The organism is Lysinibacillus sp. FSL R5-0849, assembly GCF_038595075.1.
In the GTDB taxonomy this organism is placed as follows: Bacteria; Bacillota; Bacilli; order Bacillales_A; family Planococcaceae; genus Lysinibacillus; species Lysinibacillus fusiformis.
In genome coordinates this window covers 1-57,671 of sequence record NZ_CP152004.1, presented here as the reverse complement: position 1 = coordinate 57,671, position 57,671 = coordinate 1, and the positions used below count along the sequence as shown (strand labels likewise).

General features: G+C 40.9%; 39 protein-coding genes, 3 tRNA genes, 9 rRNA genes, 1 other RNA gene and 1 other annotated feature (1 of these 53 running past the window's edge). Of the genes, 8 read left to right on the top strand and 44 right to left on the bottom strand.

Annotation, left to right across the window (positions count from 1 at the left end; translation table 11 throughout):
• From MKY80_RS00260 to ffs, 11 genes are all read right to left on the bottom strand, one after another.
• On the bottom strand, positions 1-538 hold the beginning of the coding sequence (locus MKY80_RS00260) for an aminotransferase class I/II-fold pyridoxal phosphate-dependent enzyme (protein WP_008179703.1). 896 nt of this gene lie to the left of the window's left edge; only the first 538 of its 1,434 coding nucleotides appear in the window; the start codon lies at positions 536-538; its stop codon lies beyond the left edge, outside the window.
• Between the two features lie 186 nt (positions 539-724).
• The gene (locus MKY80_RS00255) at positions 725-1,162 is read right to left on the bottom strand and encodes an SRPBCC family protein (protein ID WP_008179701.1); all 438 of its coding nucleotides are present in this window, start codon (positions 1,160-1,162) and stop codon (positions 725-727) included.
• 110 nt (positions 1,163-1,272) lie between these two features.
• Positions 1,273-1,388, bottom strand: a 5S ribosomal RNA gene (gene rrf, locus MKY80_RS00250).
• A 187-nt stretch (positions 1,389-1,575) separates the two neighbouring features.
• Positions 1,576-4,503, bottom strand: a 23S ribosomal RNA gene (locus tag MKY80_RS00245).
• Positions 4,504-4,737: 234 nt separating this feature from the next.
• A 16S ribosomal RNA gene (locus tag MKY80_RS00240) occupies positions 4,738-6,289 on the bottom strand.
• Together the 16S, 23S and 5S rRNA genes form the textbook arrangement of a ribosomal RNA operon.
• A 283-nt stretch (positions 6,290-6,572) precedes the next feature.
• The gene (locus MKY80_RS00235; protein ID WP_008179699.1) at positions 6,573-6,845 is read right to left on the bottom strand and encodes a pro-sigmaK processing inhibitor BofA family protein; all 273 of its coding nucleotides are present in this window, start codon (positions 6,843-6,845) and stop codon (positions 6,573-6,575) included.
• Between the two features lie 73 nt (positions 6,846-6,918).
• The gene (locus tag MKY80_RS00230) at positions 6,919-7,134 is read right to left on the bottom strand and encodes a YaaL family protein (protein ID WP_008179697.1); all 216 of its coding nucleotides are present in this window, start codon (positions 7,132-7,134) and stop codon (positions 6,919-6,921) included.
• A 13-nt stretch (positions 7,135-7,147) separates the two neighbouring features.
• Positions 7,148-7,744, bottom strand: a complete 597-nt coding sequence (gene recR, locus MKY80_RS00225; protein WP_008179695.1) for a recombination mediator RecR — start codon at positions 7,742-7,744, stop codon at positions 7,148-7,150.
• Between the two features lie 11 nt (positions 7,745-7,755).
• Positions 7,756-8,070 (bottom strand): YbaB/EbfC family nucleoid-associated protein, encoded by a 315-nt coding sequence (locus MKY80_RS00220; protein WP_004233957.1) that lies wholly within the window; start codon positions 8,068-8,070, stop codon positions 7,756-7,758.
• A gap of 20 nt (positions 8,071-8,090) precedes the next feature.
• On the bottom strand, positions 8,091-9,878 hold the full coding sequence (gene dnaX / locus MKY80_RS00215) for a DNA polymerase III subunit gamma/tau (RefSeq protein ID WP_089987393.1): 1,788 nt from the start codon (positions 9,876-9,878) through the stop codon (positions 8,091-8,093).
• 141 nt (positions 9,879-10,019) lie between these two features.
• Positions 10,020-10,287, bottom strand: an RNA gene (ffs, locus tag MKY80_RS00210) — signal recognition particle sRNA large type.
• A gap of 166 nt (positions 10,288-10,453) precedes the next feature.
• On the opposite strand from ffs, the gene MKY80_RS00205 reads away from it, so the two are divergent.
• From MKY80_RS00205 to MKY80_RS00190, 4 genes are all read left to right on the top strand, one after another.
• A tRNA-Ser gene (locus MKY80_RS00205) sits at positions 10,454-10,546 on the top strand.
• Positions 10,547-10,673: 127 nt separating this feature from the next.
• Entirely contained in the window at positions 10,674-11,933 is a 1,260-nt protein-coding gene (locus MKY80_RS00200) for an ATP-binding protein (protein ID WP_089987394.1), read from the top strand.
• Complete coding sequence (locus MKY80_RS00195; RefSeq protein ID WP_008179686.1) at positions 11,934-12,812, top strand: response regulator; 879 nt, start codon at positions 11,934-11,936, stop codon at positions 12,810-12,812.
• Positions 12,813-12,902: 90 nt separating this feature from the next.
• On the top strand, positions 12,903-14,177 hold the full coding sequence (locus tag MKY80_RS00190) for a cation:dicarboxylase symporter family transporter (protein WP_008179685.1): 1,275 nt from the start codon (positions 12,903-12,905) through the stop codon (positions 14,175-14,177).
• A 44-nt stretch (positions 14,178-14,221) separates the two neighbouring features.
• On the opposite strand, the gene MKY80_RS00185 is transcribed toward MKY80_RS00190, so the two are convergent.
• The 10 genes from MKY80_RS00185 to MKY80_RS00140 all read right to left on the bottom strand — a co-directional run bounded on the left by MKY80_RS00185 (position 14,222) and on the right by MKY80_RS00140 (position 22,497).
• The gene (locus MKY80_RS00185; protein WP_342531421.1) at positions 14,222-14,842 is read right to left on the bottom strand and encodes an RraA family protein; all 621 of its coding nucleotides are present in this window, start codon (positions 14,840-14,842) and stop codon (positions 14,222-14,224) included.
• A 136-nt stretch (positions 14,843-14,978) separates the two neighbouring features.
• The gene (locus MKY80_RS00180; protein ID WP_008179679.1) at positions 14,979-15,887 is read right to left on the bottom strand and encodes a methyl-accepting chemotaxis protein; all 909 of its coding nucleotides are present in this window, start codon (positions 15,885-15,887) and stop codon (positions 14,979-14,981) included.
• Between the two features lie 64 nt (positions 15,888-15,951).
• The gene (locus MKY80_RS00175) at positions 15,952-16,479 is read right to left on the bottom strand and encodes a TIGR00730 family Rossman fold protein (protein WP_043990637.1); all 528 of its coding nucleotides are present in this window, start codon (positions 16,477-16,479) and stop codon (positions 15,952-15,954) included.
• Positions 16,480-16,568: 89 nt separating this feature from the next.
• Entirely contained in the window at positions 16,569-17,237 is a 669-nt protein-coding gene (locus MKY80_RS00170) for a deoxynucleoside kinase (RefSeq protein ID WP_008179676.1), read from the bottom strand.
• A complete protein-coding gene (locus tag MKY80_RS00165) occupies positions 17,237-17,872 on the bottom strand; it encodes a deoxynucleoside kinase (RefSeq protein WP_036121980.1) in 636 nt (211 codons plus the stop codon). The genes MKY80_RS00170 and MKY80_RS00165 overlap by 1 nt, the downstream gene beginning before the upstream one ends.
• Positions 17,873-18,065: 193 nt before the next feature.
• Positions 18,066-20,477 (bottom strand): heavy metal translocating P-type ATPase, encoded by a 2,412-nt coding sequence (locus MKY80_RS00160; protein WP_008179672.1) that lies wholly within the window; start codon positions 20,475-20,477, stop codon positions 18,066-18,068.
• A gap of 81 nt (positions 20,478-20,558) precedes the next feature.
• Positions 20,559-20,765: a copper chaperone CopZ gene (gene copZ, locus MKY80_RS00155; RefSeq protein ID WP_008179670.1), complete on the bottom strand. Its 207-nt coding sequence runs from the start codon at positions 20,763-20,765 to the stop codon at positions 20,559-20,561.
• Positions 20,766-20,798: 33 nt separating this feature from the next.
• Positions 20,799-21,131, bottom strand: coding sequence for a metal-sensitive transcriptional regulator (locus MKY80_RS00150; RefSeq protein WP_008179668.1), 333 nt, complete (start codon positions 21,129-21,131; stop codon positions 20,799-20,801).
• Between the two features lie 70 nt (positions 21,132-21,201).
• Entirely contained in the window at positions 21,202-22,149 is a 948-nt protein-coding gene (locus MKY80_RS00145) for a cation diffusion facilitator family transporter (RefSeq protein WP_171366142.1), read from the bottom strand.
• Between the two features lie 18 nt (positions 22,150-22,167).
• Positions 22,168-22,497: a metalloregulator ArsR/SmtB family transcription factor gene (locus MKY80_RS00140; RefSeq protein ID WP_008179665.1), complete on the bottom strand. Its 330-nt coding sequence runs from the start codon at positions 22,495-22,497 to the stop codon at positions 22,168-22,170.
• Between the two features lie 168 nt (positions 22,498-22,665).
• Here MKY80_RS00140 and tadA point away from each other — a divergent pair, with 168 nt between their 5' ends.
• The 3 genes from tadA to MKY80_RS00125 all read left to right on the top strand — a co-directional run bounded on the left by tadA (position 22,666) and on the right by MKY80_RS00125 (position 24,992).
• The gene (gene tadA / locus MKY80_RS00135; RefSeq protein WP_342531413.1) at positions 22,666-23,178 is read left to right on the top strand and encodes a tRNA adenosine(34) deaminase TadA; all 513 of its coding nucleotides are present in this window, start codon (positions 22,666-22,668) and stop codon (positions 23,176-23,178) included.
• A gap of 180 nt (positions 23,179-23,358) precedes the next feature.
• Positions 23,359-24,495: an SPFH domain-containing protein gene (locus MKY80_RS00130; protein WP_089987422.1), complete on the top strand. Its 1,137-nt coding sequence runs from the start codon at positions 23,359-23,361 to the stop codon at positions 24,493-24,495.
• 254 nt (positions 24,496-24,749) lie between these two features.
• On the top strand, positions 24,750-24,992 hold the full coding sequence (locus MKY80_RS00125) for a TM2 domain-containing protein (protein WP_201798435.1): 243 nt from the start codon (positions 24,750-24,752) through the stop codon (positions 24,990-24,992).
• 201 nt (positions 24,993-25,193) lie between these two features.
• On the opposite strand, the gene MKY80_RS00120 is transcribed toward MKY80_RS00125, so the two are convergent.
• The 4 genes from MKY80_RS00120 to pdxS form a co-directional block, all read right to left on the bottom strand.
• Entirely contained in the window at positions 25,194-25,682 is a 489-nt protein-coding gene (locus MKY80_RS00120) for a hypothetical protein (protein WP_342531410.1), read from the bottom strand.
• Positions 25,683-25,824: 142 nt separating this feature from the next.
• On the bottom strand, positions 25,825-27,105 hold the full coding sequence (serS, locus tag MKY80_RS00115) for a serine--tRNA ligase (RefSeq protein WP_089987420.1): 1,281 nt from the start codon (positions 27,103-27,105) through the stop codon (positions 25,825-25,827).
• A 154-nt stretch (positions 27,106-27,259) separates the two neighbouring features.
• Positions 27,260-27,476, bottom strand: a binding site (T-box leader).
• A gap of 49 nt (positions 27,477-27,525) precedes the next feature.
• Positions 27,526-28,089, bottom strand: coding sequence for a pyridoxal 5'-phosphate synthase glutaminase subunit PdxT (gene pdxT / locus MKY80_RS00110; protein ID WP_090003334.1), 564 nt, complete (start codon positions 28,087-28,089; stop codon positions 27,526-27,528).
• Position 28,090: 1 nt separating this feature from the next.
• On the bottom strand, positions 28,091-28,975 hold the full coding sequence (gene pdxS / locus MKY80_RS00105) for a pyridoxal 5'-phosphate synthase lyase subunit PdxS (protein WP_089987418.1): 885 nt from the start codon (positions 28,973-28,975) through the stop codon (positions 28,091-28,093).
• Between the two features lie 103 nt (positions 28,976-29,078).
• Between pdxS and MKY80_RS00100 the strand changes: the two genes are divergently transcribed.
• Positions 29,079-30,506: a PLP-dependent aminotransferase family protein gene (locus MKY80_RS00100; protein ID WP_107922878.1), complete on the top strand. Its 1,428-nt coding sequence runs from the start codon at positions 29,079-29,081 to the stop codon at positions 30,504-30,506.
• Positions 30,507-30,522: 16 nt separating this feature from the next.
• On the opposite strand, the gene asnB is transcribed toward MKY80_RS00100, so the two are convergent.
• From asnB to dnaA, 19 genes are all read right to left on the bottom strand, one after another.
• A complete protein-coding gene (gene asnB, locus MKY80_RS00095; RefSeq protein WP_008179653.1) occupies positions 30,523-32,358 on the bottom strand; it encodes an asparagine synthase (glutamine-hydrolyzing) in 1,836 nt (611 codons plus the stop codon).
• Positions 32,359-32,458: 100 nt separating this feature from the next.
• Positions 32,459-33,790 carry a D-alanyl-D-alanine carboxypeptidase family protein gene (locus tag MKY80_RS00090; protein WP_083244759.1) on the bottom strand — a complete coding sequence of 444 codons (1,332 nt, stop codon included), beginning with the start codon at positions 33,788-33,790 and terminating at the stop codon, positions 32,459-32,461.
• A 141-nt stretch (positions 33,791-33,931) separates the two neighbouring features.
• Positions 33,932-35,395 carry an IMP dehydrogenase gene (gene guaB / locus MKY80_RS00085; RefSeq protein ID WP_008179648.1) on the bottom strand — a complete coding sequence of 488 codons (1,464 nt, stop codon included), beginning with the start codon at positions 35,393-35,395 and terminating at the stop codon, positions 33,932-33,934.
• A 304-nt stretch (positions 35,396-35,699) separates the two neighbouring features.
• A 5S ribosomal RNA gene (gene rrf, locus MKY80_RS00080) occupies positions 35,700-35,815 on the bottom strand.
• Positions 35,816-36,001: 186 nt separating this feature from the next.
• Positions 36,002-38,929 (bottom strand): 23S ribosomal RNA (locus MKY80_RS00075).
• 234 nt (positions 38,930-39,163) lie between these two features.
• Positions 39,164-40,715 (bottom strand): 16S ribosomal RNA (locus MKY80_RS00070).
• A 302-nt stretch (positions 40,716-41,017) separates the two neighbouring features.
• Positions 41,018-41,911 (bottom strand): patatin-like phospholipase family protein, encoded by an 894-nt coding sequence (locus MKY80_RS00065; protein WP_342531403.1) that lies wholly within the window; start codon positions 41,909-41,911, stop codon positions 41,018-41,020.
• 386 nt (positions 41,912-42,297) lie between these two features.
• Positions 42,298-42,413 (bottom strand): 5S ribosomal RNA (rrf, locus tag MKY80_RS00060).
• Between the two features lie 186 nt (positions 42,414-42,599).
• Positions 42,600-45,527, bottom strand: a 23S ribosomal RNA gene (locus MKY80_RS00055).
• A gap of 88 nt (positions 45,528-45,615) precedes the next feature.
• A tRNA-Ala gene (locus tag MKY80_RS00050) sits at positions 45,616-45,691 on the bottom strand.
• Positions 45,692-45,703: 12 nt separating this feature from the next.
• Positions 45,704-45,780: transfer RNA gene (locus MKY80_RS00045), tRNA-Ile, on the bottom strand.
• Between the two features lie 93 nt (positions 45,781-45,873).
• Positions 45,874-47,425: ribosomal RNA gene (locus MKY80_RS00040) — 16S ribosomal RNA — on the bottom strand.
• Positions 47,426-47,817: 392 nt separating this feature from the next.
• Positions 47,818-48,900, bottom strand: coding sequence for an HD-GYP domain-containing protein (locus MKY80_RS00035; protein ID WP_008177998.1), 1,083 nt, complete (start codon positions 48,898-48,900; stop codon positions 47,818-47,820).
• 141 nt (positions 48,901-49,041) lie between these two features.
• Positions 49,042-51,507 carry a DNA gyrase subunit A gene (gene gyrA / locus MKY80_RS00030; protein WP_008177996.1) on the bottom strand — a complete coding sequence of 822 codons (2,466 nt, stop codon included), beginning with the start codon at positions 51,505-51,507 and terminating at the stop codon, positions 49,042-49,044.
• Between the two features lie 25 nt (positions 51,508-51,532).
• Positions 51,533-53,467: a DNA topoisomerase (ATP-hydrolyzing) subunit B gene (gene gyrB, locus MKY80_RS00025; RefSeq protein WP_089986465.1), complete on the bottom strand. Its 1,935-nt coding sequence runs from the start codon at positions 53,465-53,467 to the stop codon at positions 51,533-51,535.
• Between the two features lie 92 nt (positions 53,468-53,559).
• Entirely contained in the window at positions 53,560-54,675 is a 1,116-nt protein-coding gene (gene recF, locus MKY80_RS00020) for a DNA replication/repair protein RecF (RefSeq protein ID WP_008177992.1), read from the bottom strand.
• A gap of 3 nt (positions 54,676-54,678) precedes the next feature.
• Entirely contained in the window at positions 54,679-54,903 is a 225-nt protein-coding gene (gene yaaA / locus MKY80_RS00015; RefSeq protein WP_008177990.1) for a S4 domain-containing protein YaaA, read from the bottom strand.
• Positions 54,904-55,014: 111 nt separating this feature from the next.
• Positions 55,015-56,151, bottom strand: coding sequence for a DNA polymerase III subunit beta (gene dnaN / locus MKY80_RS00010; protein ID WP_342531400.1), 1,137 nt, complete (start codon positions 56,149-56,151; stop codon positions 55,015-55,017).
• Between the two features lie 170 nt (positions 56,152-56,321).
• On the bottom strand, positions 56,322-57,671 hold the full coding sequence (dnaA, locus tag MKY80_RS00005) for a chromosomal replication initiator protein DnaA (protein WP_008177987.1): 1,350 nt from the start codon (positions 57,669-57,671) through the stop codon (positions 56,322-56,324).

Below are 57,671 nucleotides of genomic sequence, written 5' to 3'. Positions count from 1 at the left end.
GCTGTATTTCACTAGAGGTTACCCCATAATAAGTAGGATATGTTAAAACAACCGCTTTCGCCTCTGAATAATTTTCTACAGCTTCCTTTAAATCCTGAAACGTAACATGTGTTGCCGTTAATGTTCGTTCATCCCATATCGGTGACACGAAAATAGGCTTGGCTCCAACAAGTTCAATGGCATGAAATATAGACTTATGCGCATTCCTTTGAACAATAATGGTATCGCCTTTTTGACAAGTAGCGTAAATCATTGCTAAATTTCCAACGGTAGAGCCACCTACCAAAAAGAAACTTTTCATCGCTCCATATGTATCCGCTAATAAATGTTCTGCTTCTAAGATCATTTCCTCAGGATAATGCAAATCATCCAGTCCTGATAATTCAGTTACATCATAACGCATAACATCCTTAAATGCTTGCGGAAGGTGAGACAGTTCGCCATGCTTATGGCCAGGGACATGAAAAGAAATATTTTGTTGTTGTCGAAAACGTTCTAATCCCTCGATAATGGGCTTTTTCTTTTGCAAAACAAACACCTATTTTCGTTATATTCTCACCTAATTATACGAGATTATAACGCGATAAAAAAGTCATCCCTCAGTAAGCTGCTCTATATTTATAGGAAAAGTTATAATTTTTCAATAAAATGCCTTACTATTATAAAAACCGACCATTGCCTCCTTCTGCAATAGTCGGTTCTCCACCCTTTATAAATGAAACTATTAATCTTTTGCTACCGTCAAAGCCATTTGACTAACAAGTTGCTCCACCAATTGTGGAACAAACTTTTCTAATACGGGATTCATCATTCCTGCTAAAAAGCCACTAGCCTTCATAGTTAAGCTACCAGTAAGTAGGAGTGATTCATCTTGATGCTTAATTTCAAATGACCCATCACCATTTATCGGATCCGATAGGCCAACTAAATCAAATAAGACTTGATGTGGTTCTGAAGATTTCAATTGAAGCTCCACCTTCACAGCCTTTTGAATGATGCCGAAGTCACCTTGAAAAACCCAAATCATATTATTTGCATTTAGCAACTCATGATGCAAATAACCTGGTATTAAAACAGCCCACTTTTCTCTATTTTGAATAAAGCTCTCTACCTTTTCTCTCTGTATATAAATTGCGTCACTCGTATATAGTCCTGTAGCCACTGTATTTCATCCCATTTGTCCAATCTTTACCATTATATTTTACCATTTTTGATGCTTACAAAGACAGACAAAAATAAAAACCGCCGAGATATATCTCAGCGGTTTCAATTGCCTAGCGACGTCCTACTCTCACAGGGGGAAGCCCCCAACTACCATCGGCGCTAAAGAGCTTAACTTCCGTGTTCGGTATGGGAACGGGTGTGACCTCTTTGCCATCATCACTAGACTATTTTCGGCTTTCAATATACATAGCATTTCTTCGTCAGCTTCTGTCGTTCAGTCAGTCACGTACTTGAGTACGCTCCTTCCCTCTCTCTATTGCTTCCTCGAACTACTCGTATCTTGAAACCCTTCATAAAAGAAATTATTCTTTCAAAACTGGATAAACGGTTCATTGAAGGTTTCAAACTTTTTTGGTTAAGTCCTCGATCGATTAGTATTCGTCAGCTCCATGTGTCACCACACTTCCACCTCGAACCTATCTACCTCATCGTCTTTGAGGGATCTTACTTACTTGCGTAATGGGAAATCTCATCTTGAGGGGGGCTTCATGCTTAGATGCTTTCAGCACTTATCCCGTCCACACATAGCTACCCAGCGATGCCTTTGGCAAGACAACTGGTACACCAGCGGTGTGTCCATCCCGGTCCTCTCGTACTAAGGACAGCTCCTCTCAAATTTCCTACGCCCACGACGGATAGGGACCGAACTGTCTCACGACGTTCTGAACCCAGCTCGCGTACCGCTTTAATGGGCGAACAGCCCAACCCTTGGGACCGACTACAGCCCCAGGATGCGATGAGCCGACATCGAGGTGCCAAACCTCCCCGTCGATGTGGACTCTTGGGGGAGATAAGCCTGTTATCCCCGGGGTAGCTTTTATCCGTTGAGCGATGGCCCTTCCATGCGGAACCACCGGATCACTAAGCCCGTCTTTCGACCCTGCTCGACTTGTAGGTCTCGCAGTCAAGCTCCCTTGTGCCTTTACACTCTACGAATGATTTCCAACCATTCTGAGGGAACCTTTGGGCGCCTCCGTTACCTTTTAGGAGGCGACCGCCCCAGTCAAACTGTCCGCCTGACACTGTCTCCTGCCCCGCTAAGGGGCATGGGTTAGAATTTCAATACAACCAGGGTAGTATCCCACCGACGCCTCCTTCGAAGCTGGCGCTCCGAGATCTCTGGCTCCTACCTATCCTGTACAAGTTGTACCAAAATTCAATATCAGGCTACAGTAAAGCTCCACGGGGTCTTTCCGTCCTGTCGCGGGTAACCTGCATCTTCACAGGTACTATAATTTCACCGAGTCTCTCGTTGAGACAGTGCCCAGATCGTTACGCCTTTCGTGCGGGTCGGAACTTACCCGACAAGGAATTTCGCTACCTTAGGACCGTTATAGTTACGGCCGCCGTTTACTGGGGCTTCAATTCGCAGCTTCGCTTGCGCTAACCACTCCTCTTAACCTTCCAGCACCGGGCAGGCGTCAGCCCCTATACGTCACCTTACGGTTTTGCAGAGACCTGTGTTTTTGCTAAACAGTCGCCTGGGCCTATTCACTGCGGCTCTCATGCGCTTGCACGCTCAAGAGCACCCCTTCTCCCGAAGTTACGGGGTCATTTTGCCGAGTTCCTTAACGAGAGTTCTCTCGCACACCTTAGGATTCTCTCCTCGACTACCTGTGTCGGTTTGCGGTACGGGCACCTCTCACCTCGATAGAGGCTTTTCTTGGCAGTGTGAAATCAGGAACTTCGTCCATACGGACTCGCCATCACAGCTCAACGTTACAGTGTGCGGATTTGCCTACACACACGCCTTACTGCTTGGACGCGCATAACCAACAGCGCGCTTGCCCTATCCTACTGCGTCCCCCCATTTCTCAAACGGTGAGGAGGTGGTACAGGAATATCAACCTGTTGTCCATCGCCTACGCCTATCGGCCTCGGCTTAGGTCCCGACTAACCCTGAGCGGACGAGCCTTCCTCAGGAAACCTTAGTCATACGGTGGACGGGATTCTCACCCGTCTTTCGCTACTCATACCGGCATTCTCACTTCTAAGCGCTCCACCAGTCCTTCCGGTCTGACTTCAACGCACTTAGAACGCTCTCCTACCACTGACATCGTAGATGTCAATCCACAGCTTCGGTGAATCGTTTAGCCCCGATACATTTTCGGCGCAGCGTCACTCGACCAGTGAGCTATTACGCACTCTTTAAATGATGGCTGCTTCTAAGCCAACATCCTGGTTGTCTGTGCAACGCCACATCCTTTTCCACTTAACGATTACTTTGGGACCTTAGCTGGTGGTCTGGGCTGTTTCCCTTTTGACTACGGATCTTATCACTCGCAGTCTGACTCCCGTGTATAAATATCTGGCATTCGGAGTTTGTCTGAATTCGGTAAACCGGGATGGCCCCCTAGTCCAAACAGTGCTCTACCTCCAGTATTCTCATCACGAGGCTAGCCCTAAAGCTATTTCGGAGAGAACCAGCTATCTCCAAGTTCGATTGGAATTTCTCCGCTACCCACACCTCATCCCCGCACTTTTCAACGTGCGTGGGTTCGGGCCTCCAGTAAGTGTTACCTTACCTTCACCCTGGACATGGGTAGATCACCTGGTTTCGGGTCTACGACCACGTACTATTTCGCCCTATTCAGACTCGCTTTCGCTGCGGCTCCGCCTTCTAAAGCTTAACCTCGCACGTAATCGTAACTCGCCGGTTCATTCTACAAAAGGCACGCTATCACCCATTAACGGGCTCTAACTACTTGTAGGCACACGGTTTCAGGATCTCTTTCACTCCCCTTCCGGGGTGCTTTTCACCTTTCCCTCACGGTACTGGTTCACTATCGGTCACTAGGTAGTATTTAGCCTTGGGAGATGGTCCTCCCGGATTCCGACGGAATTTCACGTGTTCCGCCGTACTCAGGATCCACTCAGGAGGGAACGAACTTTCGACTACAGGGCTTTTACCTGCTCTGGCGGACCTTTCCAAGTCGCTTCATCTAACTCGCTCTTTTGTAACTCCGTATTGAGTGTCCTACAACCCCAAGAGGCAAGCCTCTTGGTTTGGGCTCTTCCCGTTTCGCTCGCCGCTACTCAGGGAATCGATTTTTCTTTCTCTTCCTCCAGGTACTTAGATGTTTCAGTTCCCTGGGTCTGCCTTCAAGACGCTATGTATTCACGTCAAGATACTACGCGATTAAACGTAGTGGGTTCCCCCATTCGGAAATCTCCGGATCAAAGCTCACTTACAGCTCCCCGAAGCATATCGGTGTTAGTGCCGTCCTTCTTCGGCTCCTAGTGCCAAGGCATTCGCCGTGCGCCCTTAATAACTTAACCTATCAGCTTCCAATACACATCGCATTTAACTGCTCGTGTCTTGAAACCTTTTAATGTTATTAAGCCTATAAAAAACTTAAAAAAATAAATGTGTTTGTTACTATTTCAATGTCGTTTTATCCAGTTTTCAAAGAACAAGTTTTGAAGTATTTCATTCAGAAGAATGAACCTTCAAAACTGAACGCAAAACGTAATCTTACAAACCCAAGGTTTGTATTCCGAAAATATCCTTAGAAAGGAGGTGATCCAGCCGCACCTTCCGATACGGCTACCTTGTTACGACTTCACCCCAATCATCTATCCCACCTTCGGCGGCTGGCTCCAAAAGGTTACCTCACCGACTTCGGGTGTTACAAACTCTCGTGGTGTGACGGGCGGTGTGTACAAGGCCCGGGAACGTATTCACCGCGGCATGCTGATCCGCGATTACTAGCGATTCCGGCTTCATGTAGGCGAGTTGCAGCCTACAATCCGAACTGAGAACGACTTTATCGGATTAGCTCCCTCTCGCGAGTTGGCAACCGTTTGTATCGTCCATTGTAGCACGTGTGTAGCCCAGGTCATAAGGGGCATGATGATTTGACGTCATCCCCACCTTCCTCCGGTTTGTCACCGGCAGTCACCTTAGAGTGCCCAACTAAATGATGGCAACTAAGATCAAGGGTTGCGCTCGTTGCGGGACTTAACCCAACATCTCACGACACGAGCTGACGACAACCATGCACCACCTGTCACCGTTGCCCCCGAAGGGGAAACTATATCTCTACAGTGGTCAACGGGATGTCAAGACCTGGTAAGGTTCTTCGCGTTGCTTCGAATTAAACCACATGCTCCACCGCTTGTGCGGGCCCCCGTCAATTCCTTTGAGTTTCAGTCTTGCGACCGTACTCCCCAGGCGGAGTGCTTAATGCGTTAGCTGCAGCACTAAGGGGCGGAAACCCCCTAACACTTAGCACTCATCGTTTACGGCGTGGACTACCAGGGTATCTAATCCTGTTTGCTCCCCACGCTTTCGCGCCTCAGTGTCAGTTACAGACCAGATAGTCGCCTTCGCCACTGGTGTTCCTCCAAATCTCTACGCATTTCACCGCTACACTTGGAATTCCACTATCCTCTTCTGCACTCAAGTCTCCCAGTTTCCAATGACCCTCCACGGTTGAGCCGTGGGCTTTCACATCAGACTTAAGAAACCACCTGCGCGCGCTTTACGCCCAATAATTCCGGACAACGCTTGCCACCTACGTATTACCGCGGCTGCTGGCACGTAGTTAGCCGTGGCTTTCTAATAAGGTACCGTCAAGGTACAGCCAGTTACTACTGTACTTGTTCTTCCCTTACAACAGAGTTTTACGAACCGAAATCCTTCTTCACTCACGCGGCGTTGCTCCATCAGGCTTTCGCCCATTGTGGAAGATTCCCTACTGCTGCCTCCCGTAGGAGTCTGGGCCGTGTCTCAGTCCCAGTGTGGCCGATCACCCTCTCAGGTCGGCTACGCATCGTCGCCTTGGTGAGCCGTTACCTCACCAACTAGCTAATGCGCCGCGGGCCCATCCTATAGCGACAGCCGAAACCGTCTTTCAGTGTTTCACCATGAGGTGAAACAGATTATTCGGTATTAGCCCCGGTTTCCCGGAGTTATCCCAAACTATAAGGTAGGTTGCCCACGTGTTACTCACCCGTCCGCCGCTAACGTCGAAGGAGCAAGCTCCTTCTCTGTTCGCTCGACTTGCATGTATTAGGCACGCCGCCAGCGTTCGTCCTGAGCCAGGATCAAACTCTCCATAAAAGAAATTTGATTAGCTCAAATTGTTTTGCTGGCATCAATTTTGATGTCCAAAATTTTGTTTCGTTCACTAGCTAGGCTAGTTACTTAAAACTTTATTGATTACGTTTTGCTTGTTCAGTTTTCAAGGTTCATGTTGTTTGTTGTTGTTTTTCAACAGCAACTCTTATATAATATCATGTCTCATACACTGTGTCAACATAAATTTTTTAATTTATTTTCGTTTCAACCAGTTGTATTGGCGACTTCTATAACTATACCATAATATTATTATATTGCAAGCATTTTATAAAATAAATATTAAAGCTGTTATTCCTAGAACCCCTGGAATACCTAAAACGGCAATTGTTAAGACAGAGAAAAGATTAATCGGCACATTATATCCTATATAACCGATACCTAAATGAATCATAAATAATAATAGGAAGGCAAATGCAAATCGAAACCAAAAAACAGATAATCCTTCTAAGATTTTGCCAAGCTTAGCATGTCTTATTATGACATAAAGAAAAAGAAGCCCTACAGGAACACAAATACTCATAATTACTAACCAAGACATATGGTTACCCCCTCAAAAAAATAATTATGAAAGTTTATGTTTCCTGTATTGCTTCTATGAATGGCCAATAGAACTATTTAATTAACACTCTGCGAATTCTAGCTTCTTTAAATAAATAAAAATGAATGCTTTCTGCCGCTTTTCGTTGAGCGATCGCCCCTAGATCATAGTCGTCCATTAATTCTTCTATTATCTTAGCCTGTTGTAAATCCTCTTTTGTTTCTTTTATAAGATTTACAAGCCTATCATCGAACTCTTTTTTTAGCTTTCCTTTACTACGGAAGAACATATTAATCCCTCACTCACAGCTCACGTCGACCTTCCATCGCCTTAGATAACGTTACCTCATCAGCATATTCTAAATCCCCACCTACTGGTAATCCGTGCGCAATGCGGGTCGCACGAATACCTGATGGTTTGACAAGGCGAGATATATACATAGCTGTTGCCTCGCCTTCAATAGTTGAATTCGTAGCTAGAATAAGCTCTTGGACACTTTCATCGTGCAACCGGACCAACAAGGAAGCGACATTAATATCCTCTGGACCAATACCATCCATCGGTGATATCGCACCTTGTAGCACATGGTACATGCCATTATAGTCACGCATTTTTTCCATCGCAATCACATCTTTTGTATCTTGAACAACACAAATAATCGAATGATCTCGTTGTTTGTCTGTACATATGTGACATGGGTCTACATCCGTAATATTGCCACAAACGGAACAGTAGCTTAAATTTCGTTTAGCATCAACTAATGCTTTAGAAAAAGATAAGACATCTTCTTCCTTCATTGATAACACAAAAAACGCCAGACGAGCCGCAGTTTTTGGCCCGATACCTGGCAATTTCATAAAACTATCGATCAATTTTGATATTGGTTCTGGGTAGTACATATGAATACCTCCTAGAATGGAAGGTTTAAGCCTTGAGTAAATTTACCCATCGTTGAGTTCGTTTTTTCTTCTACCTTTTTTAATGCCTCATTAGTAGCAATAACGATTAAGTCTTGTAGCATTTCAATATCCTCTGGATCTACTACAGATTCATCAAGATTTACTGACACAACTTCACGTTGACCAGACACAGTTACTTTTACCATGCCGCCACCTGCAACACCTTCAAATTGCTCTGCATTTAGAGCCTCTTGAGCCTCCATCATTTCCTTTTGCATTTTTTGCATTTTTTTCATCATACCTTGCATATTTCCCATTCCGCGCATACATGTTTTCCTCCTAAAATTTAATCTTCCATAATTTCAACAAAATCTTTACCAAAGAGATTTTCAGCCTCTGTCACAAGTGGGTCCTGTGAAGCAAGTGGCTGAGCATCATCGATAAATGGCTCATCCGACATTTCTGCCGGTGGTGGTTCTAATAATTCCTCACCATTCTCTGATGCAGCTGAAGTTTTTTTGTGCTGCATACTATGATCACGGATAAACTCTTCACGCATTTTTAACCAAGATTCCTCTGGTATACAAAGCATTTCGTACATTGTACCAGTTTGTCCGGCAATTAACTGTGTAAAGTGGCCCTTTAAAGACTGATTATCTGCAACCATCTGACAATGAATATCATACTTGAATTTTAACACAAAAGCACTTGAAGATGCCGCAACTGGTTCAGCTTCAGCTAAAAGCGCAGATTGAGATTTTTGCAATTGATTTAGTGCTTGTGCCCAAACCGATTTTATACGTTGAACATCTTGCTTTGTAGCGTCTTTTAGTACCTCTTGGATACGACCGGTCGGAGCCTTATAGCCGTTTGGATTTTTAGCACGTGGTCTTTGCTCTTTTGGTGTTTGCGATGCTTGCACAGAAGCCCCTGATTGTAATTGTACAGATAATTGTTGAACCATCTGTTCAAGCGCTACAATTTTTTGAGCGAGTTCAGGGTTAATAGCCGTATCGCTCGTTGTAGTTACCGCTTGATTAGTGCTCCCTCCCGAAAACTGTACCATTTTAAGTAATGCCGTTTCTAAATAGATTTTCGTATGGTGGGAAAAGCGCATTTCTTGCTGAGTTTTCGCAAGTATATCGATATAGCCATAAAGCATATTCGGTGCAAATTCATGCGCCAAGGATAATACACGTTCTTCAGGAGACACGAGCTCTAATAATTCAGCTAAATCATCACTTGTTTGAAGTAATAATAAATCACGGAAAAATGTAATTAAATCTTCTGAAAGACGCAGTGGATCTTTACCATCAACAATTAGTTGTTCTAATAGCGCAAGCATTTGTGCAACATCTTTCGCTTTGAGTGCCTCGGCTAAATCATAAAAAACATCCTGACTTATTGAACCTGTAACTAGTAATGTATCCTCAAGCTTTAGCTTCTCTCCGCTGAAAGATACTACTTGGTCCAATAAACTTAAAGCATCACGCATTCCCCCAGCAGCAGATTGCGCTATTACCTTTAAGCCTTGCTCCTCATACGGCAGCTCAATATCTTCTAAGACAACTTTCATACGTTCAATAATATCATTGGTAGAAAGTCGTTTGAAATCAAAGCGCTGACAACGAGAAATAATTGTTGCAGGCAATTTATGAGGCTCTGTTGTTGCTAAAATAAATACTGCATGAGGAGGCGGCTCTTCTAAAGTTTTCAAAAGAGCGTTAAAAGCACTTGTAGAGAGCATATGCACTTCATCAATAATGTACACCTTGTATCTGCTGCTTGCAGGAGCAAAACGAACTTTTTCTATAATATCTCTAATCTCTTCAACACGTGAATTTGAAGCTGCGTCAAATTCAATGACATCAGGATGCGAACCGTCCGTAATACTTATACATGTAGCACATTCGTTACAAGGCTCTTTTGCAGGCGCATGTTCACAATTTAAAGCTTTTGCAAAAATTTTAGCTGTACTTGTCTTCCCTGTACCACGTGGCCCAGAAAAAAGGTAAGCATGCGTCGTTTTATTCGCTAGGAGAGCATTTTGTAGCGTTCTTTTGACATGCGCTTGACCGGACATCTCTCGAAAAGATTGCGGACGATACACACGGTAAAATGCTTGATACGTCACTATTTTTCTCTCTCCTTCTCCATTAAATAGAATAGTCTTATTATAGCATTTGCTGCCTTATATATAAAATGAAGTAACTAATTAAAATAAAAAAAGCATCCGCCTTATAGTAGGCGGATGCTTTGAGTTGGCAATTTAATGCCGTGCACCTTTCCTTGACAGCCGCACATAAGCGTTACTCCTGTCGTTAGCTCAGATTAGGCAACCCCGCGGCACATGGATATGACCACTTAATGCTGCTTCCTTCCGGACCTGACATGGTTCATGGGTATCCATTGCGCAAGACCCAATCGTCAACACTACGTGCAGAAGGCAGACCAAACAATACGGACAGCCTCGAAAAAGGAATTCAGTCTCGCTAGAGCGGATTGCGAGTTACAGGACACCGCTACCTTCCCACCTAGCACGGCAATAACTAGTATACTGATTGTTTGTATAAATTGCAACTTAATGCACAAATTATTTATTACCCATGTATTTTTCCCATCATGATATTTTTTCGAAAAAAATATTGACTTGAGTTTTAAGTTATGATAAATTTATTTTTGTCGAAAGACAGCAAAGTAATATAACATGGAGGTATACCCAAGTCTGGCTGAAGGGATCGGTCTTGAAAACCGACAGGCGGGTAACACCGCGCGGGGGTTCGAATCCCTCTACCTCCTCCAGTTTTTAATTTCCGACTACGAATGTAGCCGTTTTTTTTTGCCAAAATTGTATGTATGACTTGTTAAATACCACTTCCGTCTCGGTTGTGGTATTTTTTTATTATATCGCTTATGGGAGGTTGTCATATTGCCATCGAAAAGAAATATAGCTCGCACTTCCCTCACTTGGGTTATTTTGATTGCTGTTTTGACCGCAATTGGTAGTGAAATTAAAATTATGCCGTTTGCCAATACGACATTTCGCTTTGGTTTAGGCACCATTATCTTTTTCTTATGCACATTAATTAAACCCACTCCCATTATTTTAGCTGGGTTTGCTACAAGTATAGTGACAATCATTTTTCGTGTTTTTAATTCCTATTTACACGATATATCCGTATTAGAGAGCATATTTAACCATTTACCAGCAGGTCTATTTTATGTATTGTTTGCTATATGCCTACAAATTTTAGATGTTCAAACATATAGAGAAAAACCACTAAAGCTTGGTTTACTCGTCGCTTTTAGTGAGGTCATTAGTAACTTAGCCGAACAGATTTTCCGATTTTTTGTACAAACTTATACATTTTTATTTCTTCACGACCTTTTGATCCTATTAGCAGTGGCCTTATTACGAAGCTTTTTTGTAGTTGGTATTTATAGCTCTATATTGATCGCCGAACAAAAAAAACGTGTACAAGAGATGCTGAATATTGGATCTGACCTCTATGTTGAGACTCTGTATTTAAAAAAATCCATGAACCATATTGAAACCATAACAGCTAGCGGTTTTGAATTATATCGGCAATTAAAAGCTCAAGGATATCGAGCGGAAAGCTTGCAAGCTCTTCATATTGCCCAGGAAATTCATGAAGTGAAAAAGGATTCACAACGCATCTATGCGGGCATTTCAAAGATTGTTGGTGAGAGAAGCTTCGGGCCTTTTATATTATCAGAATTATTACATTATATCGAAGACGGCAATAGTAAGTACGCTGAATTACTTGGGAAGAATATACAGTTTGAAACAAGTATAGACTTCGATTTTCAAACAAAGGAACATATTGCACTGCTTGCGCTTTTAAATAATTTAACTGCCAATGCAGTGGAGGCTATCGAAGAACAAGGTATCATTTCTATTGCTATTCAACGACAAGAGGATAATACTGTAGTAACAATATGTGATAATGGAAAGGGAATTTCACAGAATGATTTTTCTATTATTTTTGAACCTGGATTTACCACAAAATATAATGTAGAAGGTGTCGCAGCTACTGGCATTGGCCTTTCACATGTTGCTGAACTAATAGAAAAATTAAAAGGCTCCATAACCGTTGAATCAAACAATCAATACACAACGTTTAAAATCATAATTCCTACGCAAACTATTCAAACGGGAGAGACTTAAATGAGGTATTTTATTGTAGACGACGATCGCGCAAGTCGTGTCATGTTAAAACAAATTATTGAAGATAGTGGCTTAGGTACAGTGATTGGCGAAGCTCGTAATGGAGAGGATGCCATACCACAAATTTTAATGACCCAGCCAGAGATTGTACTAATCGATTTACTGATGCCAAAGCTTGATGGTATAGCCACAGTCGAACATCTTATTCAAAATCGCTTTGAGGGTCAATTTATAATGATTTCTCAGGTTGTGAATAAAGAAATGGTTGGTGAGGCTTATGAGCAAGGAATAGATTTCTTCATTCATAAACCGATTAACCGCATTGAGGTTGAAAATGTTTTGAAAAAAACTACAGAACAATTTCGGCTAAAAAATTCACTGTTAGTTATTCGTCAATCACTTACAAATATTGAATTAAGTGAGCAAAAGGCAAATAAAGCAACTTCACGAGACCATATTCAGTCTATATTAAATGATATGGGTATTGTCGGTGAGATTGGAAGCGAGGATATTATAGCTATTATCGAAACTTTACTTGCTCATCAGCATAAGATTGCCCCCCTCCCTCCATTAAAGGAGCTTTATGAAGAAATCGCTGCTGTAACAAAGGCTACACCTGATGACATTTTAAAGGAAAGTAAAGCCATAGAACAGCGTGTGCGCAGAACGATATTAGCTGCCATGATTAATCTCGCAAACTTAGGTGTTGTCGATTACACCAACTCTGAGTTTGAATACTATGCCCCTCGCTACTTCGATTTTAAAGAAATTCGTCAACTCATGACTCAGATTGAAGATCATGACAATCGTAAAGCAAAGGTAAATATTAAGAAATTTATACAAGTGCTATATTCAGACATTTTAACAAAATTAAATTAATTTTCTCGGATTTTGTCGGATTCCATAAGTCCTCCGTATTATTAAAGTAAGGCGTGTCCTAAAAATTTAATATCAGGGGGTACAAAGGGTTTGAAGAAGAAATTTAAAATCAGTCTAGCCGCTCAAATTTTAATCGGCTTGATTTTAGGGATCATTGTTGGTGGAATTTTTTATGGAAACCCCAAGATTGAGACATATTTACAACCATTAGGGGATATCTTTTTACATCTTATTAAGATGATTGTTGTACCGATTATTATTTCTACATTAATCGTAGGTGTTGCTGGTACTGGAGACATGAAGCAGCTTGGGCGATTAGGCGGGAAATCTATTATTTACTTTGAAATTATTACGACTGTAGCTATTTTAGTCGGATTACTTTCCGCTAACATTTTCCAACCAGGTGCAGGCATAAACATGAACGAATTATCTCAAGGGGATATTTCGAAGTATGTTACAACGACTGAGGAAGTACAGCATGAGGGGCCCTTCGATATAATTGTAGGTATTGTCCCAACAAATATTATTCAGTCTATGGCTGAGGGTAATATGCTTGCGATTATTTTCTTCTCAGTTATTTTTGGTTTAGGAGTTGCAGCAGTTGGCGATCGAGGAAAGCCAGTCTTAGACTTCTTCCAAGGGGTAGCAGATGCGATGTTCTGGGTAACTAATCTCGTAATGAAGTTTGCTCCAATCGGGGTATTTGGTTTAATTGGTGTAACCGTTTCCAAATATGGGTTTGCTTCACTGGTACCACTTGCCAAATTAGCCATTCTTGTTTATGCAACTATGTTATTCTTTATCTTTGTTGTTCTTGGCCTTGTGGCAAAATTCGCAGGAATCAGCATCTTCTATTTAATTAAAGTGTTGAAAGATGAGCTAATCTTAGCATTCTCAACAGCAAGTTCTGAAGCTGTATTACCACGTATTATGTTAAAAATGGAGAAATTAGGGGCTCCGAAGGATATTGTATCCTTTGTTATCCCAACCGGTTACTCCTTTAACTTAGACGGATCAACGCTATACCAAGCGATTGCAGCATTATTTATTGCGCAAATGTACGGTATTCACCTAAGCATTGGTGAACAAATTACGTTAATGCTTGTATTGATGGTTACATCGAAAGGGATTGCAGGGGTTCCAGGGGTATCTTTCGTAGTGCTTCTAGCCACTTTAGGTACTGTCGGCATTCCGTTAGAAGGTCTAGCATTTATCGCTGGTATTGACCGTATTCTTGATATGGGACGTACAGTTGTTAACGTAATTGGTAACTCATTAGCGTCATTAGTAATGGCGAAATGGGAAGGCCGTTTCGATCGCGAAAAAATGAAGAATTACTTTAATGAAAATGAGAATTTAGCATAAAATATAAAACGCTCACGATGTTGGATGGCATCGTGAGCGTTTTTTTATTTTCCAAGCACTTTATTTAAATACTCAACAACAGATTCTTTGCCATTTACATGTGCTTCTTGCGCACGCTTTTCATCTTTAAGTATCTTTTCCTCTGCAGCTTCAATCACTTTTTCAGCATCTTGCTGTGGTACAACAATGACACCATCCACATCTCCAATTATATAGTCGCCTGGGTGAACTGTTACTCCTCCAATGGCAATGGGAACATTTACTTTACCACCACCATTTTTATTACCAGCAGCTACTGTAGTACCTAAAGCGAATACAGGGAAATCTAACTCACGAATAGCGGCAATATCACGAATTACACCGTCAACTACAAAGCCTTGTACACCAATACCTTTTGCTAAGGACACCACAAAATCTCCTGCTACCGCTCGATTGGTGTTTCCTTTTGCATCAATAACCAAAATATCACCTTCATTGGCCGCTCGAATAGCCTCCAACACTGCACCATTTTCACCATCTGGTAATCGTACAGTTACCGCACGCCCAGCAATTTTAAAATGATTGGCTAGCGGTTTAATCGTACTACACAAATTCGTATGTCCACCTGTCGCATCTGAAATAGCTGTTGTTGGTAGATGCTGAAAACTTACTTCCACTTTTGTCATCCATAACACCCCTATTATGATTAATGAACGTCTTACACAAATATTGTAAAGAAAATACTTATACTATTTCAATATATCTACTAAAATATTGTAAATTAGTCCACCACCTAGTCTGTGGATGGGGCAATATGGAACGTTAAATAATTTCAATAAATTGCTTGGACTGCTCGTCTAAAGCTTCAGCCGCAGATGCAATTTCATTAAAATCTTTAGTTGTAATAGTAATTTGTTCATTTGTTTTTTCTACTTTTTCAGCTATCTTTGTAATACTGTCTGTCACTTGACTAATTTCCCGCTCTATCCCTTCTATATGATCCTTCACCTCTGAAATGGATTGCTCTACCCTGACAGAAAGCTTCCGCACCTCTTTTGCCACTACATCAAAGCCTCGGCCATACTCCCCAGCTCGCGCAGCTTCAATAGCTGCATTTAAAGCTAATAAATTTGTTTGGGAAGCAATCTCTTGAATGGTTTTCACAATCCCTTTAATGGAATCAGCTTGATTTTTTAGCTGTGCCAGATTGCTAACATTTTCTTTTGACTCCTGAGAAACCACTTGAATGGTGCTCAGTAATTCTTGACTATTTTGAATACCAGCCTCTGAACGTTGATGAAGCTCATTAGACATTTCCTTCAATTGATCGGCTACATTTGTTATTTCATTTTGGCGTTCAGTAATATTTGTAGCAATTTTTGAAACACCGATTACTTTATTTGTATGGTTCGCGAAAACAGGCATATACGTAGCCTCAAGCCAAATCCTTTGGCCATTTCCATCAATTCTCTCAATTTTGCCCTGATAACTATTTCCTGCTACTAAATTGCGCCAAAATTGTTCATATGCTGGACTGTGAACGAAATGTGGTAAACAAAAATCTTTATGATTCTTTCCTAACATTTCTTGTACTGTATAGCCTAATGTTCTAGCAAACGGTTCATTCACATAGGCTACCCTTCGATTCATATCAAAACGTATAATTGCTATATTGCGTTCAATGGCTTGTACTACTAAATCATCGGTTACTTGAGTATCTGCACCTTGCATAATCCACCTCATCTATTTCTATTTTTTACCGTTTATTTTATATTATAAAAAACATGGGCAATGTTCACCCATGTTTTTTTAGTAAACGTACTATTTCCTCTGGAGTAGTTGCTATACGGAAAAAGGACTTTTGTTCAGGTCGTATAAATCCTTCCTCTAGCATTATTTTAAAATGCTGTAAGAGTGCATCATAAAAACCATTCACATTATATAAAATGACAGGTTTTTCATGAAGGCCAATTTGTGCCCAAGTAAAAACTTCGAAATATTCATCTAACGTTCCTGCACCTCCTGGAAGAGCAATAAATGCATCAGCCAGCTCCGCCATTTTAGCTTTCCGAATATGCATAGACTCAACAAAATGAATTTCTGTTAATGAAGAATGAGCCAGTTCCCGCTTTTGTAAATGGGTTGGCATAACACCAATAACCTCTCCACCTGCGGCTAAAACAGCATCTGCTACCTTTCCCATTAACCCCATTTTGGAACCGCCGTAAACAACACTATGTCCGTGCTTAGCTAATACTGTACCTAGCTCTGTAGCTTTCTCCCCATACACTGGACTTTTACCTATACCAGATCCGCAATACACTGCAATTCTTATAGTAATCCCTCCTATTCAAAAAACGTGAAACAATCGGCTATGTATTGTTTCACGTTCTTTGGTAGTTTGTTGCTCTTCTATTTTCTTAAATGGCTTGTTTGTTTTAGCATATGACTGATACGGCTCACAATTGATTCAATTGCATCCGGATTTTTTAATAAATCATAATCATTAATATCTAAACGTAGAACTGGACAGGAATTAAAATTATTAACCCAGTTTTCATAACGTTCATGCATTTCTATCCAATAATCATTTGGCGTTTGTTGCTCCATTGCGCGCCCTCGTTCTTGTATACGCCCAATAACAGCATCAATCGGTCCCTCTAGATAAACAAGTAAATCTGGATGTGGGAAATACGGTGTCATGACCATAGCATCAAATAAATTTGTGTATGTTTCATAATCTGTTGGGCTCATTGTTCCCTTATCGTAATGCATTTTAGCGAATATCCCAGTATCTTCATAAATAGAACGGTCTTGTATAAATCCTCCACCATACTCAAAAATACGTTTCTGTTCCTTAAAACGCTCTGCCAAAAAGTAGACTTGTAAATGGAAGCTCCATTTTTCAAAGTCCTCATAAAATTTATCAAGATACGGATTTGTATCTACTTTTTCGAATGATGTACGGAAATTTAATGCTTCTGCTAACGCTTTTGTCATCGTAGACTTTCCTACGCCTACAGTACCGGCAATCGTGATGACCGTTTGTGGAGGAATATCGTATTTCTCTCTTAAATTCATTATTGCAAACTCCTTTTTTGTAACGTATCCTTAATAATTTTTAAAACATAATTTAAATCGTCTGGATTTTTAACAAAATCGAGCTGATCTCCATTAAATCTAATAACTGGTATTTCAGGATGCATTTTCTCAAAATGTTCGATAAAAGAATGATAATCGGTTACGAGCTGCTCCATATAATCGCGTGATATCATTTTTTCAAAATCTCGTCCACGCATGGCAATGCGTTTCATCAATGTTTCAACGCTTGCATGTAAATAAACAACTACATTAGGAACAGGCATGTCTTTTGTTAATATTTGATATATTTCCTCATACTTTTCGTATTCGGTAGATGCCAGTGTACGCTTCGCAAATATTAAATTTTTAAAAATATGATAATCTGCTACAACTGGCTTGGCATGAGCAAATCGGAATTTTTTAATGTCCGTTAATTGCTTATAGCGATTACAAAGGAAGAACATTTCCGTTTGGAAACTCCACTCCTCAATGTTTTCATAAAACTTATTTAAAAAAGGGTTTTCGTCTACAATTTCTTTTAATAGATGGTAATTAAATGTCGCCGCTATCTCTTTCGATAAAGAGGTTTTACCAACACCAATCGGACCTTCTACCGTAACAAATGGAACCGTCACCAGAAGCTCCTCCTTTTGTTCTATGGATTCGATCATTGTGTTCTACATAAATGAGTCAGTACCTTTCATTTTATCATAGTGAGAAAATGAAAAACAGAATCAACCTATTATTCTAGAAAATTAAGCAGGAAATTTCCCTCCGTATAAATAGAAAAAAGACATTGAGAATATGCATCCCAATGCCTTTTCATCTTTACAATTTCACTCGCTGTAAACGTAGAGCATTTAATACAACCGATACAGAACTAAAAGCCATTGCCGCACCTGCCACCCACGGAGCAAGCAGACCAATTGCAGCAATCGGAATACCTAATGTATTGTAAGCAAATGCCCAAAACAGATTTTGTTTAATATTACGCATTGTTTTTCTACTCATAAGAATGGCATCCGCAATACTATTTAAATCACCACGGATTAACGTAATATCTGCCGCTTCCATCGCCACATCTGTCCCTGTACCAATGGCCATACCAATATTGGCCGTTGCCAGCGCAGGTGCATCATTAATACCGTCGCCAACCATTGCTACATTTTTACCCTGAGCTTGAAGTTTTTTCACCTCATCTGCTTTTCCTTCAGGTAAAACTTCCGCAATAACTTGGTTCACGCCTACCTCTGTGCCTATTGCCTGGGCTGTACGTTCATTATCTCCCGTCATCATGATGACTGTAATGCCCATATTCTGTAAACGATGAATGGCCTCCTTAGACGTATCTTTTACAGTATCAGCAACAGCTACTACCCCCGCATATTGGCCATTTATTGCGGCCAACATCGCTGTTTTGCCGTTTCGCTCTAATTGCTCCATTGTTGGTAAAATATCATCTAGCTGAATGCCGTACTGTTGCATTAATTTTCGTGTACCAATGACAACACCTTGACCTGAGACTGTTGCCTGCACACCGTAACCTGGAATAGCCTCAAAAAATTGAACTTCCCCTAAAGCAATCCCACGTTCTTCTATACCATGAACAATCGCCTCAGCAAGTGGATGCTCCGACTGTTTCTCAGCCGCACCAATTAATGATAAAAAGTGTGTTTCCTCTTGGTCTGGCGCTAAAAGAACATCCGTTAGCACTGGCTTACCATGTGTCACTGTCCCTGTTTTATCTACAACGACCGTATCAATACTTTGTGTTTGTTCTAAGTGTTCGCCACCTTTGAATAAAATGCCAAATTCAGCGGCGCGACCAGAACCGGCCATTATAGAGGTCGGTGTGGCTAAACCAAGTGCACATGGACAAGCAATCACCAGTACTGCAATTAAGACCTCTAAAGCAGGCGTAAATTCTCCTGGACGTACCCAAATAATCCACACGATAAATGTCACAATCGCAATGCCCACAACAATTGGTACAAAAACCCCTGAGATCTGATCTGCTAAACGTTGAATCGGTGCTTTTGATCCTTGAGCATCTTCTACCACCTTAATAATTTGTGCTAGTGCCGTATCACGGCCAACCTTTGTCGCTGTCATTTTTATAAAACCATTTTTATTAATAGTCGATCCAAATAATGAATCGCCCTGCTTTTTATCGACTGGTAAACTTTCTCCTGTCAACATGGATTCATCAACAGCCGTTGTTCCCTCTAAAACTTCTCCGTCAACGGGGATCTTTTCACCTGGTTTAACTAGAATGATATCACCAATCATCACTTCTTCTAAAGGCACTTCCATCTCTAGACCGTCACGTACAACAATGGCTGTTTTGGCTTGAAGGCCCATCAGTTTTTTTATCGCCTCAGATGAACGCCCTTTTGCTTTTGCCTCAAATAATTTACCTAACAAAATTAATGTAATTAATACAGCGCTTGTTTCAAAATAGAGATGTGGGCCATGATGTGATCCTATCGTCACGATTGCTTGATAAACACTATAGAAATAAGCCGCTGATGTCCCCATCACAACAAGTACATCCATATTTGCACTGCCATTTCGTAATGCTTTATATGCCCCTACATAAAACTGCTTACCAATCATAAATTGTACAGGTGTAGCCAACACCATTTGAACCCAAGGATTCATAAGGAATTCTGGCACATATAAAAACGATGTAAATGAAAAATGTCCAACCATCGTCCAGAGCAGTGGTAGGGATAAAATAGCTGATAAAATAAATTTTTGTTGTTGCTGCTTAATAGCCTTTTCTCGATGATCCTCTGTTTCCTGCTCATCTGCTTTTTGATGGGCGCCATATCCTAACTTCTCAACCTTAGTAATAATATCTGCAATGTTCACCTCTGATGGGTTAAACTCAATCATTGCTTTTTCAAGAGCTAAGTTGACATTGGCAGATGATACGCCGCTCATTTTATTTAATCCTTTTTCTATTCGAGTAGCACAGGCCGCACATGTCATTCCTGTAATATCAAGTTCAGTTTTTTGTTTAACTATTCCATAGCCAAGCGCTTCTATCTTTTTTTCAAAATCTGCTTCACTTAGCTTTTCTGGATCGTACTTAATAGATGATTTTTCAAGCGCTAAATTAACGGTTGCTTGTTCTACTCCATCCATTTTATTTAACCCTTTTTCTATTCGAGTGGCACAGGCCGCACATGTCATCCCTGTAATTTGCAAATTAGCTTCCTTATGATCAGAACTCATTTACCTTTCACCTCTCCTTATACCGACAGGGGGTATATATTTTTGAAAATAAGAGAGTGCCACAGAAGCACTCTAAAAATTTTATTTTACTTCATAGCCTTGATCATCAATTGTCTCTTTAATTTGATTAAGTGATACTTGTGCATCGTCAAATACAACATCAACTAAACCTTCTGCTAAATTTACTTTTACTTGTTCAACACCAGCTAAAGCACCAACGTTTTTTTCAACCGCGTTTACACAATGACCACATGACATTCCTTGTACATTTAATGTTACATTTTGCATAATAAATCTCTCCTTTTATTTTTTTATAAACATCTATTTTTTCATTAACTTTTGAATCGTTACTACTAATTCATCTAAAACTGCATCATCGCCCTCCGATAGACGATCCACAACACAACCCTTTAAATGACCTTCTAATAAAATTTTCGCTACACTATTCAAAGCTGACTGTGTCGCAGACAGTTGCGTAATAACATCATCACAATAAACGTCTTTTTCGATCATTCCCTTAATGCCTCGGATTTGACCTTCTATACGGTTTAAACGAGTTGTTAAATCCTTTTTTACACGCTCAGGGTGATGGCTTTTTCGACAAGACGTAGCTCCCTCTGTATGACAAGCATCCTCTTTTACTATGTCCTCCATTCACTACACCTCCTATTTCAGTTTCATCATACTATACCCACGAAGGGTATGCAAGCCGTAAAATTTTTTTTTATTCATGATGATGTTCATGAGCATTTTTCAATTGACATAAAATCGAGCTTTCATGTGGATGGGAAGCCGTTTCTAATTGAATGGTTACATGTTTAATACCCTTATGCTCAAGATTATGTTCAATTTTTCGTAGAATATGCTCACCATCTGCAATATTTAAGTGCTCATTTACAACTGCATGACAAGACAAAGCATTGGTTCCACTAGTAATTGTCCAGATGTGTAAATCATGGATGCTTTCTATCCCATCGGTTTGTTCAATTAATCCAATTATCTCCTGAACATCGACATTTGAAGGTGTTCCTTCCATTAAGACATGAATAGCGGATTTTGTAACATAGTAGCCACTTCTTACTACTAATAAGGCAACAATAACACTCGCTAGAGGATCAGCCCATCCCCAACCAAAAAACATAATTAGTAAGGCAGCCACAATAGCCCCTACGGAACCTAGCATATCACTCAGAACATGTAAAAAAGCCCCACGCATATTTAAATTGTCCTTTGTATCACTACCACGCATCATAATCCATGCAACTAAGATGTTAACCAAAAGACCAATTGTACTAATAATAAGCATACCTGTAGTAGCCACTTCAGGAGGATTTGCAAAACGTTCGATTGCTTCATAGAAAATAAATAATGCAATCCCAATTAATGTAACGCCATTTAATACTGCCGCTAATATTTCAAATCGTTTATATCCATATGTTTTACTATAGCTTGCTGCTTTTTCTCCAAAAACAAACGCAAGTAAGGCGATAGCTAATGAGATGGAATCACTTAACATATGACCGGCATCCGATAAAAGAGCCAAACTATTCGTTAAAAAACCACCAATTGCTTCAACAACCATATAACTAGTAATAATAATAAATGATACGATTAACACCTTTTTATTAGCGCCATGTGTATGATCATGGCCATGATCATGATTATGTCCCATCACTAATCCCTCCGTTCTTTAGTTATGTGCAGCATGCTCAATTGCCTGCTTCAATAAATTCATAATGTGATCGTCATCTTTGGAGTAATATAAAGTGGTACCTTCTCGTCTAAATTTTACTAATCGCAAATTTTTTAGAAACCGTAATTGATGAGAAACAGTCGATTGTCCTAAATCTAAAATTTCAGCAATGTCGTTGACGGAATGCTCATCTGCGCATAGTAAATTTAAAATTCGAATTCGTGTCGGGTCACTTAATGCCTTAAAAGTTTGTGACACAACAAATAATGTCTCATCGTCTAAATGTTGACTATTTTCCACAGACGTTATTTTTATTTGTTCATCCATATTAGTTTACCCCCAATAATTTATATTTATATATGAGCATGTGTTCATATATAAATATAAATGGTTATTTTAGGAATGTCAATACATCATGCTTTGGAATTCTGCATGAAGTTAAAAGTAGCAATTACCAATTAAGCAGGATAAACTACTTTTAAGGAGAGATATTTAGTGGATATTTTTGAAACAGATCGTCTATTTATGAAACAAGCATTAGAGGAAGCAAAAAAAGCAGCTATACTTGGGGAAGTACCTATAGGGGCTGTCCTTGTTTATGATGGGGAAATTATTGCAAGAGCTCATAACCTACGAGAAACAACACAAAATGCAACAACACATGCTGAATTAATGGTTATTCAAGAGGCTTGTCAAAAAATCGGCAGTTGGCGTCTCGAAAAAACAACACTTTACGTTACGCTTGAGCCTTGCCCCATGTGCGCAGGTGCAATCCTACAATCCCGTGTACCACGTGTCGTTTATGGTGCAAGGGATATGAAAGCAGGCTGTGTAGATTCACTCTATTGTTTATTAAATGATGCTCGCTTTAACCATGAATGCGAAGTATCTGAAGGAATTTTAGCTGCTGAATGTGGACAAATCCTAACCGATTTTTTCCGAGCTTTACGTGAACGAAAGAAGGCAGAGAAAAAGGCAAGACAAGCAGCAATCGCTGAAAAGGAATAGTCGAATGAATAAAAAATGTGAATATAAAAAGTAGGTGTCTTTCATTATGAAGACACCTTTTTTTATATGGCAGCACCAAATTTCTGCACGATAAAACATTGACATACATAAACTCAAAAGGGAGAATATAACTAGTTATAATTTTGATTTATTAGTAAATAAATAGGGGGTTTAATGTTAATGCCTATTTTTGATAGAGTGAAATTTGACGGATTACGCTCACGTGATTGGTTAATTTACAAGCATCCAACTGACAAGCTAGTACTTGGTACCACACTTATCGTCCATGAAGGACAAGTAGCCATTTTTGTAAAAGGTGGTCAAATGTGTGATGTTTTTAATGCAGGAACGCACGTTTTATCTACGAATAACCTACCAATACTTCATAACATTGTAAATTTAGCATATGGAGGGGAAACTCCCTTCTCAGCAGAGATTTACTTTATAAATCTAACTGTGAAAATGGATTTATATTGGGGAACCACTGATCCTATTCAGTTAATTGATCCAAAATACTTTGTAAAATTGCGTATAAGAGCATTTGGGCAATTAGCTCTACGACTTGATGATTACTTAGTATTCTTTTCAGAAGTGATAGGCTCTATGAATAAAGATGATATTGTTAGCTTCGAAAAAGTACAGGATTATTTTAAAGGTTCTCTTATTACATCTGTAAAAACCGAACTTGCAAATAAGATTATTAATGAGAAAATTTCTGCATTGGAAATAACTCCAGAGCTTCAAAACATTTCAAATAGCTTAAAAGAAAAAGTATCAGAAGAATTTATTAAGTATGGCTTTATAACAGCGCATTTCCATATTCAATCTATTAATTTCCCTGAAGAAGATTTTGAAGAAATTAATGAAATTTTACAGGATAAAGCTAAGTTTGAAATTATGGGGGACAATCGTTATGTTACCCAACGTAGCTTTGATGTTTATGAGTCAGCCGCATCAAATGAAAATGGAGTAGCTGGTATATTTGCAACTGGTGGAGTTGGCTTGAGTGTAGGACAAGGCATGGCATCCATGATGAACCAACAAGTACAGCAACCTGGTCATCAGCCTACGCATAAGATTTGTCCTTCTTGTCATGGCAGTATTTCTTCTAGCAGTAAGTTTTGCAATTTATGTGGGGAAAATTTAGTGCGAAAAGTTATTACTTGTCATTCCTGTCACAATGAAAACGAAGAATCTTCAAAATTCTGCAGTACTTGTGGAACTAGTTTACTGAAACCTGTTTGTTCATGTGGACAAGAAATAGATGTTAATTCTAAGTTTTGTAATAACTGTGGTGCTCAGGTTCATCCCATTTAACAGTTTTAATCACACTAATTTTTCGACTCTGTACTTAGAAAATAATTGGAGGTATTAACATGAGCAATATCGAATGTCCACAATGTGGTGCACCTGCTGATATCACATTATCTCAATGTAAATATTGCGGGGAAAAATTCAGTTTCCAAAACGAACAACCAAGAGTGCAACAACCTGCTTTTCAACAACCAGTACAGCCTGTTTTTCAACAAGCGGTACAGCCTGCCTATCAAGCGCAGCCACAACAAGCTCCTATGTATGATGGTATTGATCCTTCATGGCCTATAAAAAGTAAAGGTTTAGCTGGTTTCCTCGCTATATTTTTTGGCGGTATCGGTATTCATAAATTTTATTTAGGGAAGGTTTTCCAAGGGATTCTTTATTTAGTTTTCTGCTGGACTTATATACCTGTCATTATATCTTTTATTGAAGGTATTATTTACTTACTCTCTAGTGAACATAATTTCTCTGTGAAACATAAAGTTCGCACTCGCTAACATTTTATAACAGTAGTTTCTAACTAAAAGAAAAGAAGGTGCCTCCTAGTGAGACACCTTCTTTATTATATTTAAGGGAATGGCGATATATATATAAAACGTGTCATAGCAGCGACAGCATCTATATAGATAATTAATGTGTAGCTTGAATCGTTGATTGTCCAAAAACGCATTCGCCCTCGATATATGTAGCGAATGGCTTTACATGCGGCGTGCCTTATCGAGCTGCTCCTTCATGTCCGCGTTTGTCGTAATAAAATCCTCTAGGCGATACGTCGTGTAATTATCTCGATATAGTTTATGTCCCAGGAAATTATCTAAGTATTTTATTTGCTTACTTTCATAAAAATGCTTTGAAAATTCAATCGCACCAACGGATTTGTCCTGTTCCATTATTGGATAGGTTGAACTTAATGATAAGTAACTAAAACCATTCAAGGTTGTTAATTGTTGTTCGTAATATAAAATTGGTTGTCCCGTTTGCAATACTTTAAAAACGGAGCTTGTTTCAGGTGATAAATTTTGATAATTATCAGTTACAGTACTGTGAAAAAATTCATCTGGTGTTAAGCCGATTTCCATTAATATATTTAAATCTGCTAAATCATAAAATATTGTACAGCCTTTATCGTCAGTAATTAAGACATTGTCAAATTCATTTAAAGCCTGAGCAAATTGCTGTAAATCCATGAATTTGTCCCCCTTGTCCCCATGAATATTACCCATTATAACGAATTTTCAAAAATTATGAGAGCTATCAATTTTGGAATTGAAAAAAGGCTATTTTAAATTCCCATGTAAAGGTTCGTCTAAAATAGCCTGGATCAGTTGTTTATTTTGGGGCAATTACTTCTTTGCCACCCATATATGGTCTTAAAACCTCAGGAATTACTACGCTTCCATCAGCTTGTTGATAGTTTTCTAATAGAGCGGCAACTGTACGACCAATCGCAAGTCCTGAACCGTTTAATGTGTGGACATATTCTGGTTTTGCATTTGGGTCACGACGGAAGCGAATGTTTGCGCGTCGTGCTTGGAAGTCCTCAAAGTTCGAACAAGAAGAAATTTCACGGTACATATTTTGTGCTGGAATCCAAACTTCTAAATCATATTTTTTCGCAGCAGTAAAGCCTAAATCGGCTGTACACATTTTTAATTTACGATATGGTAAGCCTAGTAATTGTAGTACCTTTTCAGCATGACCCGTTAATAGCTCTAACTGCTCATATGACTCCTCAGGTTTTACAAAACGAACTAATTCCACTTTGTTAAATTGGTGCTGACGGATTAAACCACGTGTATCACGACCTGCAGAGCCCGCTTCTGAACGGAAACATGCACTGTATGCAGCAAAACCTTGTGGTAAAGCTTCAGCAGTTAAAATTTCATCACGGTAGAAGTTTGTTACTGGTACTTCCGCTGTTGGAATCATGAAATAATCTGTTTCCTCTAATTTAAATACATCTTCCTCAAACTTAGGTAACTGTCCAGTACCTGTTAAGCTATCGCGATTTACAATCACAGGTGGCAGCATTTCCTCATAGCCATGCTCTTCTGCATGTAAATCCATCATAAATGTCATCAACGCACGTTCTAAGCGGGCCCCAAGACCACGGTAGAATAAGAATCGGCTACCAGTTACTTTGGCACCACGTTCGAAGTCCACAATTTTTAGATCTGTAGCTAAATCCCAGTGTGCTTTAATATCAAAATCAAATGCCGGAATGTCACCCCATGTATATTCCTCAACATTGTCATCTTCTGTCGTACCCACTGGTACAGATTCATGAGGAACGTTCGGCAGGCGCATCATCATATCTTTAAAGCGATCTTCCACATCATTTAATTGAATATCAAGTTCTTTAATTTCATCGCCCACTTGACGCATACGAGCAATCACTTCATCTGCGTTTTCTTTGTTGCGCTTCATAACAGAAATTTGCTCAGATACTTTATTTCGTTCTGCCTTCAGTTCTTCCGTTTTAGCAATTAGCTCACGACGCTTTGCATCTAAATTTTCAAAGTCATCTAAATTCCCTAAATCTTCATTACGTGTTAATAGCATCTCTTTAATTTCGGCGAAATTATCGCGCACGCGTTTAATATCTAACATCGATCATACCTCCAGTAGTTTCTTAATGATGGGGAATTGTTGCATCTTGTTTCTTTAGCTTGATTCAGTGGTCAATTGAACATCAAAATAGATAGCCCTGTAGAGGGGCTGCATTTGGCTGAATCAAGATAAACACAAAAAAGCCCCCATCCCATAAAGGGACGAGAGCTACCCGCGTTGCCACCCTAATTGACTAGACACAATGTCTAATCCACTTATTTTATAACGGCATTCCAGCCGGCAGCAGCCTACTTCATTGACTTCGACTGTGCAACTCCAGGACGGATTCACAAGTGCCTTTATCAGCTTCCACCAACCGCTGACTCTCTAAAAAAAACGTGCTTGCTACTACTTCCCATCATCGTGTTCAGTTAATTAAATTTTAACCATACTGTACTATATGAAAACAAATTTTGCAAGTCATACCATAGATGCTACAAAATATTCAAGAATACGTGTGTCTGATGTTAATTCGGGATGAAATGAACAACCTAGTAAATGTCCATCCCGTGCTAAAATAATTTTACCTTCATGCTCTGCGAGAACTTCAACATCTTTTCCGACTGTCTCCATATGAGGTGCCCGAATAAAAACTGCTGGAATTGCCTTACCTATTTTAGGGATATCGAGCTTTACTTCAAAGCTGTCAACCTGGCGTCCATATGAATTTCTCGCAACTGTCACATCCATAACTGCTAAATGCGGTTCATCATTAACTAAAGTATTGGCCATTAATATTAATCCTGCACATGTCCCAAACATGGGCAAGCCTCGTTGCGCTAGTTCTCGTATAGGCTCTAGTAGTTCAAAACGATCCAACAGCTTTCTCATAGTCGTGCTTTCACCACCAGGTAATACAAGCCCATCTAGTTTTATTAAGTCCGGCTTCTGTTTTACTTCAACAGCTTCACAGCCAAGGTTTTCTAGCATGTGAATATGCTCTCGTACCGCCCCTTGTAAGGCTAAAACGCCAATTCGTTTCATCCTACCAGCCTCGCTCTTGCATGCGCTCATGTTGCCCAAGCTGTGCAATATCAATACCCTTCATCGGTACGCCTAGTTCCTTTGATATTTCAGCAATAAGCTTATAATCCTTGTAATGCGTCGTTGCTTCCACAATCGCATGTGCAAATTTTTCAGGATTATCAGATTTGAAGATACCTGAACCGACAAAAACACCATCAGCCCCAAGTTCCATCATTAATGCCGCATCAGCGGGTGTAGCTACACCACCTGCAGCAAAGTTAACAACTGGTAAACGACCAAGACGTTTGATCTCTCTTAATAATTCAAAAGGTGCTCCTAGTAATTTTGCCTCTGTCATTAATTCATCTTCTGTCATGCCTACTACTTTACGAACTTGGGCATTTACTTTACGAATATGTCGAACTGCCTCCACAATATTCCCTGTTCCTGGTTCACCTTTTGTTCGTAGCATTGCTGCTCCTTCACCAATACGACGGGCTGCTTCACCTAGATCACGACAGCCACACACAAATGGTACGGTATAATCACTTTTTAATAAGTGATACTCTTCATCTGCTGGTGTGAGCACTTCACTTTCATCAATATAATCAACGCCCATTGCTTCTAAAACACGAGCTTCTACAATATGACCAATACGAGCTTTTGCCATCACAGGGATGGAAACTGCTCCCAGTACTTCCTCTACAATACGAGGATCTGCCATACGAGCAACACCTCCTGCTTTGCGGATATCTGAAGGTACTCTTTCTAATGCCATTACTGCTACTGCTCCTGCCGCCTCTGCAATTTTTGCTTGCTCAGCATTAATCACGTCCATAATGACGCCGCCCTTTTGCATCTCAGCCATACCGCGCTTCACCAAATCTGTACCTGTCTGTTTCATTGTCTAACCTCCACCTTTATGATGAAATTTAGTATAATAGAAATTGACCATATAAAAATATCCAGTTTTCAAAAAAATCATAGGGTCAGGGGGTTTTTAGCATATGGATATGCTTTTATTTCAGCTTGAACGGAATGGCGATAAACCGCTATATGATCAGCTTTACAACGGCATTAAAGAAGCTATCATTTCCAAAAAAATTGCAGTAGGCGAAAAATTACCATCAAAAAGAAAATTAGCCGATTTTTTGAATATTTCTCAAACAACGATTGAAATTGCCTATGCACAGCTTCTTGCAGAAGGCTATATTATGTCCAAATCTCGTGTAGGTTATTTTGTAGAAGAAATAGATGAACTACCCTATATCCAGCAGGACACGGTCATCCCATTCAATGAACAGCCTAAAAAAAAATCATACAAAATAGATTTTAATCCTGGTTCTATTGATATCGATGCTTTCCCATTTCAGATCTGGAGAAAATATGCCAAGGAGCTGTTTGATGAAGGCTCAAAGAAATTATTATTAACAGGTGAGCCTCAGGGGGAGCTTTCTTTGCGAACTGAAATTGCAAATTATTTATATCAATCACGTGGAGTTGTCTGTAACCCCGAGCAAATTGTCGTTGGCTCTGGTACGGAACAGCTTCTGCCTATGATTTTACGTCTTTTTAGTGATGATACATGCTTTGCATTGGAAAACCCAGGGTATCCGGCTGTGCATCGTATGTTCTCTCAGCATAAACGAAAAGTTTATCCTATTGCCGTCGACGAGGAAGGAATCATCATTCAACAGCTAGAGCAAACACAAGCTAATGTTGTTTATATTACACCATCACATCAATTTCCTACTGGTGCAGTATTATCCGCTACTAGACGTGCACAGGCTTTAAATTGGGCGACACAAAGCTCATCTCGTTATATCATTGAAGATGATTATGATTCGGAATTTCGTTATACTGGAAAACCAATTCCTGCTCTACATGCTCTCGATAGAAACGATAAGGTCATTTATATGAGCACTTTTACAAAATCGTTAATGCCTTCTTTGCGCGTAGCCTATTTTGTACTTCCACCTCAATTACTTGCTACATATAAAGATGTCTTTAATTACTATTCATCAACCGTTCCTCGGTTTGATCAACATATTGTTGCAAATTTTATGCATGATGGTCATTTTGCAAAACATCTTAATCGGATGCGTAAAGTTTATCGTAAAAAACATGAACAGCTTACTTCTATTTTAGAAAAATATTCATCATCCATTAAAATTACAGGTGAGCAAGCAGGAATGCATATATTATTAGACGTTAAGCACAAGTTGCCAGAAAAACAATTACAACAACTTGCCTTCCAAGCAGGGATAGGTATTTATCCGTTATCTGATTATCGACTAGATTACGTTGAATCCTCGCAAGCACAATTTTTACTTGGCTTTGGGGGTATACCTGTTCAAGTAATTGAACAATCGATCGAACAATTAATGGATTGTTGGGGAATACAAAAAAATCACCCATCTACTACAACCAAATAGTAGATGGGTGACCCCATTAGGATTCAATGAGTTGAATATGATAATGCTCAAACCAAGTATGAATTTGCCCTAGATATGCTAAAAGTTGAGGTCCCGCCATTAATTGTCCATACCATGGAATTTTAAAAGAGCTGCCTCCAGATTCTATTAGTTCCATAATTTTTTTGTGCTCAAATAATTCATGTAAGATAGAGTTCTTATCTTTAAGAATTTCTCTTAACCATGTTTGCACACCTGCTGTATAAACTGGATGATATGTTTTAGGATATGGATTTTTTTTACGATACAATACTTCATCAGGCAATAAATGTGCCATGGACTTTCGAAGTAACCCTTTTTCTATGCCTTCTAAATCCTTCATTTCCCAAGGAATATTCCATGCATATTCTACAAGGCGATGATCCGCAAAAGGTACCCGTACCTCTAAGCTAGCTCCCATACTCATACGATCTTTCCGCTCTAGCAACGTCTGCATAAACCATTGCATATTTAAATAAAACATTTCACGATGTTTTACTTCTGCCGGGCTTTCGCCATCTAGCAACGGGACTTCTGCAATCGTTTGTGTATATAGTTGCTGTGCGTAGGATTCAATTTTTAATTTTTTATCCCACTTCTCTTGGAGTAATGCATTTCTTTCAGCCAATGATCGAATCCAAGGAAAACCAGTAGTTTTTTCTTTAAACCATGGGTATCCACCAAAAATTTCATCTGCACATTCGCCAGATAGTGCTACAGTAAAGTCTCTTTTAATTTCTCGACAAAACCATAGTAACGAAGAATCTACATCTGCCATACCTGGTGAATCTCTAACTATAACCGATTCTACTAGTAAATCAATCAGCTGTTGCTGGGTTATTTCCTCTGCGTGATGTGTCGTCTTAAAAGTATCGGTCATTTTTTGAATCCAATACGTATCTGTTGAAGTTTGAAATGCATGAGGATTGAAAAAACGTTCATTATCCTCATAATCGATTGAATACGTATGCAATTTATTGTTTTGTTGTTGGAATCTATCTGCAGCAATACCTGTAATAATACTAGAATCAAGACCTCCTGATAGAAATGTACAAATCGGTACATCCGAAACAAGCTGTCGTTCAATAGCATCCGTTAACAGCAAACGAACATGCTCAATCGTCTCTTGCAATGATTCTTCATGCTTGCGGCTTTGTAGCTGCCAATATTGCCACTTTCTTAAACCTTCTCTAGAGAAGCGCATTGCATATCCTGGTCGTAACTCCTCAATGTTTTGAAAAAGAGTCTTACCTGGAGCTCTAGAGGGGCCAACAGCCATCATACTTGCTAATCCCTCCGTATTAATAGTAGCTTCAACCATTGGATGTGCCAGTAAAGCCTTTACTTCCGATGCAAAAAGAATTCCCCCCTGTTGCTCTGTAAAATAAAGGGGCTTCACACCTAATCGATCCCTGCATAAAAAAAGAGATTGCACCTGTTCATCCCAGATACCAAAGGCAAAAATACCATTTAGAAAGTCTACACATTGCTCTTTCCATTCAATATAAGCAGTCAATAGCACTTCGGTATCTGAATGTGTTGTGAAAGTATGGCCTCTTTTCTGCAGCTCTTTACGTAGCTCTTCCGTATTATAAAGTTCGCCATTATATGTAATGACATAGTTTACCCCATCTTGTATTTTTTTCATCGGCTGCTTGCCACCTATTAAATCGATAACCGCTAACCGTCGATGGCCAAATGCAATATGCTCACTACACCAAATATTTTCATCATCTGGCCCTCTCTTGTTTAATGTTCGTGTCATTGCTTGCAAAACTTTTTCACTTGCCTTTAAATCCTGTTGAAAGCTAGCCCATCCAGTAATGCCACACATTTAGCCACATCCTTTCGCCTATTAGCCTATGCTATTCGGGTCAAAAATGTGAAAAAGCACATGAATGTTTGTTATCATTCATGTGCTTTTTAATTAATGATTAGAATAGACCTCCAACGAAGTCAGAAATCCCACTCCATAAATTGCCGAAGAAGTTCCCAACACCTTGGAAGAACAATGAGATACCACTAGCACGCTCTACAGCCCCTGTAGTAACAATATCGGATGAAATATCCTTACCATCGATAAAGCCGTAATCTGTGCCCTCTGTGCGCTCAATAACGACCTTCCCTACAACAGTATCTTTCTTAACTCCTGCTTCAAGACTCTTTTTATCTAAAACCAATTTAGGTTTATAGAGATCTTTATCAGAAGACTTGATCATAAATGAAATAGGTTCTTTTACAGCAATCTCTACTTTGTCTTCTTTACCTTTTGTCACTTTTACTGTTTTTTGATCTTTAAACGTATAGTTTGCTGGTAAAATTTCTTGTTTTGAGAATTGTGAAAAACCATAGTTAAATAATTTTGCTGTTGCATCAAAACGAGCTTTATATGACCCTTGTCCACTTGCATCAACAGCCTTCATGACCACTGCAATTAATCGAGTACCATTGCGTTCTGCAGTACCAGTGAAGCAATGGCCTGCAAAGTTTGTAGTACCTGTTTTTAATCCATCTACACCTTGATATTCAAAAACTAACCCTGGTAACATAAAGTTCCAGTTAGACATTTCAATGGCATCCTCTGTACCTTCACGGAATGTCTTTTTAGTAATTTGAGAAGTTTCTAATACCTTTGGGTGATCCTTTAATAGATGGTAGGCTAGTTTTGCCACATATTTTGCAGGCATCACGTTCTCATCTTCTGGTCCTGTCCCAGCTGGTTGCATCCCAAAAAGATCAGCGTTATTTAGACCTGTGGAATTGACAAACTTATAACCCTCAAGGCCAAGTTCTTCTGCTTTTTTGTTCATTAATTTCAAAAATTCAGTCTCTGTTCCAGCAATTGTTTCAGCTATAGCAACAGTTGCAGCATTCGCTGAATAAATAGCCATTGCCTCGTACAATTCTCGAATCGTGTAAGAACCATCACGACGTAAAGGTACATTACTTAATGCACGATTTTGAGACATACGATACGTATAATCGGTTACGTGGTATTCTTGATCCCATTTAACTGTCCCTGCATCAATAGCGTCCAATAACAGGTATTCAGTCATCATTTTTGTCATACTTGCAATACCTAGTGAAGTATCTGCATTTTGTTCATATAAAATTTTTCCTGAATCTGCGTCAATTAAAATTGCAGCATCCACTGTTAGTCCTAAATCCGTCTCTGCATTTGCCTTTGCAGGAATACCTGCAAAAATACCAATTAATAAAACGGGAATTAGGAGTAAGCGTAATACGGTGTTCATTTTCTTTTTCACCTTGAAAGCCCTCCAAAAAATAATCTTGTCCTCGACATTTTATCATAGATATCAACATACGTGTTGACTCTCTGCCATAAAAAAATGCTCTCGCGCCATCTTTGTAGACGATGCGAAAGCATAAAAGTTGCAAGTAATATATTACATGGAATAGTTTGGTGACTCTTTTGTAATCTGCACATCATGTGGATGTGATTCACGAAGACCTGCACCAGTCATTTTAACAAATTGTGCATTTTCTCGTAAATACTCAAGATGTGGTGCTCCACAATAACCCATACCAGCTCGGATACCACCAATCAGTTGATAGATTGTATCAGCTAATGGTCCTTTATAAGGAAGGCGACCTTCAATACCCTCAGGCACTAACTTTTTCGCATCCTCTTGGAAGTAACGATCTTTTGAGCCTTTTTCCATTGCTCCGATAGATCCCATACCACGGTATACTTTAAAGCGACGACCTTGGAAGATTTCTGTCTCTCCTGGAGATTCAGAAGTACCTGCAAGAAGTGAACCTAGCATTACAACATTTCCACCAGCTGCTAAAGCTTTCACAATATCGCCAGAGTATTTAATACCACCATCAGCAATAATTGTTTTACCAAGTTCACGAGCTACTGTAGCACAATCATATACTGCTGTAATTTGCGGTACACCTACACCAGCCACAACACGTGTAGTACAAATTGAACCTGGGCCAATTCCTACTTTAACAACATCTGCTCCAGCCTCGAATAATGCACGTGAACCTTCTGCAGTAGCTACGTTACCAGCAATGATTTCTAGTTCTGGGTAAGTTTCACGGATTGAACGTATTGTCTGTAATACACCTTCTGAATGTCCGTGTGCTGTATCGATTACTACAATATCAACTTGTGCTTCTACAAGCTTCTCGATACGTACCATTGTATCCTTGGATACACCTACTGCTGCACCTACAAGTAAGCGACCATGTGTATCTTTAGCAGCATTAGGGAATTCAATAACTTTCTCGATATCTTTGATTGTGATAAGACCAGTTAAACGACCTTCTTCATCAACAATCGGAAGTTTTTCGATTTTATATTGTTGAAGAATTTTTTCTGCATCCTCTAGAGTCGTTCCAACAGGAGCTGTAATTAAATCTTCTTTCGTCATAACATCTTCAATTTTTAAAGAGTAATCTGAGATAAAACGTAAATCACGGTTTGTAATGATTCCTACTAGTTTTTGGTTTTCCATACTGTCAACAATAGGTACACCAGAGATTCGGTATTTACCCATTAAATGCTCAGCATCGAAAACTTGATGAGTTGGAGTTAAGAAGAATGGGTTTGTAATAACACCATTTTCAGAACGTTTTACTTTTTCTACTTGTTCAGCCTGTTCGTCGATACCCATGTTTTTATGGATAATACCGATTCCGCCTTGTCGTGCCATAGCAATAGCCATTTTAGACTCTGTAACTGTATCCATACCTGCGCTGATCATTGGAATGTTTAATTTAATCTTTGGTGTTAATTGAACAGATAAATCAACATCTTTCGGTAATACTTCGGAATGAGCTGGTACTAATAATACATCATCAAAAGTTAAACCTTCTTTGGCAAATTTAGTCTCCCACATTTTCGTAACGTCCTCCTATAGTTAAAAGAATATTAATTGTAAGATTAACAACGTGGACTGCTACTGTCAAGAAACTTATAAAAGAAAGACAATTCAGACTTTTAATCATAGCAAATTTTAATTGAAAATCCAAATAAATAGCTATATAAAAAACTACTAGCGACCATCATATAGTTATATAAGATCTTACAATTAAATCTTTTGATAATGATTGATTTTTGTATAAAATCCTGTAATTTATGAAGAATTTCCTTAAAATAATAAAATAAAAAAAACAGCCAGCACACAGCTGACTGCCTTTATTGCCTAGCGACGTCCTACTCTCACAGGGGGAAGCCCCCAACTACCATCGGCGCTAAAGAGCTTAACTTCCGTGTTCGGTATGGGAACGGGTGTGACCTCTTTGCCATCATCACTAGACTATTTTCGGCTTTCAATATACATCGCATTTCTTCGTCAGCTTCTGTCGTTCAGTCAGTCACGTACTTGAGTACGCTCCTTCCCTCTCTCCATTGCTTCCTCGAACTACTCGTATCTTGAAACCCTTCATAAAAGAAATTATTCTTTCAAAACTGGATAAACGGTTCATTGAATGGTTCAAACATTTTGGTTAAGTCCTCGATCGATTAGTATTCGTCAGCTCCATGTGTCACCACACTTCCACCTCGAACCTATCTACCTCATCGTCTTTGAGGGATCTTACTTACTTGCGTAATGGGAAATCTCATCTTGAGGGGGGCTTCATGCTTAGATGCTTTCAGCACTTATCCCGTCCACACATAGCTACCCAGCGATGCCTTTGGCAAGACAACTGGTACACCAGCGGTGTGTCCATCCCGGTCCTCTCGTACTAAGGACAGCTCCTCTCAAATTTCCTACGCCCACGACGGATAGGGACCGAACTGTCTCACGACGTTCTGAACCCAGCTCGCGTACCGCTTTAATGGGCGAACAGCCCAACCCTTGGGACCGACTACAGCCCCAGGATGCGATGAGCCGACATCGAGGTGCCAAACCTCCCCGTCGATGTGGACTCTTGGGGGAGATAAGCCTGTTATCCCCGGGGTAGCTTTTATCCGTTGAGCGATGGCCCTTCCATGCGGAACCACCGGATCACTAAGCCCGTCTTTCGACCCTGCTCGACTTGTAGGTCTCGCAGTCAAGCTCCCTTGTGCCTTTACACTCTACGAATGATTTCCAACCATTCTGAGGGAACCTTTGGGCGCCTCCGTTACCTTTTAGGAGGCGACCGCCCCAGTCAAACTGTCCGCCTGACACTGTCTCCTGCCCCGCTAAGGGGCATGGGTTAGAATTTCAATACAACCAGGGTAGTATCCCACCGACGCCTCCTTCGAAGCTGGCGCTCCGAGATCTCTGGCTCCTACCTATCCTGTACAAGTTGTACCAAAATTCAATATCAGGCTACAGTAAAGCTCCACGGGGTCTTTCCGTCCTGTCGCGGGTAACCTGCATCTTCACAGGTACTATAATTTCACCGAGTCTCTCGTTGAGACAGTGCCCAGATCGTTACGCCTTTCGTGCGGGTCGGAACTTACCCGACAAGGAATTTCGCTACCTTAGGACCGTTATAGTTACGGCCGCCGTTTACTGGGGCTTCAATTCGCAGCTTCGCTTGCGCTAACCACTCCTCTTAACCTTCCAGCACCGGGCAGGCGTCAGCCCCTATACGTCACCTTACGGTTTTGCAGAGACCTGTGTTTTTGCTAAACAGTCGCCTGGGCCTATTCACTGCGGCTCTCATGCGCTTGCACGCTCAAGAGCACCCCTTCTCCCGAAGTTACGGGGTCATTTTGCCGAGTTCCTTAACGAGAGTTCTCTCGCACACCTTAGGATTCTCTCCTCGACTACCTGTGTCGGTTTGCGGTACGGGCACCTCTCACCTCGATAGAGGCTTTTCTTGGCAGTGTGAAATCAGGAACTTCGTCCATACGGACTCGCCATCACAGCTCAACGTTACAGTGTGCGGATTTGCCTACACACACGCCTTACTGCTTGGACGCGCATAACCAACAGCGCGCTTACCCTATCCTACTGCGTCCCCCCATTTCTCAAACGGTGAGGAGGTGGTACAGGAATATCAACCTGTTGTCCATCGCCTACGCCTATCGGCCTCGGCTTAGGTCCCGACTAACCCTGAGCGGACGAGCCTTCCTCAGGAAACCTTAGTCATACGGTGGACGGGATTCTCACCCGTCTTTCGCTACTCATACCGGCATTCTCACTTCTAAGCGCTCCACCAGTCCTTCCGGTCTGACTTCAACGCACTTAGAACGCTCTCCTACCACTGACATCGTAGATGTCAATCCACAGCTTCGGTGAATCGTTTAGCCCCGATACATTTTCGGCGCAGCGTCACTCGACCAGTGAGCTATTACGCACTCTTTAAATGATGGCTGCTTCTAAGCCAACATCCTGGTTGTCTGTGCAACGCCACATCCTTTTCCACTTAACGATTACTTTGGGACCTTAGCTGGTGGTCTGGGCTGTTTCCCTTTTGACTACGGATCTTATCACTCGCAGTCTGACTCCCGTGTATAAATATCTGGCATTCGGAGTTTGTCTGAATTCGGTAAACCGGGATGGCCCCCTAGTCCAAACAGTGCTCTACCTCCAGTATTCTCATCACGAGGCTAGCCCTAAAGCTATTTCGGAGAGAACCAGCTATCTCCAAGTTCGATTGGAATTTCTCCGCTACCCACACCTCATCCCCGCACTTTTCAACGTGCGTGGGTTCGGGCCTCCAGTAAGTGTTACCTTACCTTCACCCTGGACATGGGTAGATCACCTGGTTTCGGGTCTACGACCACGTACTATTTCGCCCTATTCAGACTCGCTTTCGCTGCGGCTCCGCCTTCTAAAGCTTAACCTCGCACGTAATCGTAACTCGCCGGTTCATTCTACAAAAGGCACGCTATCACCCATTAACGGGCTCTAACTACTTGTAGGCACACGGTTTCAGGATCTCTTTCACTCCCCTTCCGGGGTGCTTTTCACCTTTCCCTCACGGTACTGGTTCACTATCGGTCACTAGGTAGTATTTAGCCTTGGGAGATGGTCCTCCCGGATTCCGACGGAATTTCACGTGTTCCGCCGTACTCAGGATCCACTCAGGAGGGAACGAACTTTCGACTACAGGGCTTTTACCTGCTCTGGCGGACCTTTCCAAGTCGCTTCATCTAACTCGCTCTTTTGTAACTCCGTATTGAGTGTCCTACAACCCCAAGAGGCAAGCCTCTTGGTTTGGGCTCTTCCCGTTTCGCTCGCCGCTACTCAGGGAATCGATTTTTCTTTCTCTTCCTCCAGGTACTTAGATGTTTCAGTTCCCTGGGTCTGCCTTCAAGACGCTATGTATTCACGTCAAGATACTACGCGATTAAACGTAGTGGGTTCCCCCATTCGGAAATCTCCGGATCAAAGCTCACTTACAGCTCCCCGAAGCATATCGGTGTTAGTGCCGTCCTTCTTCGGCTCCTAGTGCCAAGGCATTCGCCGTGCGCCCTTAATAACTTAACCTATCAGCTTTCAATACACATCGCATTTAACTGCTCGTGTCTTGAAACCTTTTAATGTTATTAAGCCTATAAAAAACTTAAAAAAATAAATGTGTTTGTTACTATTTCAATGTCGTTTTATCCAGTTTTCAAAGAACAAGTTTTGAAGTATTTCATTCAGAAGAATGAACCTTCAAAACTGAACGCAAAACGTAATCTTACAAACCCAAGGTTTGTATTCCGAAAATATCCTTAGAAAGGAGGTGATCCAGCCGCACCTTCCGATACGGCTACCTTGTTACGACTTCACCCCAATCATCTATCCCACCTTCGGCGGCTGGCTCCAAAAGGTTACCTCACCGACTTCGGGTGTTACAAACTCTCGTGGTGTGACGGGCGGTGTGTACAAGGCCCGGGAACGTATTCACCGCGGCATGCTGATCCGCGATTACTAGCGATTCCGGCTTCATGTAGGCGAGTTGCAGCCTACAATCCGAACTGAGAACGACTTTATCGGATTAGCTCCCTCTCGCGAGTTGGCAACCGTTTGTATCGTCCATTGTAGCACGTGTGTAGCCCAGGTCATAAGGGGCATGATGATTTGACGTCATCCCCACCTTCCTCCGGTTTGTCACCGGCAGTCACCTTAGAGTGCCCAACTAAATGATGGCAACTAAGATCAAGGGTTGCGCTCGTTGCGGGACTTAACCCAACATCTCACGACACGAGCTGACGACAACCATGCACCACCTGTCACCGTTGCCCCCGAAGGGGAAACTATATCTCTACAGTGGTCAACGGGATGTCAAGACCTGGTAAGGTTCTTCGCGTTGCTTCGAATTAAACCACATGCTCCACCGCTTGTGCGGGCCCCCGTCAATTCCTTTGAGTTTCAGTCTTGCGACCGTACTCCCCAGGCGGAGTGCTTAATGCGTTAGCTGCAGCACTAAGGGGCGGAAACCCCCTAACACTTAGCACTCATCGTTTACGGCGTGGACTACCAGGGTATCTAATCCTGTTTGCTCCCCACGCTTTCGCGCCTCAGTGTCAGTTACAGACCAGATAGTCGCCTTCGCCACTGGTGTTCCTCCAAATCTCTACGCATTTCACCGCTACACTTGGAATTCCACTATCCTCTTCTGCACTCAAGTCTCCCAGTTTCCAATGACCCTCCACGGTTGAGCCGTGGGCTTTCACATCAGACTTAAGAAACCACCTGCGCGCGCTTTACGCCCAATAATTCCGGACAACGCTTGCCACCTACGTATTACCGCGGCTGCTGGCACGTAGTTAGCCGTGGCTTTCTAATAAGGTACCGTCAAGGTACAGCCAGTTACTACTGTACTTGTTCTTCCCTTACAACAGAGTTTTACGAACCGAAATCCTTCTTCACTCACGCGGCGTTGCTCCATCAGGCTTTCGCCCATTGTGGAAGATTCCCTACTGCTGCCTCCCGTAGGAGTCTGGGCCGTGTCTCAGTCCCAGTGTGGCCGATCACCCTCTCAGGTCGGCTACGCATCGTCGCCTTGGTGAGCCGTTACCTCACCAACTAGCTAATGCGCCGCGGGCCCATCCTATAGCGACAGCCGAAACCGTCTTTCAGTGTTTCACCATGAGGTGAAACAGATTATTCGGTATTAGCCCCGGTTTCCCGGAGTTATCCCAAACTATAAGGTAGGTTGCCCACGTGTTACTCACCCGTCCGCCGCTAACGTCGAAGGAGCAAGCTCCTTCTCTGTTCGCTCGACTTGCATGTATTAGGCACGCCGCCAGCGTTCGTCCTGAGCCAGGATCAAACTCTCCATAAAAGAAATTTGATTAGCTCAAATTGTTTTGCTGGCATCAATTTTGATGTCCAAAATTTTGTTTCGTTCACTAGCTAGGCTAGCTACTAAAAACTTTATTGATTACGTTTTGCATGTTCAGTTTTCAAGGTTCATTTGATGTTCGCTACTTTGCTAAGAGCTAACTTTTATATAATAACATGTTTTATAATGTTTGTCAAACAGTTATTTTATTTTTTATATTTTAGTAGCTGCATATCTCAACAGCAACTTTTATATAATAACATGCTTATTTTCAATGGTCAATAGTTTTTATAAATCTTTTTTTATAATCTTAGTCGTGGCCAGTTTCTTAAAAATTGAATGGTACGATTCCTTCCTATTTCTAAGAGTGTTTCTTTTGTTTCTTCATTTAAATCAAATTGCGTAGCACTGTAATCTTCTACAGGAATAAAAATAATATCTCTTTCATGTCTTCTTGATATATATCTTTCATCATGTGCATCTTTCATAGTTGAAAATAATGCTTCAAATAAATTTAATCCATTTTTAATTTCATGAGGACACTGTTCCTCTCTCCGTCTACTTAATTTAAGTCCTAAAATGGGTCGTACTTTTCTCCCCTCCCTATCGTCAAAAATCCATAAAGGGAAATTACTTAAAACACCTCCATCTACAATTACCGACTCACCTTTGCCTGTCTTTAACTTAACCGGTTCAAAGAAAAATGGTATACCACAGCTCATACGTAAAGCACAAGCAACTGAAAAATTATTGGCATCTATTTGGTATTTGTATAAATCGTCTGGCAATACAATTATTCTACCATTAGTTATATCTGAAGCGACTAGCTTTAGTGAATCTTTGGGTAGATCTCCAAAAGTATAAACGCCTTTTTCGGCCAATTTTTTGAAGAACCACTTTTCTAATGCCTTTCCTTTATACAGACCTAAATGGTTATAAACATTTATCCATTTCATAAAAGGGAAAGGTAATATTGTTCTTCTAGAATCGAGTAATGAAGGTACATCTAACTCTTCTAGCATAGTTTCAATTTCTCTACCGCTATATCCTGCAGCAATGAACGCAGCTAAGATTGCTCCAGCACTTGTACCAGCCACACGTTTAAAACGGAAATTTTCAGCTTCTAGTACTTGATAAGCTCCCACGAGTGCAAAGCCCTTCAAACCTCCCCCAGAAAACACACCATCAATCCACATATTCCCTCTCCTTTTTTCGTAATCTTTACATTATAAGAATCGAAATTGACGATTAGAACTAAAATTTGTATTTTAGTGTCGAAATCAAACTATTACTGAAAAAGGAATTACTTTAGTATTTAGGATATTGGAACAATTTCATAGATTGGTGTCCTCTTTTACAAATGAGAAAATATTATATAACATGAATTGTTTATATCATTTCAATTAACACTTCCAACTTATTAATTTAGTCATTCGTTTCATAAAGTTTCTACGTACCCATAATAGATTTACTCTATAAAATTTATGGAGATCTATATAAAAAACTTTACTTCAAATTAAAAATTTAAAAACATTTTATATGAAATAAAAAAACAGTCAGCACACAGCTGACTGCCTTTATTGCCTAGCGACGTCCTACTCTCACAGGGGGAAGCCCCCAACTACCATCGGCGCTAAAGAGCTTAACTTCCGTGTTCGGTATGGGAACGGGTGTGACCTCTTTGCCATCATCACTAGACTATTTTCGGCTTTCAATATACATCGCATTTCTTCGTCAGCTTCTGTCGTTCAGTCAGTCACGTACTTGAGTACGCTCCTTCCCTCTCTCCATTGCTTCCTCGAACTACTCGTATCTTGAAACCCTTCATAAAAGAAATTATTCTTTCAAAACTGGATAAACGGTTCATTGAATGGTTCAAACATTTTGGTTAAGTCCTCGATCGATTAGTATTCGTCAGCTCCATGTGTCACCACACTTCCACCTCGAACCTATCTACCTCATCGTCTTTGAGGGATCTTACTTACTTGCGTAATGGGAAATCTCATCTTGAGGGGGGCTTCATGCTTAGATGCTTTCAGCACTTATCCCGTCCACACATAGCTACCCAGCGATGCCTTTGGCAAGACAACTGGTACACCAGCGGTGTGTCCATCCCGGTCCTCTCGTACTAAGGACAGCTCCTCTCAAATTTCCTACGCCCACGACGGATAGGGACCGAACTGTCTCACGACGTTCTGAACCCAGCTCGCGTACCGCTTTAATGGGCGAACAGCCCAACCCTTGGGACCGACTACAGCCCCAGGATGCGATGAGCCGACATCGAGGTGCCAAACCTCCCCGTCGATGTGGACTCTTGGGGGAGATAAGCCTGTTATCCCCGGGGTAGCTTTTATCCGTTGAGCGATGGCCCTTCCATGCGGAACCACCGGATCACTAAGCCCGTCTTTCGACCCTGCTCGACTTGTAGGTCTCGCAGTCAAGCTCCCTTGTGCCTTTACACTCTACGAATGATTTCCAACCATTCTGAGGGAACCTTTGGGCGCCTCCGTTACCTTTTAGGAGGCGACCGCCCCAGTCAAACTGTCCGCCTGACACTGTCTCCTGCCCCGCTAAGGGGCATGGGTTAGAATTTCAATACAACCAGGGTAGTATCCCACCGACGCCTCCTTCGAAGCTGGCGCTCCGAGATCTCTGGCTCCTACCTATCCTGTACAAGTTGTACCAAAATTCAATATCAGGCTACAGTAAAGCTCCACGGGGTCTTTCCGTCCTGTCGCGGGTAACCTGCATCTTCACAGGTACTATAATTTCACCGAGTCTCTCGTTGAGACAGTGCCCAGATCGTTACGCCTTTCGTGCGGGTCGGAACTTACCCGACAAGGAATTTCGCTACCTTAGGACCGTTATAGTTACGGCCGCCGTTTACTGGGGCTTCAATTCGCAGCTTCGCTTGCGCTAACCACTCCTCTTAACCTTCCAGCACCGGGCAGGCGTCAGCCCCTATACGTCACCTTACGGTTTTGCAGAGACCTGTGTTTTTGCTAAACAGTCGCCTGGGCCTATTCACTGCGGCTCTCATGCGCTTGCACGCTCAAGAGCACCCCTTCTCCCGAAGTTACGGGGTCATTTTGCCGAGTTCCTTAACGAGAGTTCTCTCGCACACCTTAGGATTCTCTCCTCGACTACCTGTGTCGGTTTGCGGTACGGGCACCTCTCACCTCGATAGAGGCTTTTCTTGGCAGTGTGAAATCAGGAACTTCGTCCATACGGACTCGCCATCACAGCTCAACGTTACAGTGTGCGGATTTGCCTACACACACGCCTTACTGCTTGGACGCGCATAACCAACAGCGCGCTTACCCTATCCTACTGCGTCCCCCCATTTCTCAAACGGTGAGGAGGTGGTACAGGAATATCAACCTGTTGTCCATCGCCTACGCCTATCGGCCTCGGCTTAGGTCCCGACTAACCCTGAGCGGACGAGCCTTCCTCAGGAAACCTTAGTCATACGGTGGACGGGATTCTCACCCGTCTTTCGCTACTCATACCGGCATTCTCACTTCTAAGCGCTCCACCAGTCCTTCCGGTCTGACTTCAACGCACTTAGAACGCTCTCCTACCACTGACATCGTAGATGTCAATCCACAGCTTCGGTGAATCGTTTAGCCCCGATACATTTTCGGCGCAGCGTCACTCGACCAGTGAGCTATTACGCACTCTTTAAATGATGGCTGCTTCTAAGCCAACATCCTGGTTGTCTGTGCAACGCCACATCCTTTTCCACTTAACGATTACTTTGGGACCTTAGCTGGTGGTCTGGGCTGTTTCCCTTTTGACTACGGATCTTATCACTCGCAGTCTGACTCCCGTGTATAAATATCTGGCATTCGGAGTTTGTCTGAATTCGGTAAACCGGGATGGCCCCCTAGTCCAAACAGTGCTCTACCTCCAGTATTCTCATCACGAGGCTAGCCCTAAAGCTATTTCGGAGAGAACCAGCTATCTCCAAGTTCGATTGGAATTTCTCCGCTACCCACACCTCATCCCCGCACTTTTCAACGTGCGTGGGTTCGGGCCTCCAGTAAGTGTTACCTTACCTTCACCCTGGACATGGGTAGATCACCTGGTTTCGGGTCTACGACCACGTACTATTTCGCCCTATTCAGACTCGCTTTCGCTGCGGCTCCGCCTTCTAAAGCTTAACCTCGCACGTAATCGTAACTCGCCGGTTCATTCTACAAAAGGCACGCTATCACCCATTAACGGGCTCTAACTACTTGTAGGCACACGGTTTCAGGATCTCTTTCACTCCCCTTCCGGGGTGCTTTTCACCTTTCCCTCACGGTACTGGTTCACTATCGGTCACTAGGTAGTATTTAGCCTTGGGAGATGGTCCTCCCGGATTCCGACGGAATTTCACGTGTTCCGCCGTACTCAGGATCCACTCAGGAGGGAACGAACTTTCGACTACAGGGCTTTTACCTGCTCTGGCGGACCTTTCCAAGTCGCTTCATCTAACTCGCTCTTTTGTAACTCCGTATTGAGTGTCCTACAACCCCAAGAGGCAAGCCTCTTGGTTTGGGCTCTTCCCGTTTCGCTCGCCGCTACTCAGGGAATCGATTTTTCTTTCTCTTCCTCCAGGTACTTAGATGTTTCAGTTCCCTGGGTCTGCCTTCAAGACGCTATGTATTCACGTCAAGATACTACGCGATTAAACGTAGTGGGTTCCCCCATTCGGAAATCTCCGGATCAAAGCTCACTTACAGCTCCCCGAAGCATATCGGTGTTAGTGCCGTCCTTCTTCGGCTCCTAGTGCCAAGGCATTCGCCGTGCGCCCTTAATAACTTAACCAAGTTATTAAGCCTATAAAAAAACTTAAAAAATAAATGTGTTTGTTACAATTTCAATGTCGTTTTATCCAGTTTTCAAAGAACAAGTTTGGTGGAGCCTAGCGGGATCGAACCGCTGACCTCCTGCGTGCAAGGCAGGCGCTCTCCCAGCTGAGCTAAGGCCCCAAGAGGTATATATGGTGGGCCTAAATGGACTCGAACCATCGACCTCACGCTTATCAGGCGTGCGCTCTAACCAGCTGAGCTATAGGCCCTCTTGGAAGTTTTATATTATTAATAAACCTTCAAAACTGAACGCAAAACGTAATCTTACAAACCCAAGGTTTGTATTCCGAAAATATCCTTAGAAAGGAGGTGATCCAGCCGCACCTTCCGATACGGCTACCTTGTTACGACTTCACCCCAATCATCTATCCCACCTTCGGCGGCTGGCTCCAAAAGGTTACCTCACCGACTTCGGGTGTTACAAACTCTCGTGGTGTGACGGGCGGTGTGTACAAGGCCCGGGAACGTATTCACCGCGGCATGCTGATCCGCGATTACTAGCGATTCCGGCTTCATGTAGGCGAGTTGCAGCCTACAATCCGAACTGAGAACGACTTTATCGGATTAGCTCCCTCTCGCGAGTTGGCAACCGTTTGTATCGTCCATTGTAGCACGTGTGTAGCCCAGGTCATAAGGGGCATGATGATTTGACGTCATCCCCACCTTCCTCCGGTTTGTCACCGGCAGTCACCTTAGAGTGCCCAACTAAATGATGGCAACTAAGATCAAGGGTTGCGCTCGTTGCGGGACTTAACCCAACATCTCACGACACGAGCTGACGACAACCATGCACCACCTGTCACCGTTGCCCCCGAAGGGGAAACTATATCTCTACAGTGGTCAACGGGATGTCAAGACCTGGTAAGGTTCTTCGCGTTGCTTCGAATTAAACCACATGCTCCACCGCTTGTGCGGGCCCCCGTCAATTCCTTTGAGTTTCAGTCTTGCGACCGTACTCCCCAGGCGGAGTGCTTAATGCGTTAGCTGCAGCACTAAGGGGCGGAAACCCCCTAACACTTAGCACTCATCGTTTACGGCGTGGACTACCAGGGTATCTAATCCTGTTTGCTCCCCACGCTTTCGCGCCTCAGTGTCAGTTACAGACCAGATAGTCGCCTTCGCCACTGGTGTTCCTCCAAATCTCTACGCATTTCACCGCTACACTTGGAATTCCACTATCCTCTTCTGCACTCAAGTCTCCCAGTTTCCAATGACCCTCCACGGTTGAGCCGTGGGCTTTCACATCAGACTTAAGAAACCACCTGCGCGCGCTTTACGCCCAATAATTCCGGACAACGCTTGCCACCTACGTATTACCGCGGCTGCTGGCACGTAGTTAGCCGTGGCTTTCTAATAAGGTACCGTCAAGGTACAGCCAGTTACTACTGTACTTGTTCTTCCCTTACAACAGAGTTTTACGAACCGAAATCCTTCTTCACTCACGCGGCGTTGCTCCATCAGGCTTTCGCCCATTGTGGAAGATTCCCTACTGCTGCCTCCCGTAGGAGTCTGGGCCGTGTCTCAGTCCCAGTGTGGCCGATCACCCTCTCAGGTCGGCTACGCATCGTCGCCTTGGTGAGCCGTTACCTCACCAACTAGCTAATGCGCCGCGGGCCCATCCTATAGCGACAGCCGAAACCGTCTTTCAGTGTTTCACCATGAGGTGAAACAGATTATTCGGTATTAGCCCCGGTTTCCCGGAGTTATCCCAAACTATAAGGTAGGTTGCCCACGTGTTACTCACCCGTCCGCCGCTAACGTCGAAGGAGCAAGCTCCTTCTCTGTTCGCTCGACTTGCATGTATTAGGCACGCCGCCAGCGTTCGTCCTGAGCCAGGATCAAACTCTCCATAAAAGAAATTTGATTAGCTCAAATTGTTTTGCTGGCATCAATTTTGATGTCCAAAATTTTGTTTTGTTCACTAGCTAGGCTAGCTACTAAAAACTTTATTGATTACGTTTTGCTTGTTCAGTTTTCAAGGTTCATGTTGTTTATTTCAGCGTCACCTCTTGGCGACTCACTAATAATATCAAGATTCGACAACTATGTCAACATATTATCTAAAAATATTTCAATAGATTAAATTTATCAATTCAAACACTTGATACTAAGCAAAAATAGTATATTGCCTAGTAGAAGAGAAAGTTGGAAATTGAAGGTACTATACTTTATATAACCGTATACCTCTCCACATTATGATCCTTACTATAAATGAAAAAAGGCAGCCATAATTATGGCTTGCCTTTCTACAAATTAGTAATGATTCGAGAAATATAAAAACTGCGGTTTTTTCCTAAATCAAAAATTTCGCCTGTATGAACTAATTTAATGAGAGGACGTGTGGGTGCAAACTTATTTACAAACATGACTTCTCCACGCTCTAGGTTAGAAAGTTCAACAATCGTACCTATAGGGAGATCCGCAACAATATCGATTAATGCACGTACCACTTTAATATCAAACTTACCGAACTCAGATTCATTAATCATTTCTATTACTTTAAACGACGATTGCTTTGACCTATATACACGTTCACAAGTCATGGCATGGAATACATCTGCCACGGCAATGATTTGCGCAAAGATAGAAATATTAGCGATCTTTTCGCCTTTCGGATACCCGCTTCCATTTAAACGTTCATGGTGTTGAAATATTGCCTCTTTCATAGTTTCTTTTAAAATGGTTAAATCCTTCACCATGTTATAGCTATAAATTGGATGTTTATAAATTTCATCAAACTCCTGCTCAGTAAGAGGTGTCTTTTTATCTCGAATACGGGGGTGTACTTTAGCCATTCCACAATCAGCTAATAGGCCACCTATGGCAATTTGAATTGTTGTCCCTCTATCATAGCCTAACTTTTGAGCAACGACAGAGGAAATCAAAGCTGTTGCTACACTATGGTGATATAAATAGTCTTTAGGGTTAGAAAACTCATTTAAATCAAAAATAATTGTTCGATCTTCCAAGACCATTTCTACCAAAGGCAATATAATGGTTCTTGCTTTGGCGATATCTACTTTAGCACCCGCTTCCCAATTTTTAAATTCCTTTTTAAATTGTTCAATAGAATGATTATAAGACTTCCTAAAAGTCGGAATGTCCTCTACTACTACTTCTACATCAATTTCTTTCTTTTCCGACCGAATATCGTTTTGATTTTTATAAACAGGGACGTTAAAAATATTAAATGCCTGGAAAACTTGTAAATGTACATGGGAAATCATTGTATCTTTAAAGATGATAGGATACTGTGTATTAGCAAAAATATCTTCAGAAATTACTCTACCAACGCCTAACTCTGAAATTGGAACATGTATTGTTTCCATGAAATGAACACCTCTCCACTTTAACTTGCTTCAAATAAGGGTACTTTTATTTTATCATGTAATTCAAAATAATTACTTATTTTTCATTATTTATAATAAAAAACCGATGATCGACATGAACGCTGTCGTCATCGGTTTAAATTATTCCTCTATTTCCTCTTCGTCTTCAGGCAATTCTTCTGCTTTTTCAACCTTAGCCACAGTTGCAACCAATTCTTCATCACCTAAGCGAATTAAACGAACACCCTGTGTGCTGCGCCCAATTAATGAAATATCATTAACATCCATACGAATAAGCATACCGTTAATAGTTATAAGCATAAGATCCTCTGAACCATCAACTGTTTTCACAGCCACCATCGGACCATTTTTATCAGTAATTTGCATTGTTTTTAATCCAACGCCACCACGGCTTTGTAAACGATAATCATCTTCAGAAGTACGTTTACCATAACCTTTTTCAGTAACTACTAAAATTTCTTGTCCTGGTTCAACAATCTCCATACCTACTACTTCGTCACCATCACGAAGTTTAATACCTCGTACACCACCAGCTGTACGTCCCATAGAACGAATATCATCTTCTTGGAAACGAACAAGCATACCATCACGTGTACCAATGATAATTTGCTTATCCCCATCTGTTAAACGAACAGAAATAAGATCATCATCTTCTCGTAAACTGATAGCTATTAAACCATTCGTACGAATGTTGGCAAATTGTGATACAGGTGTACGTTTCGTAATACCCGTTTTTGTTGTAAAGATAAAGTACGCATCTTCATCAAATGATCCAACACGAATCATCGCTGTTACTTTCTCACCTTTATCGATATTGAGCAAGTTAACAATCGGTAGCCCTTTAGCTGTACGACCATACTCTGGAATTTCGTAACCTTTCGCTCTAAATACTTTACCTTTGGAAGTAAAGAATAGAATTGTATCATGCGTAGAGGTATTCATAAGATGTTCTACAAAGTCATCTTCGTTTGTACCCATTCCCTGAACTCCACGACCACCGCGTTTCTGACTACGATATGTATTCGCAGCTAAACGTTTAATATAGCCGTTATGCGTTAAAGTAACGACTGAATTTTCAACAGGAATTAGATCCTCATCTTCAATCATTTCAATACCGCCAGAAGTAATTTCAGTACGGCGTATATCACTATAGCGGTCTTTCAGCTCTAAAATTTCAGTACGAATGATATCAACAATTTTAGCTTCGTCCGCTAAAATTGCCTTTAATTCAGCTATTAGAACCTGAAGCTCTTGATATTCAGCTTCTATTTTTTCACGCTCTAAGCCACTTAAACGAACTAAACGCATATCTAAAATTGCTTGAGCTTGTCGTTCTGATAAATTAAAACGCTCCATTAATTGAGGCTTCGCTTCTTCACCACTACGTGAACCACGAATAATCGCAATTATTTCATCAATATGATCTAATGCAATTCGTAAGCCTTCTAAAATATGTGCACGGTCTTCTGCTTTTCGAAGATCGAATTCAGTACGACGACGAATAATAACTTTTTGGTGCTCTAAATAATGGTATAGCATTTCTTTTAAGCCCAATACCTTTGGCTGACCATTTACTAATGACAGCATATTGATACCAAAGCTTGATTGCATAGCTGTTTGTTTGTATAGATTATTTAACACTACATTTGCATTTGCATCTTTTCGTACCTCGATAACTACCCGCATACCACGACGGTCTGACTCATCACGTAAATTCGTAATACCATCGATTTTTTTATCACGCACAAGCTCTGCTATTTTTTCAATCAGCTTAGCCTTATTTACTTGGTATGGTAATTCATGAACAAGGATAGTTTCCTTACCATTCGCCTTTTGCTCAATTTCCACCTTCGCACGAATAATAATAGAACCACGGCCAGATTCATAGGCTCTACGAATCCCACTACGGCCTAAAATTAATCCGCCAGTAGGGAAATCTGGGCCAGGGATGATTTCCATCAATTCTTCTGTAGTAATGGCTGGGTTTTCAGAAAGTGCTATAACCGCATCAATCGTTTCTCCCAAATGGTGAGGAGGAATATTTGTGGCCATACCAACGGCAATCCCTGCAGCACCGTTTACTAATAAGTTTGGATAACGACTTGGTAAAACAATCGGTTCTTTTTCGGAGCCATCATAGTTATCTGTATAATCAATTGTGTCTTTATTGATATCACGTAGCATTTCCATCGCAATTTTAGACATACGTGATTCTGTATAACGCATAGCTGCCGCTCCATCACCATCAACAGAACCAAAGTTCCCATGACCGTCAACAAGCATATAACGATAGCTAAAATCTTGTGCCATACGTACCATAGCATCATAAATGGAAGAGTCACCATGTGGATGGTACTTACCCATAACATCACCAACAATACGTGCTGATTTTTTGTAAGGTTTATCTGCTGTATTTCCTAACTCCTGCATCCCATATAAAATACGACGATGTACTGGTTTTAATCCATCACGTACATCAGGTAATGCACGTGAAACAATTACACTCATTGCATAATCAAGAAAGGATGTTTCAATTTCTTCTGTAATATTAATTCCTTTAACACCGGAGCGTTCTTGTTCTGACAAAGTGTAGACCTCCTCTCAAGAAAAATTAGATATCTAAATTAGCGTAAACGGCATTTTCCTCAATAAATTGACGACGAGGTTCAACTTCATCGCCCATTAAACGCTCAAATGCTTGGTTAGCCTTAATTGCATCATCTAATTCTACTTGTAATAATGTACGGTGCTCTGGATCCATTGTAGTATCCCAAAGTTGTTCAGCATTCATTTCACCAAGACCTTTATAACGTTGTACATTCGGTTTTGGCATTTTTGGTAGTCGTTCTAAAATTTCTTTTAATGTTTCATCATCATAGCAATATTCAACATGCTTACCTTGTTTCACTTGATAAAGTGGTGGCTGCGCAATGTAAATATAGCCTGCCTCTATAAGTGGACGAAGGAAACGGAAGAAGAATGTTAAAAGCAATGTACGAATATGTGCACCATCAACATCGGCATCTGTCATAATAATAATTTTATGATAACGGGCCTTTTCTAAATTGAACTCTTCTCCAATACCAGTACCGAATGCTGTAATCATGGCACGGATTTCTGCGTTCGATAAAATCTTATCTAAGCGTGCCTTTTCAACATTGAGAATTTTCCCACGTAAAGGCAATATTGCTTGGAAGTGACGATCACGTCCTGATTTAGCTGATCCTCCCGCAGAATCACCCTCAACAATATAGATTTCACAATCAGCTGGATTCGTTGAAGAACAGTCAGCCAATTTACCAGGCAAACTTGACACTTCAAGTGCATTTTTACGACGAGTAAATTCACGGGCCTTTTTGGCTGCGACACGAGCACGAGCTGCCATTAAACCTTTTTCCACAACTTTGCGAGCAACAGTTGGATTTTCCAACATAAAACGTTCAAAGCCATCCGAGAATAAAGCGTTAGTAATTTGACTTACTTCCGAGTTCCCTAACTTTGTTTTTGTTTGCCCCTCAAATTGAGGATCTGGATGTTTAATAGAAACAATAGCTGTTAAGCCTTCGCGCACATCCTCACCTGTCAAATTGGCATCAGCTTCTTTCAATAATCCACCTTTTCGTGCGTAATCATTAATGACGCGTGTAAGAGCTGTTTTAAAACCAGACTCATGTGTACCACCTTCATACGTATTAATGTTATTAGCAAATGAAAATATATTAGAAGAGAATCCGGCATTATATTGCATAGCAATCTCAACCGAGATACCATCTTTTTCTCCAAGTACATCAATCGGATCATGAATCGGCTCTTTAGATTGATTTAGGTGCTCAACATATGAACGAATACCACCTTCATAGTGATATGTAGTTGAACGCTCCTCACCTTCACGTTCATCGGCAATGGTAATCTTGATTCCACGATTTAAATAAGCCAATTCACGAATACGATGAGCTAAAATATCATACTCATAAACAGTAGTTTCTTTAAAAATTTCTGGGTCCGCTTTAAAACGTGTTGTTGTTCCATTACGGTCTGTATCACCAATAATTTTTAGCTCTTGTATCGTTTTTCCACGTTGGAATTTGATTTCATGAATATGACCTTCGCGGTGAACTTGCACAATTGTTTCAGCAGAAAGAGCATTAACAACGGATGCCCCTACTCCATGTAGACCACCTGAAACTTTGTAGCCTCCACCGCCAAATTTACCACCAGCATGTAAAACTGTCATGATAACTTCAACAGCAGGCTTACCCATCTTTTCTTGAATGCTGACCGGAATACCACGACCGTTATCTTCTACGCGAATCCAGTTTTCTTTTTCAATTGTTACTTGTATATCAGTACAAAATCCTGCTAGAGCTTCATCGATACTATTATCAACGATTTCCCATACTAAGTGGTGTAACCCTTTTGAGCTTGTTGAACCGATATACATCCCTGGTCTTTTACGTACTGCCTCTAAACCTTCTAATACCTGTATCTGATCGGCCTCATAAGCTTGGTTTTGTAAACCTTCGTTCTCTATAGCCACGGCTTTCATCTACTCCTTCATAACATCATTGTGTGTAAATGAATGAACAGTCAACCGAGCTGACTATTACCATTCTTTTGTAATCTAAAAAACTACCCTGGCTAACTTTTTTCTATCGCACCTTGTTTCACGTGGAACAGTTGAGCCTGCTCCATTGTTTCATGATGAATTCCTTCAACACTTGTAGTTGTGACAAAGGTTTGCACTTCACCTTGAATGGTATTTAATAAATGCGATTGACGATAATCATCAAGTTCCGACAAGACATCATCTAAAAGTAGTATGGGTGTTTCATTTGTTTCTTGTTTAATTAATTCAATTTCAGCAAGTTTTAAAGACAATGCGGTTGTACGCTGCTGTCCTTGCGAGCCATATGTTTGCACATCATAGCCATTTACTAAAAACTGCAAATCATCACGATGTGGACCTACTAACGTCACACCTCTGTCAAATTCGCGTTCTCTTGCTTCCATCAATTTTTGATGTAAAGTATTTTCAATTTCGCTAGAAGAATGTTCTTTTTCTATTCCAGCTACCGTACGATATTTTATAACGAGCGTTTCCTTCCCTTGTGATATACCTGCATGTATAGGTTCAGCCCACTCCTGCAATAAATCCATAAATTGAAATCTTTTACGAATAATTTGGGTAGCTGCATGAATATATTGTTCATTATAAACCTCATACATCACATCATTTGACATGGACTTGCCCTGGTTCATCTTTAAGAAATGGTTACGTTGTTTTAAAACTTTTTGAAAGGTTAATAAATCATGTAAATAGACAGGCGAAATTTGCCCAATCTCCATATCAATAAAACGTCGGCGTATTTGCGGACTACCCTTTACAACGTTTAAATCCTCTGGTGCAAACATTACGACGTTCATTTGGCCAATATAATGACTAAGGCGACTTTGCTCTATATGATTTATCTTGCCCTTTTTACCCTTCTTTGTAATCGTAAGCTCAATCGGTAAAATACCATGTCTTTTTTGAACGGCCCCTTCTATTTTACCATAGTCTGAATCCCAACGTATCAATTCTTTATCGTTCGTTGTTCGATGGGATTTAGCCATTGCTAATACGTAAATAGACTCCATAACATTTGTTTTTCCTTGAGCATTTTCACCAATGAAAACATTAATTTTTGGAGAGAAGTTTAAAGCTAAGGCATCATAATTACGGTAATTTGTAAGTTTTATTTGTTCAATATGCATAGTTTATTGCCCAGTTGGTCCTACGATCTGAAAACGACCACATCCTGGTATATTTATAACATCTCCGTTACGTAATTTTCGACCTCGACGATCGTCTACTTCTCCATTGACATATACAGCATTTTCCTGTAAAAACCACTTCGCCATTCCACCTGAACTAATGGCATCAGATATTTTTAATAGCTGCCCTAACGTGATGAACTCCTCATCGATTTTAATGTCCTGCATAGTGTGTTCCCCTCCAAATACAGACTGACTATCTCTCTATCATACCTAAAATTTCCCCATAAGTAAAAAAGATAGCCGCAAATTGCGACTATCCTAACAGATCTTAAATTTTTAGTAAGTACGTACAGGTAAAATTAATTGTAAAATTGCATCGTCATGAACCGAGCGTAAAATAAACGGTCTCATTGCGCCTGTAAATTGAATAACTACATCTTGGCCGTCGATTGCCTTCAATGCCTCCATCATATATTTGGCACTAAAAGAAATTTTCAGACCTTCCCCTTCTAATGACTCAACAGGAATTTCCTCTTGTACTTTACCGATTTCAGGTGAATTAGAAGAAACTTCAACTGCTTGGTGGCCTAATATTTCAAAACGGACAACATTATTACGGTCTCCTCTTGCTACTAGTGAGGCACGGTCAATAGCTTGCAATAAAGATTTGCCGTTAATCGTTACATTAGTTTGATATTCTTCCGGAATTAAGCGAGTAGTGTCTGGGTAATTTCCTTCTAACAAACGAGAGAAGAATAAAACATCTCCTGTTTTAAATAATACTTGCTGACTTGTAATAACAATTTGGACAAGGTTTGTAGAATCCTCTAGTACTTTATTTAACTCATTTAAACTTTTTCCTGGGATAACAACACTGTGCTCAACAGCTGGTAAATTTTCTAGTTGTACCTTACGTCTAGCTAAACGGTGACTATCTGTTGCAACACAGATTAATGTTTCGTCTTTAATCTGCCAGTTTACACCTGTCAACACTGGTCTACTTTCTGAAGTGGCAACTGCAAACACTGTTTCACGAATAATTGTTTTTAGAAGATCAGCAGGAATAGTAAATTTTTGATCTTCCGTTAATTCTGGTAATAATGGGTATTCAGCTGCATCAGAGCCAATTAAATGGAACTCAGATTTACCAGAGCGAATATGAGTTTGGAAACCAGGTGTTACATGGATTTCAACATCATTTGTTGGTAATTTACGTACAATTTCATTAAACATACGAGCTTGTACAACTATTGATCCTGTTTCTGCAATGTGAATAATCTGTTGTCCATCTTCCTCAACAGGGATAAATGTTTGGATTGTAATATCTGCATCACTACCTGTTAAGCGAATACCTTCTTCTGTTACATCAATTTTAATCCCTGTTAAAATCGGGATAGTTGTTTTAGAACTTACTGCTTTCATGACATCATTTAAACCCTCTAATAAACGGTCACGTAAAATATCAAATTTCATTCGTTTTCCCTCACATATTTATATTATTTATTTATATAAAATAAAAAAGATATAGTAATAGGCTCTGTGGATTTGTGGATAAGTGCCTTTTTATGAATAAAATCAGTCTATCCACATGTAGATAGACTGTGTATAAGTTTGTGTTTAAATAGTAGGATTGTCCACAGTAATTACTTCCCTAGCATGCTACGAATTTGTTTAACATCTTGTTGAAGCTGGACGTCATTTTTCAACAAAGAAGATATTTTTTCGTGAGCATGAATCACAGTTGTATGATCACGTCCTCCAAATTCTTCGCCAATTTTCGGCAGCGAAAAATCTGTTAATTCGCGTGATAAATACATGGCAATTTGGCGAGGAAAAGCAATTAGCTTTGTACGCTTTTTCGCCACAAAATCTTCTAAACGTATACTAAAATGCTCACCAACAGCATTTTGAATGTCTAATATTGTCACAGTTCGTGGCTTTGAATTAGGAATGATATCCTTTAGTGCCTCTGCAGCAAGTGTGGCATTAATATCTTTGTTTACGAGTGATGAATAGGCAACGACGCGAATAAGCGCACCTTCAAGCTCCCTAATATTGGAGTCAATCTGGTTCGCAATATAGAGCATCACCTCATTGGGTACCTCTAAACCATCTGCTTTTGCTTTTTTACGCAGAATAGCAATACGTGTTTCCAAATCAGGAGGTGCAATATCCGTTATTAATCCCCATTCAAAACGTGAACGTAGCCGATCCTCTAATGTTGGAATTTCCTTTGGAGGTCGGTCACTTGATATAACAATTTGCTTGGATTCTTCATGTAAAGTATTAAACGTGTGGAAAAATTCTTCTTGAGTTGATTCTTTTCCAGCAAGGAATTGAATATCATCAATTAGCAGTACATCCACATTGCGGTACTTATTGCGAAAATCAAGTGCTTTGTTATCACGAATAGAGTTAATAAATTCATTTGTAAATTTCTCAGATGATAAATAGACTACTTTTGCATTCGGATTATGCTCTAAAACATAATGACCAATGGCATGCATTAAGTGCGTCTTACCAAGCCCAACTCCCCCATAAATGAAGAAAGGGTTATAAGCCTTTGCAGGTGCTTCAGCAACTGCTAGAGAGGCAGCATGTGCAAAGCGGTTACCAGAGCCAATAACAAACGTATCAAAAGTATACTTCGGGTTTAGCATCCCCGGTGAAATATCATGGTGATCGTTATTTTTTGCTTGGATAATCGGCGCCGGCAAATCAAAATCGTCCGAATCCTGGTTTTTTTGAACAACAAATTTAATAAGCAAGTCTTCGCCTGTAAGCTCCGTTAATATACCTGTAATCAAATGAATATAATGATTCTCAAGCCAATCTCGAGCAAACGAATTTGGCGCAGCAATTGTCACAGTTGAACCACTGCCATTGTAGGACAGTAATTTGGTAGACTTTAGCCACGTTTCGAAGCTTGGTTTAGAAATTTTTTGTTCAACTTGAGCCAGGACATTATTCCATAATTCTTCTAAATGTTCCAA

What these genes read in the sequence shown, in the direction of transcription:
- MKY80_RS00235 (WP_008179699.1), bottom strand. Translation starts at nt 6,845, where the DNA reads ATGTCTTGGTTAGTAATTATGAGTATTTGTGTTCCTGTAGGGCTTCTT.
- MKY80_RS00230 (WP_008179697.1), bottom strand. Translation starts at nt 7,134, where the DNA reads ATGTTCTTCCGTAGTAAAGGAAAGCTAAAAAAAGAGTTCGATGATAGG.
- recR (WP_008179695.1), bottom strand. Translation starts at nt 7,744, where the DNA reads ATGTACTACCCAGAACCAATATCAAAATTGATCGATAGTTTTATGAAA.
- MKY80_RS00220 (WP_004233957.1), bottom strand. Translation starts at nt 8,070, where the DNA reads ATGCGCGGAATGGGAAATATGCAAGGTATGATGAAAAAAATGCAAAAA.
- MKY80_RS00195 (WP_008179686.1), top strand. Translation starts at nt 11,934, where the DNA reads ATGAGGTATTTTATTGTAGACGACGATCGCGCAAGTCGTGTCATGTTA.
- MKY80_RS00185 (WP_342531421.1), bottom strand. Translation starts at nt 14,842, where the DNA reads ATGACAAAAGTGGAAGTAAGTTTTCAGCATCTACCAACAACAGCTATT.
- MKY80_RS00180 (WP_008179679.1), bottom strand. Translation starts at nt 15,887, where the DNA reads ATGCAAGGTGCAGATACTCAAGTAACCGATGATTTAGTAGTACAAGCC.
- MKY80_RS00170 (WP_008179676.1), bottom strand. Translation starts at nt 17,237, where the DNA reads ATGAATTTAAGAGAGAAATACGATATTCCTCCACAAACGGTCATCACG.
- MKY80_RS00160 (WP_008179672.1), bottom strand. Translation starts at nt 20,477, where the DNA reads ATGAGTTCTGATCATAAGGAAGCTAATTTGCAAATTACAGGGATGACA.
- copZ (WP_008179670.1), bottom strand. Translation starts at nt 20,765, where the DNA reads ATGCAAAATGTAACATTAAATGTACAAGGAATGTCATGTGGTCATTGT.
- MKY80_RS00150 (WP_008179668.1), bottom strand. Translation starts at nt 21,131, where the DNA reads ATGGAGGACATAGTAAAAGAGGATGCTTGTCATACAGAGGGAGCTACG.
- MKY80_RS00145 (WP_171366142.1), bottom strand. Translation starts at nt 22,149, where the DNA reads ATGGGACATAATCATGATCATGGCCATGATCATACACATGGCGCTAAT.
- MKY80_RS00140 (WP_008179665.1), bottom strand. Translation starts at nt 22,497, where the DNA reads ATGGATGAACAAATAAAAATAACGTCTGTGGAAAATAGTCAACATTTA.
- MKY80_RS00130 (WP_089987422.1), top strand. Translation starts at nt 23,359, where the DNA reads ATGCCTATTTTTGATAGAGTGAAATTTGACGGATTACGCTCACGTGAT.
- MKY80_RS00125 (WP_201798435.1), top strand. Translation starts at nt 24,750, where the DNA reads ATGTATGATGGTATTGATCCTTCATGGCCTATAAAAAGTAAAGGTTTA.
- MKY80_RS00120 (WP_342531410.1), bottom strand. Translation starts at nt 25,682, where the DNA reads ATGGATTTACAGCAATTTGCTCAGGCTTTAAATGAATTTGACAATGTC.
- serS (WP_089987420.1), bottom strand. Translation starts at nt 27,105, where the DNA reads ATGTTAGATATTAAACGCGTGCGCGATAATTTCGCCGAAATTAAAGAG.
- pdxT (WP_090003334.1), bottom strand. Translation starts at nt 28,089, where the DNA reads ATGAAACGAATTGGCGTTTTAGCCTTACAAGGGGCGGTACGAGAGCAT.
- pdxS (WP_089987418.1), bottom strand. Translation starts at nt 28,975, where the DNA reads ATGAAACAGACAGGTACAGATTTGGTGAAGCGCGGTATGGCTGAGATG.
- MKY80_RS00100 (WP_107922878.1), top strand. Translation starts at nt 29,079, where the DNA reads ATGGATATGCTTTTATTTCAGCTTGAACGGAATGGCGATAAACCGCTA.
- asnB (WP_008179653.1), bottom strand. Translation starts at nt 32,358, where the DNA reads ATGTGTGGCATTACTGGATGGGCTAGCTTTCAACAGGATTTAAAGGCA.
- guaB (WP_008179648.1), bottom strand. Translation starts at nt 35,395, where the DNA reads ATGTGGGAGACTAAATTTGCCAAAGAAGGTTTAACTTTTGATGATGTA.
- MKY80_RS00065 (WP_342531403.1), bottom strand. Translation starts at nt 41,911, where the DNA reads ATGTGGATTGATGGTGTGTTTTCTGGGGGAGGTTTGAAGGGCTTTGCA.
- MKY80_RS00035 (WP_008177998.1), bottom strand. Translation starts at nt 48,900, where the DNA reads ATGGAAACAATACATGTTCCAATTTCAGAGTTAGGCGTTGGTAGAGTA.
- gyrB (WP_089986465.1), bottom strand. Translation starts at nt 53,467, where the DNA reads ATGAAAGCCGTGGCTATAGAGAACGAAGGTTTACAAAACCAAGCTTAT.
- recF (WP_008177992.1), bottom strand. Translation starts at nt 54,675, where the DNA reads ATGCATATTGAACAAATAAAACTTACAAATTACCGTAATTATGATGCC.
- yaaA (WP_008177990.1), bottom strand. Translation starts at nt 54,903, where the DNA reads ATGCAGGACATTAAAATCGATGAGGAGTTCATCACGTTAGGGCAGCTA.
- dnaN (WP_342531400.1), bottom strand. Translation starts at nt 56,151, where the DNA reads ATGAAATTTGATATTTTACGTGACCGTTTATTAGAGGGTTTAAATGAT.